The organism is Angustibacter aerolatus (assembly GCF_054776675.1).
Window position 1 is genome coordinate 1 of record NZ_BAAHBM010000025.1, and the last position, 40,999, is coordinate 40,999.

A 40,999-nucleotide genomic window follows, 5' to 3' on the forward strand; every position below is an offset into this window, starting at 1 on the left:
TCATCGAGGCCGACGTCGCCCGCGCCGTCGAGCTCGGCGCCGCGTACGTGCTCGAGCTGGTCGCCGGCTCGCTCGACGCCGCCGCCGCCGAGCGCGACACCGCCGAGGCCGGCCGGGTCGAGCGCGACCGCGAGCTCGGGATCGTGCGCTCGCGGGTGCGCGGCCTGGAGGACGAGCTGCGCGAGCTCACCGACTCGGTGCACAAGGACGAGGTGGCCCGCACGCAGCAGCGGCTGCGGATCGAGCAGCTGCAGACCCGTGCCGTCGACGAGCTGGGCATCGACCCCGACGTCCTGGTCGACGAGTACGGCCCGCACCAGCTCGTGCCGCCGTCGCCGCAGGTGCCCGGCGACCCCGAGCCCGCCGAGCCGCCGCAGCCGACCGCCTACGTTCGCGAGGTGCAGGAGAAGCGGCTGCGCAAGGCCGAGCGGGCGCTGTCGCTGCTGGGCAAGGTGAACCCGCTCGCGCTGGAGGAGTACGCGGCGCTCGAGGAGCGGCACAAGTTCCTGACCGAGCAGCTCGCCGACCTCGGCCGCAGCAAGGCCGACCTGCTCGACATCGTCAAGGAGGTCGACGAGCGCGTGCAGGAGGTGTTCGCCGCCGCCTACGCCGACACCGCCGCGCAGTTCGAGCGGGTGTTCGCCCGGCTGTTCCCCGGCGGCGAGGGCCGGCTGCTGCTCACCGACCCCGACGACATGCTGGCCACCGGCATCGAGGTCGAGGCCCGCCCGCCGGGCAAGAAGGTCAAGCGGCTGTCGCTGCTGTCGGGTGGCGAGCGCTCGCTGACCGCCGTCGCGCTGCTCGTGGCGATCTTCAAGGCCCGCCCGAGCCCGTTCTACGTGATGGACGAGGTCGAGGCCGCGCTCGACGACACGAACCTGGGCCGGCTCATCGTGATCATGGAGGAGCTGCGCGAGTCGAGCCAGCTCATCGTGATCACCCACCAGAAGCGCACGATGGAGTCGGCGGACGCGCTGTACGGCGTCACGATGCGCGGCGACGGCGTCACCACGGTGGTCAGCCAGCGGCTGCGCGAGGCCGAGGGCGCCTAGTTCCGTGCGGTCGCGCTCGGTGCGGGCGTGCCGGATTTGAGGGACGCCGCGGGGTGAGGCACCGTAGAGGCATGACCACGGTGATCGTCGGGATGCTGCTCGCCCTCGTGCTCGCCCTGGGTGTGGTCGCCCTCGTCGCCGTGCCCGCCCGCCGCGAGGGCCGCGAGCTGCTCAGCCGCGAGGGCGAGGAGCGGCTGTCCAGCGCCCGCGACCGCGTCGTCGACCTCGGCAGCACCGTCGCCGACAAGCTCCCCAGCGCCTCCCGCGGCTCTCGCGACTGACCCTCGTCCCGGCGTCCGAGGCGCCTGAGCCGAGCTCGTCCGCGCCCGTTCGTGGCGCGGGGGCACCCTGCGCCGGCCTGGGCGGCACGGGGGCACCCCGCGCCGACACATGAGCCCGGGGCGTACGACCCCCTGACGGCGCGGGGGCACTTCACGACGTCCTAGGTGGCACTGGGGCACCCCGCGCCACCCGGCGGCGTGACGTCGCGGGCGCAGGGGCGCGGGTGGGCGCCCCGCGCAGGCTCTGAGAGGATCGTCGGTCGTGGACCCGATCACGCTCGTCATCGCCATCTCCGTGCTCATCGTGCTCGCGCTCGTGGGTGCGGGGGTCGGCCTCGTCCGGGGGCGGGGACGCACGAGGCGGCTGCCCCAGCGGCCGGGCACCGACTACGTGCCGGGGGTCGGTGACGACGCGACGACGCCGCGCGACACGCCGACGCGCACGATCCAGGACGCGCCGACCGACCTGCTCGACCGTCCGCCGCTCGACGAGCCGGGCGTGCCCGGGCAGGTCACCGAGACCGAGCTGGACGCCGAGACGCTCGCCGAGCTCGAGCAGCTGGGCCGGCTCGAGCAGCCGGACGCCGCCGCCGGGCGGTTGCACCGCCTGCGGGCCCGGCTGTCGCGGTCGAACGGAGCGCTCGGCAAGGGCCTGCTCGAGCTGCTCTCGCGCGACCGGGTCGACGAGGACACCTGGGACGAGGTCGAGGAGACCCTGCTGGCGGCGGACGTCGGCGTCGGCCCGACCACCGAGCTGGTCGACCGGCTGCGGCGGCAGGTGAAGGTCGACGGCGTGCGCGACCCCGAGCAGGTGCGGGCGCTGCTGCGCAGCGAGCTGCTCGCGCTGGTCGGCCCCGACGTCGACCGGTCGCTCGTGACGCACGTCGAGGGCCGGCCGGCCGTCGTCCTGGTCGTCGGGGTGAACGGCACCGGCAAGACCACGACCGTCGGCAAGCTCGCCCGCGTGCTGGTCGCCGAGCAGCGCGACGTCGTGCTCGGCGCGGCCGACACCTTCCGCGCGGCCGCCGCCGACCAGCTCGAGACCTGGGGCAGCCGCGTCGGCGTCCCGACGATCCGCTCTGCCCGCGACGGCGGCGACCCGGCGGCCGTGGCCTACGACGCGGTGAACGCCGGGACAGACCTCGGCGCCGACGTCGTGCTCATCGACACCGCCGGCCGCCTGCAGAACAAGGCCGGGCTGATGGACGAGCTGGGCAAGGTGAAGCGCGTCGTCGAGAAGAAGTCACCGGTCGACGAGGTGCTGCTGGTGCTCGACGCCACCACCGGGCAGAACGGCATGCGGCAGGCCCAGGTGTTCAGCGAGGTCGTGCACGTCACCGGCATCGTGCTCACCAAGCTCGACGGCACGGCCAAGGGCGGCATCGTCGTCGCCGTGCAGCGCGAGCTCGGCGTGCCGGTGAAGCTGGTCGGCCTGGGGGAGGGCCCGGACGACCTCGCGCCGTTCGACCCGGCCGAGTTCGTCGACGCGCTGCTGGCCTGAGCGGCCGCTCGTAGGCCGGAGCCGGCAACAACCCGTTCACACGGGATGGCGGTTCGTCACACCCGCGTAACGCGTCGCTGCCGCGGGGGTAACAGGTGATCGGGAACCTCCTGGTGTCGGACGCGTCAGCGCGCCACCGACGCCCCCGCCCACGAGGGCCGGCCGAGCCCCGCGCCGCCCCGCTTCGCACGGAGGTCCCATCGATGGACAGTGGTGACACCGCCTGGCTCATGACCAGCGCCGCCCTGGTGCTGGCCATGACCGCCCCCGGTCTGGCGCTCTTCTACGGCGGCATGGTCCGCACGAAGAGCGTCCTCAACATGATGATGATGAGCTACGGCGCGCTGGGTCTGGTCAGCGTGCTGTGGGTGCTCTACGGCTACTCGATCGCCTTCGGGGACGACGTCAAGGGCGGCCTGTTCGGCAGCCCCGGCCAGTTCTTCGGGCTCAAGGGCCTCATCGGCACCGGCCGCGGCGAGGGCGACGACGCGCTGGGCATGGCGCATCAGCTCGTCGGCACCATCCCCGCCCCGGTCTTCGTCGGGTTCCAGGCGGTGTTCGCGGTCATCACCGTCGCGCTCATCTCCGGCGCCATCGCCGACCGCGCGCGCTTCGGCCCCTGGCTGCTGTTCTCCGGCATCTGGGCCACCATCGTGTACTTCCCGGTCGCGCACTGGGTGTTCGCCTTCGACGGCGTGACCGCGGGTGCGGACTCGGCCGGCGGCTGGATCGCGAACCGGCTGAAGGCGATCGACTTCGCCGGCGGGACGGCGGTGCACATCAACGCCGGCGCCGCGGGTCTGGCGCTCGCGCTGGTGCTCGGCAAGCGCATCGGCTTCCGTCGCGACCCGATGCGCCCGCACAACCTGACGCTCGTCATGATCGGCGCCGGCCTGCTGTGGTTCGGCTGGTTCGGCTTCAACGCCGGCTCCGCGGTCGCCGCCAACGGCACCGCCGGCGTCGCGTGGATCAACACGTTCGTCGCCACCGGTGCGGCGATGATGGGCTGGCTGCTCGTCGAGCGGATCCGGGACGGTCACGCGACGAGCCTGGGGGCGGCGTCCGGTGTGGTCGCCGGCCTGGTCGGCATCACCCCCAGCTGCTCCTCGGTGAACCCGGTCGGCGCGATCGTGCTCGGCTTCGTCACCGCGGTGATCTGCGCCTACGCCGTCGGGCTGAAGTACAAGCTCGGCTTCGACGACAGCCTCGACGTCGTCGGGGTCCACCTCGTCGGGGGGCTCGTCGGCACCCTGCTCGTCGGCTTCCTCGCCACCGCGGACGCTCCGGCCGGTGTCGACGGGCTGTTCTACGGCGGCGGCGTCGACCAGCTGTGGCGCCAGGCCGTCGGCGCGGGCGCGGTGCTGGTCTACTCGTTCGTGCTGGCCTACGTCATCGGGCTGCTCATCCAGAAGACCATCGGCTTCCGGATCGACGAGGAGCTCGAGGTCTCCGGCATCGACAGCGCCGAGCACGCCGAGACCGGCTACGACCTCGCCACCCTGGGTGGCACCGGATTCCGCCCCGGCACGACCCCCGTGCCGTCCGGCCACCTGAGCAAGGAGGTGTCGGCATGAAGCTCGTGACCGCGATCATCAAGCCGCACAAGCTCGACGACGTGAAGACCGCCCTGGAGTCCTTCGGGGTGCAGGGCATGACGGTCAGCGAGGCCAGCGGCTACGGCCGGCAGCGCGGGCACACCGAGGTCTACCGGGGCGCGGAGTACACCGTCGACCTCGTGCCCAAGGTGCGGCTCGAGGTGCTCGTCGACGACGGCGACTCCGTCGACGTGGTCGACGTGCTGGTCAAGGCGGCGCAGACCGGTCGCATCGGCGACGGCAAGGTCTGGGTGACGCCCGTCGAGGACGTCGCTCGCGTCCGCACCGGTGAGCGCGGCCTCGACGCGATCTAGCCGGGCATGGTGAAGCAGGGGGTGGCGCGCGACCTGCGCGCCGAGCGGCTGACGTCGGCGGCCCGGTCCTCGTCGTGGCACGAGCACGACGGGGCCGGCCGCCGGCGCCGGCTGACCGAGCTGGTCGAGAGCTGGCTCGGGGAGCTGTGGGGCGTCGCCAGCGAGGGCGCCCCGACGTCCGGGCTGGCGCTCGCCGCGGTCGGCAGCCTGGCGCGCGGCGACGCGGGTCCGGCGTCCGACCTCGACCTGGTGCTGGTGCACGACGGGCACGCGCTGTCGACCCGCGAGGTCGCCGCGCTCGCCGACCGGGTCTGGTACCCGGTGTGGGACGCCGGGCTGCGCCTCGACCACTCGGTGCGGACGCCGGCGCAGTGCCGTGACGTCGGCGCGCACGACCTCACCGCCGGGGTGGGGCTGCTCGACCTGCGGGTGATCGCCGGGGACGCCGACCTCGTCGCGGCCACCCGCGCCCGGCTGCTGGAGGACTGGCGCGGCGCCGCCCGCCGCCGGCTGCCCGAGCTGCTGGACGCCGTCGAGGAGCGGGCCCGCCGCTACGGCGACGCGGCGTTCCTGCTCGAACCCGACCTGAAGGAGAGCCGCGGCGGGCTGCGTGACGTCACGGTGCTGCGCGCGCTGTCGGCGTCGTGGCTCGCCGACCGGCCGCACGCACCGGTCGACGCGGCGCAGGCCCAGCTGCTCGACGTCCGCGACGCCCTGCACGTGGTGACCGGCAAGCCGTCGGACACCCTGCTGCTCAGCGAGCAGGACACCGTGGCCGGACTCGTCGGTGCCGACGACGCCGACGCGCTGCTGACCCGGGTCTCCCAGGCCGCGCGCACCATCGCCTACGCGGTCGACACCACCGTGCGCCGCGCCAGGCAAGCGGTGCCGTCGCGCCGCTTCCGGCCCGGCGGACGTCGTCCTCGGCTGCGCCCGCTCGGGCACGGCCTGGTCGAGCACGACGGCGAGGTGGTGCTCGGCCCCGGCCTGCGACCCGCCGCGCTCACGGTGCTCGCGCTGCTCGGCGCCGTCACCGCCGCCCAGCACGGGCTGCCGCTGTCGCCGGTGACCGTCGCCCACCTGGCCCGCGACGCCGCGCCGCTGCCGCACCCCTGGCCCGCCGCCGCCCGCGAGGCGCTGCTCGACGTGCTCGGCGCCGGCCCGTCGCTCGTGCCCGTCTGGGAGGCGCTCGACCTCGCCGGGCTCACCGCCCGCTGGCTGCCCGGCTGGGAGGGCGTCCGCTCACGGCCCCAGCGCAACGCCGTGCACCGGCACACCGTCGACCGGCACCTGATCGAGGCCGTCGTCGAGTGCGGGCGGCTGCTGCGCGACGTCGACCGCCCCGACCTGCTGCTCGTCACGGCGCTGCTGCACGACCTCGGCAAGCTGCCCGGCTCTGTCGACCACAGCTCGGTCGGCGCGCCGCTGGCCCGCCGCGCCACCGAGGCGATCGGGCTCGACCCGGCCGACGTCGCCGTGGTGGAGCGGCTGGTGCGCGAGCACCTCACGCTCGTCGACCTCGCCACCCGCCGCGACCCCGACGACCCGCGCACCGTCGAGGCGCTCGTCGCGGCCGTCGACGGTCGCGCCGACGTGCTCGCGCTGCTGCGCGCGCTCACCGAGGCCGACGCGGTCGCCGCAGGCCCCGCCGCCTGGAGCGCCTGGCGGGCCCGGCTCGTCGACGACCTCACCAGCCGCGCCGCGACCGTGCTCACCGGGGCCCCCGTGCCCGGCCCCGCACCGCTCACCGCCGACGAGACGTCGCTCGCCGCCGGGGTGCGGGCGGGCGGCAGCCCGCAGATCGACGTCCGCGACCTCGACGGCATGCACGTCGTCACCGTCGTCGCCCCCGACCGGCTCGGCCTGTTCGGCGACGTCGCCGGGCTTCTGGCCGCGCACGGGCTGTCGGTGCGCTCGGCGCTCGTGCGCACGGTCGACGGCGTCGCGGTCGACACCTGGTGGGTGACCGCCCCGTACGGCGACCTGCCGCCCGTCGCCACGATGCTCACCGCCCTGCGCCGCATGGCCGACGGCGACCGCACCGTGCTCGACCGCCTCGCCCGCCGCGACGCCGCCTACCGCCCCGGCCGCGGCGTCCCCGCCCAGCCCCGGGCCGTCCTCGTACCCGGCGCCTCCGAGCACGCCACCGTCGTCGAGGTGCGCGCCGCCGACCGCCCCGGCCTGCTCCACGCCCTCGGCCGCGAGCTCGGCGAGGCCGGTGTCGACGTCCGCTCCGCCCACGTCGCCACCCACGCCGGCCAGGCCGTCGACACCCTCTACCTGGCTGAACCCGGCGGCGGCTCCCTCACCCCCGCCCGCGTCGCCGCCGTCGTCGCCGTGCTCGTCGACGCCGGCGAGGTCCCCCCGCCCGGCTGACAGCGCCGCCCCGGCCCTCAGTGGCGCGGGGTGCCCCCGTGCCGTTCCTGGTGGCGCAGGGTGCCCCCGTGCCGTTCCTGGTGGCGCAGGGTGCCCCCGTGCCGTTCCTGGTGGCGCAGGGTGCCCCCGCGCCGTTCCTGGTGGCGCAGAGTGCCCCCGCGCTACGAGAGCGCCGCCGCAGAGCTCGCCGGGAACGCGGGGGAGCGCAGCACGTCCTCCTCGTCCGTGACGACGAGCGCCTCGTAGCCGGGCACGCTCGCCATCCAGCGCAGTGCGTCGCGGCCGGCGACGAAGGCCGCGGTCGCGAGCACGTCGGCCCAGAGCAGCGACGGGCCGGTGACGGTGGCGGACCGCAGGCCGCGCGCGGGTCGGCCCGAGCGTGGGTCGAGCACGTGGTCGCCGCGGGCTGCGCTGCCGGACGTCGCGACCGCGCCTCGGTGCAGCTCGACGACCGCGACGAGGCCCGGTCCGCCGGGCCGCTCGACACCGATGCGCCAGGGCGCGGCGTCCGGGAGGTGCCCGCCGACCAGCACGTCGCCGCCCGCGTTCAGGCACCAGTCGTGGCCGTCGAGCGTTGGGTCGTCACGGAGCAACCCACCCGCTCGCTCGGCCGCCCAGCCCTTGACCACGCCGGACGGGTCGAGGCGGCGGACGCCGTCGGGGTCGGGCAGCCGCACGTCGAACCGGCCGTCCGTGCGGGCCCGCGCGTCCTCGGCGATCGCCAGCACCTCGGCCACCAGCGGGTCGGCGGCGGCGACGGCGAGCTCGCCGCGGCGGATGCGTGCGACGTCGCTGTCGGGCCGGTAGGTGCTGAACACCGCGTCGGCCTCGTGCAGCGACGCGAACGCGCGCGTCACCGCCTCGCGCACGGCGTCGCAGCGGGCGGCCGGGCCGCGCACGTGCACGCTCACCGGCAGGCCCATGACCTGCTCGACGAACGCGGCCCGCGGCGCGGTCACAGGTGCGCCGCGTCGATGGCCGACTGCAGCGACTCCTTGTAACCGTCGCTGGTGACGGTCGCTCCAGAGACGGTGTCGATGTCGGCGCTCTGCGCGGCCACCACCTCGCTGTTCAGCACCGGGACGGCGTAGGAGTTGATCTCCTGGTCGCGGAAGTTGTCGCTGGGCACCTGCACGGTCTGCGCCGCGGTGATCTTGCCGCCCGCCACCGTGATGCTCACCTGCACCGCGCCCCATCGCGTCTGCGCCGTCTCGCCCGTGTACGTCGTCGCGGACGTGCTCGACGAGGAGCTGTCGGACGAGCTGTCGTCGGACGACGAGCTGTCGGACGACGATCCGCCCCCCGACGTCCCGGACGACGTCCCGCCGCTGGACGAGGCCGCCACGACGCTCGCGGCGGTGCCGGTCGCAGCCTCCGAGCCGGTGCTGGTGCGGTAGCTGAAGAGCAGGACGACGGCGGTCACGGTCGCCGCCATGGCGGTCACGATGCGGCGCATCAGGCGCTCCTGGGGTGGGGGTCGGGCGGGGGACGGTTCACCAGGCGAACCGTTCGAGGTGGACGTTCCGGGCAGGGACGCCGGCGTCGCGGGCTGCCTGCGCGGCGGCCTCGGCCCACTCCGGACCACCGCACACGTAGACGTCGTGCTCGGCGACGTCCGGGACGATCTGCAGCAGCCCCTCGGCGTCGGTGAGGTGGGCGGCCTGCTGCGGCATCCAGGAGGAGCGTGCGGTGACGCGCGGTCCGTGCACGTGGACGACGCGGGCGCCATGGGTCTGCTGCAGCCGGTCGAGCTCGTCGCGGAACAGCACGTCCTGCGGTCCGCGCGACCGGTAGACGAGGGTGACGTCGCCCGGACCCTGATCGAGGTCCTCGAGCAGCGCGCGCAACGGCGTCACCCCCACGCCCGCCGACAGCAGCGTGACCCTGCGGCGGGTGCGGACCTCCTCGGTCAGCCGCCCGTACGGGCCCTCGACGACGACCCGGGTGCCCGGCCGCAGGGACGCGAGCCGCCCGCTGCCGTCGCCGAGGTCCTTCACGGTGATCCGCAGACCGTCGACGGTGGGCTGCGCCGACAGCGAGTAGGGGTGCGCGCGGGTCCAGCCGGGGCCGTCGAGGAACCGCCACTGGAGGAACTGGCCAGCCCGCACCGGCAGCCGCTGCAGGTCGCGTCCGCCGACGTGCACCGACACCACGCCCGGCGCCTCGACGTCGACGCGGGTGACGACGAGCCGGTGCCGCACCGTGCGCAGCACCGGCACCCCGACGCGCCACACCAGCACCGACCCGAGGCTGATCGCGTAGACGCTCCACCAGTACGCGCGCGCCCACGGGGTGGCCACGAAGTCGGCGCCGGTCCAGATCTGGTGCGGCAGCGCGATCCCCGTGCCGAGGTAGGCGTACAGGTGCAGCAGGTGCCACGACTCGTAGCGCAGCCGCCGCCGGGCCGCGCGCACCGATGTCACGACCACCATGACCAGGCACGCGAACCCGGCGGTCGCCAGCAGCATGCCCGGGTAGGTCAGCACCAGGTGCCAGGCCTCGCGCAGGACGTCGCGCCGGTCGGTCAGCGCGTACCCGACCACGATCAGCGCCACGTGGGCCAGCAGCAGATCGAACGAGGCGAACCCGACCAGCCGGTGCCGGCGCGCCAGCTCGTCCTGCCCGTAGCTGCGCTCGACGAACGGCACCCGAGCCATCAGGAACACCTGCAGCAGCATCAGGTCGGACGCCAGCAGCCCGGCCAACCGGCCCAGCCCCGTCGTCCAGCCGGCCGCGCCGTCGAGCCCCTGCGCCCCGCCGTGCCCCACCCACAGCGCCACGACCACGAGCACCGAGCCCCACGCCAGGCACCCCGCCAGGTCGCGCCACCACCGCCGAGGCGCTGCTCGCCACGGCATCACCCGCTCGCCGAGCACGCCTCCGGTCCGGTGTCCGACGACGGCGTCGGTGGGTGCGGCGGCGAGGGCGGCCGCCGCGGGGGCCGGGGGCGCGTCCGAGGTCATGCCGTGAGCATCGGCCGCCTCGCTGCGCGCTCGCACCGACGAGGCTGTGCGCCGCCTGTGCATCCCGCCGCTCTCGGCCCTCGTGATGGCGCGGGGTGCCCCCGTGCTGTTCGGGATGGCGCGGGGTGCCCCCGTGCCGTTCGGGGTGGCGCGGGGTGCCCCCGTGCTGTTCGGGGTGGCGCGGGGTGCCCCCGTGCTGTTCGGGGTGGCGCGGGGTGCCCCCGTGCTGTTCGGGATGGCGCGGGGTGCCCCCGTGCCGTTCCCGGTGGCGCAGAGTGCCCCCGCGCCGAACCGGGGGGCGGCGCGTGCGGGGCGCGTCGGCGCGGGCGCGAAGTAGGCTGGGCGGGTCCGTCACCGCCCGACCACCCCCGGGGACCCGAGTGTTCAGCACGCTGTCCGACCGCCTCTCCGCCACGTTCAAGAACCTGCGCGGCAAGGGGCGGCTGTCCGAAGCCGACGTCGCGGCGACGGTGCGCGAGATCCGCACCGCGCTGCTCGAGGCGGACGTCGCGGTGCCGGTCGTGCGGCAGTTCACGGCGGCGGTGCGCGAGCGGGCGCTGGGGGCGGAGGTCAGCGGGGCGCTGAACCCGGCGCAGCAGATCGTCAAGATCGTGAACGACGAGCTGGTGTCGATCCTCGGCGGCGAGACGCGGCGGCTGCAGCTGGCGAAGAACCCGCCGACCGTGATCATGCTGGCCGGTCTGCAGGGTGCGGGCAAGACGACCCTGGCGGGCAAGCTGGCGCGCTACCTGCGGGCCGAGGGGCACACGCCGCTGCTGGTCGCGGCCGACCTGCAGCGCCCGAACGCGGTGACGCAGCTGCAGGTGGTGGGCGAGCGGGCCGGGGTGCCGGTCTACGCGCCCGAGCCGGGCAACCAGGGCGTCGACCCCGACGCGGCGACGGCGGGCGACCCCGTGTCGGTGGCGCGCGGCGGTGTGGCGGAGGCGACGGCGCGGCACCACGACGTGGTGATCGTCGACACCGCGGGCCGGCTGGGCATCGACCAGGTGCTGATGCAGCAGGCGGGCGACATCCGTGCGGCCGTGCAGCCCGACGAGGTGCTGTTCGTCATCGACGCGATGATCGGCCAGGACGCGGTCACCACGGCGCAGGCGTTCCTCGACGGCGTCGACTTCACCGGCGTGGTGCTCACCAAGCTCGACGGCGACGCGCGCGGTGGCGCCGCCCTGTCGGTGGCCAGCATCACCGGGCGGCCGATCATGTTCGCGTCCACCGGCGAGAAGCTGGAGGACTTCGAGGTCTTCCACCCCGACCGGATGGCCGGGCGCATCCTCGACATGGGCGACGTGCTGACGCTCATCGAGCAGGCCGAGAAGGCGTTCGACGCCGGCCAGGCCGACGAGATGGCGCGCAAGTTCGCGGCCGAGGAGGACTTCACCTTCGAGGACTTCCTGGCCCAGATGGCGGCCGTGAAGCAGATGGGCTCGCTGAAGAAGATGCTCGGCATGATGCCGGGCATGGGGCAGATGAAGGAGCAGCTCGACGCGATCGACGAGCGCGACTTCGACCGGGTCGAGGCCATGGTGCGCTCGATGACCCCGCAGGAGCGCAAGCAGCCGAAGATCATCAACGGTTCACGTCGTGCACGCATCGCCCGCGGTTCCGGCCGCAGCGTCTCAGAGGTCAACGAGCTGCTGCAGCGGCTCACCGAGGCGCAGAAGATGATGAAGCAGATGCGTCGCGGCATGGGCGGCGTGCCGGGCATGCCGAGCCTGCCCGGCATGGGCGGCCCGGGCCGCAAGAAGGGCAAGGCGCCCACGCGCAAGAAGGGCAAGAGCGGAAACCCCGCCAAGCGCGCCGAGCAGGAGCGGCAGGCCCTGGAGGGCAAGCCGGCCGCCGCGGCACCCGGCGCGGGGTCGGCGTTCGGAGCCGGTGCCGGTGCGGACGCCGTCCCCGACCTGAGTCAGCTGCCCCCGGGCTTCGAGAAGTTCCTGGGCCGCTAGGCACCGCGCGCCGTCGCCTCCGCCGACGGTCGTAGGGTCGGGGCATGGCCGACGTCCTGCACCTCGCCGGACCGGTGCTCACCGGGCCGAGCGAACAGCACGACGAGGCGTGGGTGCTCGGCGGGCGGCTGACGTTCGAGCGCCCCGACGGCGACCACGACGTCACGACGGTGGACGGCGTCGTGCTGCCCGGCCTCGTCGACGCGCACTGCCACGTCGGGCTCGACGCCCACGGCGCCGTGCCGCGCGACGTCCAGCGCACCCAGGCCGAGACCGACCGGGACACCGGTGCCCTGCTGCTGCGCGACGCCGGCAGCCCGGCCGACACCCGGTGGATCGACGACGCCGACGACCTGCCGCGCATCGTCCGCGCCGGGCGGCACCTGGCCCGTCCCGGGCGCTACATCCGCAACTTCGCGCACGAGATCGAGCCCGACCAGCTGGCCGACCACGTGCGGCAGGAGGCCCGGCGCGGCGACGGGTGGGTCAAGCTCGTCGGCGACTGGATCGACCGCTCGGTCGGCGACCTGGCGCCGTGCTGGCCGCTCGACGCGCTCACCGAGGCGGTGCGGGTCGCCCACGAGGAGGGTGCTCGCGTCACCGCGCACGTCTTCGGCGCCGACGCCGTGCCCGACCTGCTCGCCGCCGGCCTCGACTGCCTCGAGCACGCCACCGGCCTCGACGCCGACACCGCCGCGCTGGCCGCCGCCCGCGGTGTCGCGATCGTGCCGACGCTGGTCAACATCGCCACGTTCCCGGGCATCGCGGCGCGCGGCCGCGAGCGGTACCCGACGTACGCCGCGCACATGCTCGACCTGCACGCCCGCCGGCACGCCACGGTGCGGGCCGCGCACGAGGCCGGCGTGCCGGTCTACTGCGGCACCGACGCCGGCGGCTCGCTGCCGCACGGGCTGGTCGCCGACGAGGTCGCCGAGCTGGTGACCGCCGGCCTGACGCCGGTCGAGGCGGTGTCGGCCGCCACCTGGGGGGCGCGCGAGTGGCTCGGCCGCGGCGGGCTGGTCGAGGGTGCCCCCGCCGACCTGGTCGTGCTGCCCGCCGACCCGCGCACCGACGTCAGCGCGCTGCGGCACCCGACCGCCGTCGTCCTGCGCGGTCGCGCCTTCCGCCCGGCGGGTGCGGCATGAGCGAGCCACAGCCCCTGACGGCGTCCGGCGAGCGGGTGCACGTGCGTCCGGTGCTCGCGTCGGACGCCGAGCCCTACCGCCGCGCGGTGCTGGCCTCGCGCGAGCGGTTGTCGCGCTGGAACCCGGTCGACCCCGACGACCTGCTGCGCCACGTCGAGCGCCAGTCCGACGTGCACCGCACGTTCCTGGTGCTGGCCCACGAGCCGCGCGGCGCGCACGGCGTCGTCGGGCGGATCAACCTGTCGAGCATCGTCCGCGGGAGGTTCGAGAGCGGCAGCCTCGGCTACGACGCCTACGACCCGTACGCCGGCACCGGCCTGTTCCGCGAGGGCCTGTCGCTCGTCGTCGACGTGGCGCTGCGTCCCCGGCTCGCTGGTGGCGTCGGGCTGCACCGGGTCGAGGCGAACGTGCAGCCCGGCAACGCGTCGTCCGCGGGGTTGCTGCGCTCGCTCGGGTTCCGGCACGAGGGGCGGACGCCGCGGATGCTGCTGCTCGCCGGCGCTGACGGTCGCGACGACTGGCGCGACCACGAGCGCTACGCGATCACCGCCGAGGAGTGGCCGGCCGAGCCGTACGCCCCGCCCGCCGAGCGAGCGAAGGTCGTCGCCCTGGTCGAGCCCGAGAGGGGTGGCACCGCCCTGGCCCCGCGGCTGGCGGCCGAGCTGGGGCTGCCGCTGCTCAGCGAGCAGGTCGTGCAGAGCGCGCTGGCCGGCGTGCTGCCTCCAGGCGCCCCGGACGACCCGCACGCGGCGGACGCGGTGCGGCGGCTGCTGTTTGCGCAGCTCGCCACCTGCCCGGGGGGCGCGGTCGTCGTGGCCCGGTCGCCGCGGGCCGGGAGCGACGCCGACCGCCGGGGCCTGGTCGGTGCCGGCGCCGACCCGGCCCGCGTCGTCCTGGTGCGGTCCGAGCCGGACGACGGCGAGGAGCCGCCCGGGTTCGGCACGGTGGTGCGGGTTCCCGGCGTCGAGCCGCTGCCCGCGCGGCAGATCACGCGGGCCGCGCTCACCGTGCGCGCCGCCGCCCTCGGTGTGACCCGCGCGAGGTGACGGCCACGAGATGACGGCGCCGGTCCGGGCCGGCGCCGTCACCTCGTGGTGGTGCCCGCCCGACCTGCCCCCGCGGTCCGCCGTCGAGACGCCGGACCAGGCTCGTGCGGACGAGCACGCGACGGCGCCCCGATGCGCCGTCGCAGCCACCCTGAAGGGCTTCGTCGGCCAGTGGCAAGCGCCCGGCTGGTCGCCATGCGGATCCCGGATGACTGCTTAACAGCAGGAGCCGCAGGGGCTCAGGTCAGGCGGACGCGCGGGTCGAGCACCGCGTAGAGCAGGTCGACCACGAGGTTCGCGACGATCACGAACGCCGCAGCGAGCAGCACGGTGCCGACGATGAGCGGCAGGTCGTAGGTGACGACCGAGTCCAGCGCCAGGCGCCCGAGCCCGGGCAGGCCGAACACCTGCTCGGCGATCACGACGCCGCCGAGCAGCCCGGCCAGGTCGATGCCCGCGGCGGTGACCACCGGCGTCAGGCCGGCCCGCAGCACGTGCCGACCGATCACCGCGCCCTGCCCGAGCCCCTTGCTGCGCGCCGTCCGCACGAAGTCCTCGCCCATCGTGTCGAGCACCTGCGTGCGGGTCAGCCGCGTGTAGAACGCCGCGCTGCTGACCGCCAGCGTCACCCACGGCAGCAGCATCGAGCGCAACCAGGCCGCGGGGTCCTCGTGGAAGGGCGTGTACGCCGGGTAGCTCATGACGTGGAAGCGGAAGACCACGAAGTAGAGCAGCAGCAGCCCGATGAAGAAGTCGGGGAACGAGTACCCGAGCAGCGACAGGCTCATCAGCGTGCGGTCCGGCCAGCGCCGGTGCCAGAGCGCGGCGAGCACCCCGCCGCCGACACCGACGGCGATCCACAGCACGAAGCCGCCGACCGCTTCCTGCGCCGTGACGCCCATCCGCTCGACCAGCAGCGGTCTGACGTCGACCCCGCGGGCGAACGAGTGCCCGAGGCACGGCGCGTCGCAGTGGAAGCGGGCCCGCCCCACCCCGTAGTCGCGACCGACGAAGATCGCCGACACGAACCGCGCGTACTGCTCGGTGACCGGCCGGTCGTAGCCGAGACGGCGCCGGTTCGCCGCGATCACCACCGGCGTGCACGACTTGCCGCAGGTCAGGGCCGCCGGGTCGGCCGGCAGCACCTGGAAGAGGCCGAACACCACCATGCTCAGCGCCACGAGCATGAGCAGCATCGCGACGACCCGACGCACGACGTACGACAGCACGGCCAGCACCCTCCCGGCGGGCCGGACGGCGCGCGCCGGGGGAGCGTAGACCAGCGACCGCCGGGGGCCGGACGACGGTGGCCCCGGGATCTGGCAGAATGATCCGCCGTACCCGTCGCGTGCGGCCCCTCTCTCCTCGCGCGTCGTGTCCCGAGCGGTTCCGTGCCATGGCCCCACCACGGCCCGGCGTCGCTCATCCCACACGAAACAGGAGCAACCCACAGCCGTGGCCGTCAAGATCCGTCTCAAGCGCCTGGGCAAGATCCGGGCCCCGTACTACCGCGTCGTCGTCGCCGACTCGCGCACCAAGCGCGACGGTCGGGCGATCGAGGAGGTCGGCAAGTACCACCCCACGCACGACCCCTCGGTCATCGAGATCGACTCCGAGCGCGTCCAGTACTGGCTCGGTGTCGGCGCGCAGCCGACCGAGCAGGTGCTCGCGCTGCTGAAGATCACCGGTGACTGGCAGAAGTTCAAGGGTCTGCCGGGCGCCGAGGGCACGCTGCGCGTGGCCGAGCCGGCCTCGACCGAGCCGGTGAAGTTCGACGCCGCGCGCACGTCGAAGGACGCCATCACCCCGAAGGCGAAGAAGTCGAAGTCCGCTGACGAGGCCTCGGCCGAGCCCGCGGGCGAGACGACCGAGGCCCCGGCCGAGGCTCCGGCCGCGACCACCGAGGCCTGATCGTGCTCGAGGAGGCCCTCGAGCACCTCGTCCGCGGCATCGTCGAGCACCCTGACGAGGTCGCCGTCCGCGCCAAGGGCGGTCGACGCGGCGAGATGCTCGAGGTGCGGGTGCACCCCGACGACCTCGGGCGGGTCATCGGCCGCTCGGGTCGCACCGCCACCGCGCTGCGCACCGTCGTCAGCGCGCTGGCCAGCGGCCGCTCGGTCCGGGTCGACATCGTCGACACCGACCGCGCGAGCTAGACACAGCACACCGATCGGGGACGCCGGGCACCTGCCCGGCGTCCCCGATCGCTTTCCCAGGGAGCAGCGATGGACCGGGTGGTCGCCCGCATCGGCCGCGCGCACGGGCTGCGCGGCGAGGTCACCGTCGAGGTGCGCACCGACGTGCCCGAGCAGCGCTTCGTGCCGGGCGCCGTGTTCGGCACCGACCCGGCCGGCGCCGGCCCGCTCACGCTGGAGACCGCGCACGAGCACGGCCGCACGCTGCTGCTCACCTTCGCCGAGGTGAGCGGTCGCGAGGAGGCCGAGGCGCTGCGCGGCACGCTGCTCACCGTCGACGCAGGCAGCAGCGACGAGGACGACGCCTGGTACGAGGACGAGCTGATCGGCCTGCGGGTCCAGTCGCCGACCGGCGAGGTGCTCGGTGAGGTGCGCCGGCTCGACACCGGGGGCGCCCAGGACCTGCTCGTCGTGCGGCGCGACGGCGGGCCCGACGTCCTCGTGCCGTTCGTCACCGCGCTGGTGCCCGTCGTCGACGTCGCGGGGGGCCGCGTGGTCGTCGACCCGCCGGGCGGCATGTTCGACGAGGACCCCGACGAGCACGAGGACGGCGAGGACCGGGCCCGCGGGGACGACGGGCGCGCGTGATGCGCGTCGACGTCGTCTCGATCTTCCCCGCGTACCTCGACGTCCTCGAGCTGTCGCTGCTGGGCCGGGCGCGCGAGCAGGGGCTGCTCGACGTCGTGGTGCACGACCTGCGCGACTTCACCCACGACCGGCACCGCACCGTCGACGACACGCCGTACGGCGGCGGCGCCGGCATGGTGATGCGACCCGAGCCGTGGGGCGAGGCGCTCGACCACGTGCTCGACGCCGGGCGCACCGCGCTCGCCGACGGCGCGGCGTCCCCGCACCTGCTGGTGCCGAGCCCGTCGGGGCGCCGGTTCGACCAGGCGATGGCGCACGAGCTGGCCGCCGAGCCGTGGCTGGCGTTCGCCTGCGGGCGCTACGAGGGCATCGACGAGCGCGTGCTCGACGAGGCAGCCGCTCGTGGCCGGGTGACGCCGGTGAGCCTGGGCGACTACGTGCTGAACGGCGGGGAGGTGGCGGCGCTGGCGGTGATCGAGGCCGTGGGGCGCCTGCTGCCGGGCGTGGTGGGCAACGCCGAGAGCCTCGTCGAGGAGAGCCACGAGGGCGGGCTGCTCGAGTACCCCGTCTACACCAAGCCGGCCGTGTGGCGCGGGCGGGCGGTGCCCGACGTGCTGCTGTCGGGGCACCACGGGCGGATCGCCCGGTGGCGGCGCGACGAGCGGCTGGCCCGCACCCTGCTGCGCCGGCCCGACCTGCTCGACCTGCTCGACCCCGCCGAGCTCGACCGGGCCGACCGCGAGCTGCTGCGCGCCGTCCAGACCGGTGAGCGCCCGGGCGGGCGTCCGGACGACGGTCCCGGCGTCGGATTTCAGGCGGACCCCGCGCCTGTGGCAGACTGAGCCCTCGCGCCACGACCCGGCCGCGCTCCCGCCACAGGGAGGGCGCACCGCCGCACGGTGGCGAACCGTGACCTCCACACGAGCACGTGGGTGACCTGTGGCACCTGCGAGACAGGGACGCACCATGCACATCCTCGACCACGTCGACGCCGCCCAGCTGCGCACCGACGTCCCCGAGTTCCGCCCCGGCGACTCGCTGAAGGTGCACGTGAAGGTCGTCGAGGGCAGCCGGTCGCGCGTCCAGATCTTCCAGGGTGCGGTCATCCGCCGCCAGGGCGAGGGCGTCCGCGAGACGTTCACCGTCCGCAAGGTGAGCTTCGGCGTCGGCGTCGAGCGCACCTTCCCGGTGCACTCGCCCGTGCTCGACAAGATCGAGGTCGTCAGCCGCGGCGACGTGCGTCGCGCGAAGCTGTACTACCTGCGCGACCTGCGCGGCAAGGCCGCCAAGATCAAGGAGAAGCGCGACACGCCGGTCGCGCGCTGACCCGTCCCGGCGCGCTGCGCCCGGCCGGCTCCTGCCGGCCCACCGAGGGTTAGGCTCCTGCTGATGGACGCCCCACCGGGCCCGCTGGCCGAGACCACCGCACCCACCGCCGCCGGCCGCGCCCCCGGGGGCCGCCCGTGGTGGCGCGAGGTGCCGGTGCTCGCCGCCGTCGCCCTCGTGCTGGCGCTGTTGGTGCGGGTGCTGTTCGTGCAGGCGTTCGCGATCCCGTCCGGCTCGATGGAGCCGACGCTCGACCCCGGCGACCGCGTGCTGGTGTCGCGCATCGCGTACCGCGTCGGTGACGTGCAGCGCGGTGACGTCGTCGTCTTCGACGGACAGGGCTCGTTCAGCGACGCCCCGCCGGCACCGGTCGGCGCGCTCGCACGCGTCGTCCGTGCGGCCGGGTCCGCGGTCGGGCTGCGGCCGTCGGAGCACGACTTCGTGAAGCGCGTCGTCGGGCTGCCCGGCGACCGCGTGGCCTGCTGCGGCACGGACGGCCGGCTCACCGTGAACGGCGTGCCGCTCGACGAGCCATACGTGCTCCCCGGTGACAGCCCCAGCGACGTCCGCTTCGACGTCGTCGTGCCGCCCGGCCGGCTCTGGGTGATGGGCGACCACCGCAGCGACTCGGCCGACTCGCGAGCCCACCTCGGCGACCCGGGCGGGGGCACCGTGCCGGTCGAGCGGGTCGTCGGCCGCGTCGTCCTGCGCTTCTGGCCGCTCGACCGCGCCGGCCGACTGCCCGACCCGACCACCAGCGCCGCCGGCGCGAGCAGGGGAGCGAGCGAGTGAGCGACACCGCGAAGGACCGGCCCGCGCACGAGGCCGGTGTCGACCCCGCCGCGCCGGACGCCCGCGAGCGCTCGGCGCAGCGCACCGCGTCCGGCGGCTTCCTCGGGCTCGTGCGCGAGACCGTCATCGTGGTCGTCATCGCGCTCGCGCTGTCGCTGCTCGTGAAGACCTTCCTGGCGCAGGCCTTCTTCATCCCCTCGCAGTCGATGGAGAACACGCTGCTCATCGGCGACCGGGTGATCGTCAGCAAGCTGACGCCCGGGCCGTTCGACCTGCACCGCGGTCAGGTCATCGTGTTCACCGACCCGGGCGACTGGCTCGGCGCCGACGAGGTGCCGCCCTCGACGAACCCGGTGCGCCGCGGCCTCGCCTTCGTCGGGCTGCTGCCGAACGACTCGAACAACCACCTGATCAAGCGGATCATCGGGCTGCCCGGCGACCACGTCGCCTACGACCGCGACGCCGAGAAGCTGACCGTCAACGGCGTCGCGATCACCGAGCCGTACCTCAAGCCGGGGTCGATCCCGTCGGAGAAGGACTTCGACGTCGTCGTGCCGGCCGGCAAGGTCTGGGTCATGGGCGACAACCGGCAGGAGTCCGAGGACTCGCGCTACCACGACGACGGCACCGGCCGCACCGGCTCGGTGCCGATCAGCGACGTCACCGGGCGCGCCGTGGCCGTGGTCTGGCCGCTGTCGCACGCGTCGCGGCTCACCGAGCCCTCGGCGGTGTTCGCGAAGGTGCCCGCCGCGGGCACGAAGTAGGCCCCTGGTGCCCGAGCAGCTCCTCCGCCCCGCCGCCCGCCTGCTGTGCGTCGATCCGTCCGGCGCCGTGCTGCTGCTGGGCTGCGTCGACCCGGCTCGCCCGCACCTCGTGCACTGGATCGCGCCCGGTGGCGGCGTCGAGCCCGGCGAGCAGCCGCACGAGGCCGTCGTCCGCGAGGCCTGGGAGGAGCTCGGGCTCGTGCTCGACGACCTCGGTGGCGCGGTGGCACGCAGCGACGACGCCTTCAGCTGGGCCGGGCAGCCGATCGTCGGGCAGAACTCCTGGTTCGCCGTCCGCACGCCGCGGTTCGACCCGGTCGCACGCGGCATGAGCGACGACGAGGCCGCCGCGACCGTGGGCGCCCGCTGGTTCCTGCCAGACGAGCTGGGGTCGCTCCCGGCCGGCGAGGTGGTCGAGCCGACGCGCACCGCCGAGCTCGTGCGCCGCGCCCACGCGACGCTGCCCGCCGAGCCGCACCGCCCGACCGCCCGCGTGCTCGTGGTGAGCCGGCTCGACGGGGTCGACCGGGTCGTGCTGGTGTCGACCGCCGCCGTCGAGGGCGGCACGGTGTGGTTCGCCCCCGGTGGAGGCGTCGAGGTGGGCGAGGACCACCGCGCGGCCGCCGTCCGCGAGCTGGCCGAGGAGCTGCGGCTCGAGGTGGACCCCGACGACCTCGGCGACCCGGTCTGGGTGCGGCGGCACCGGCTGCCCGGTGCCGTCGACCTGCGCGAGGTCTACTACCTGCTGCGCCTCGACGAGCACGGCCTCGACCTCGACCTCGCACGCGTCGACGCCGGGTTCCTGGCGGCCGAGGGCGTCACCGGCGTCCGGTGGTTCACGGTCGACGAGCTGGAGCGGCTGCGCGGCGCCGCCGCCGGCGAGATCGTCGCGCCGCGCGACCTGGCGAGCCGGCTGCCGGCGCTGCTCGCCGCCGACCCTTCGGCCGGCCGGCCGGCCGCGCCGGTCGAGGTGCCGGTGTGACCCCCGTGCCCGCCCAGGGCCGTCGGCGTCCGGCGCCGGGCACCCCGCCGAGCCTGCGCGTCGAGCGCTCGCTGCTGCGCGACGGCGTCCGCCTGCTGGCGTCGGTCGACGAGGTCGGCCGCGGCGCGCTGGCCGGTCCGGCGTCCGTCGGGGTCGTGCTGGTCGACGCCACGGTGCGCACCGCCCCGACCGGGGTGCGCGACAGCAAGCTCCTGCAGCCCGCCGCCCGGCAGCGCCTGGTACCGCGGATCCGCCGCTGGGCGCTGGCCAGCGCCGTCGGGCACGCCGGTCCGGACGAGGTCGACGAGGTCGGCATCCTCGGTGCCCTGCGGCTGGCCGCCCGGCGAGCCATGGCCACGCTGCCCGCCGTCCCCGACCTGATCCTGCTCGACGGCAACCACGACTGGTACACCGATCCCGAGCGCGAGGGTCTGCTGTCGCTGCTGCACCCCGACGAACCCACGCCGCCGGTCCGCACCATGATCAAGGCCGACATGCGCTGCTCCTCCGTCGCCGCCGCCTCCGTGCTGGCCAAGGTCGAGCGCGACGCCATGATGGTCGACCTGCACGACAGCCACCCGCACTTCGGCTGGGCCGTGAACAAGGGCTACGCCTCCCGCGAGCACCTCGACGCCCTCACCGAGCACGGCGCCTGCGAGCACCACCGCCGCAGCTGGCGCCTGCCGCCGTACGCCGACGTGACCGAGCTCGAGACTGTGGACGATGATGGGGCGCCGGGCGACCTGCCCGAGCTCGACGACGACGTGATGGAGGTGGGTCGGTGAGCGCCGAGGACCTCGAGAACTACGAGACCGAGATGGAGCTCTCCCTCTACCGGGAGTACCGCGACGTCGTGAACCTCTTCTCCTACGTCGTCGAGACCGAGCGCCGCTTCTACCTCGCCAACACCGTCGACGTCGTCCCCCGCTCCGACGACGGCGAGGTCTACTTCGAGGTCACCATGACCGACGCCTGGGTCTGGGACGTCTACCGTCCCGCCCGCTTCGTCAAGCAGGTCCGCGTCGTCACCTTCAAGGACGTCAACGTCGAAGAGCTCGCCAAGACGGAGCTCGAGCTCCCCAAGGACTGACCCCGCCCGCCGCCCTCGCTCGCGGCGCCCTGGTGTCGCGGTGTGCCCCCGCGCTGTTCGTGATGGCGCGGTGTGCCCCCGTGCCGTCGCTGGCGGCGCGGTGTGCCCCCGTGCCGTTGCTGGCGGCGCGCGCGCTCCCCTGCGCCTTCCTGAAGTTGGTCGCTCACCGCGTGAGCGTGGGATGGCGCGGCGCCGTTCTGAGCGGTGCCGTGTGCCCCCGCGCCCTTTCCGAGCCCGCCGTCGCGCGTGGTCGGTGACGCGCGCCGTGCTTCCAGCCGCGCGTCATGTGCCCCCGCGCTTCGTGGCGCGGCCTGATCAGGCGTCGGCTACCTCGGTCGAACACTGCGTGGCCCGACGGGGCAGGCACGGAGTGCTCAGCCGCACGGCGGATGGCTGCGTGCGCGCACGGCCCTAAGCCGGCGGGCGCGCGAACAGGTCAGGCGAGGGACGGTGGTCGTGGTGGGTGGCCAGGAACGCGCGGACCTGCGCGACGAAGCCCTGCTCGTCGTCGAACACGTCAGCAGGGGCGATCGGGAGGAAGGGGACGTCGAACACGCCGAGGCGGCGCTGCAGCCGCTGAGTGCGCTTGTACGCCGCGGGCGTGAGGTGGAACGCCATCGAGTCGATCTGCAGCGCGACGCCCAGGTGTTCCCACCAGCCGTCGGGCGTCACGACGTGCTCGCCGTCCTCGACGCGGTGCAGCGCCCAGTTCCACCGCGGTTGAAGGACGCCGTGCCGGCTGAACACCTCCCGCACCCGCGCCTCTGCGGCGGACCGGACGCCGGCACCCACCTCACGCAGCACCGCCCTGACGAGCGCCGTGCGTTGGCGAGCGGCGTGGTCGACGGCCTCACGCAGCTCGTCCACGGTGCAGGCGCCGCTCTGGACGCAGCTGGCGACGAGCTCGCGGACGTCGTCGAGTCGCTCGAGGCGACGGCAGGCGTCGACCAGGGCGCGTGCGACCCGCGCGATCGGCAGGCCCCCGCGCTGCACGGCGTCGATGCTGCGGGTCCGCTCCACCATCAGGCCCGGTTGCGACTGTCGACGTCGCGCGTGCGGGACGGCGACGTGCACCACTTCCGAGCGTGCGGCCACCCGTACGCCCCAGAGGCGCAACGCGTTGAGACCCGTGACCACGGCCCCCGGCCCGCCGAAAGCCAGCGCGCCGAGCAGCCGTTCGCGAGTCGTCGGCGTGCCAGAGTGCGCCAGGACCACCCCGGGGTGCAGCCGTTGCCAGGTGCCGCCGGGCAGGATGCGCTGGCCGATGGTCGATCGCGGCAGACCGGCTGCCATGAGCTCGTGATGGGCGACGACGCGCTCGCGCCGGCGCAGCAGCACGTCGATGACGGCGGGGTCGAGCGTCGTGCGTAGAGTCATGCGCCGACAGTGGCGTCGTCGTGCCACCTGCGGCTTAGAGCACGTGGGCGCTGTGGACGAGGCGCACCTCGTTCTCCACCTGTGGACGACAGCGGGCGCCCGGCCCCGACGCCGCGCGGGGGCACCCCGCGCCGGAGGGAGCGACGCTGGGGCGCCCCGCGCACCCGACGAGGCAGCGCGGGGGCACACCGCGACACCACTAACGGCGCGGGGGCACACCGCGACACCACTAACGGCGCGGGGGCACACCGCGCGACCCCCGGACGGCTGAGACCTGGGATGATGGGGGCGTGACGGGAGAGCTGCGGATCGGGCCGCACGTGATCGGGACGCCGGTGGTGCTGGCGCCGATGGCGGGGATCACCAACGCGGCGTTCCGGCAGCTGTGTCGCGAGCTGGCGGGGGCGGCGCTGGAACGGGCGGGGCTGCAGGGCGAGGGCGCGGGAGTCTACGTCAGCGAGATGGTGACGTCGCGGGCGCTGGTCGAGCGGTCGCCGGAGTCGATGCGGCTGATCGAGCACGGGCCGGGGGAGTGGCCGCGCAGCGTGCAGCTGTACGGCGTCGACCCGGCGACGGTGGGGGCGGCGGTGCGGCTGCTGGTCGACGAGGACCGTGCCGACCACGTCGACCTGAACTTCGGGTGCCCGGTGCCGAAGGTGACGCGCAAGGGTGGCGGTGCCGCGCTGCCGTGGAAGTCGACGCTGTTCCGCGACATCGTGCGCGCCGCGGTGCGTGCTGCGACGCCGGCCGGGGTGCCGGTCACGGTGAAGATGCGGGTCGGCGTCGACCCCGACCACCTGACGTACCTGGACGCCGGACGCGCTGCGGAGGACGAGGGGGTCGCTGCGGTGGCGCTGCACGGACGCACGGCGGCGCAGCACTACAGCGGGCACGCCGACTGGACGACGATCGCCCGCCTCAAGCAGGCCGTGACGAGCATCCCCGTGCTGGGCAACGGTGACGTCTGGAGCGCCGACGACGCCTTGCGGATGGTGGCCGAGACGGGGTGCGACGGCGTGGTCGTGGGCCGCGGGTGCCTGGGCCGGCCGTGGCTGTTCGCCGACCTGGCGGCTGCCTTCGCCGGTCACGAGGTGCGGGTGCGCCCGTCGCTCGGTGACGTCGCGGGGGCGCTGCGGCGGCACGCCGAGCTGCTGGCGGAGCACTACGAGCGGGCCGGCTCCTTCCGCAGCGCCGAGGACGCGCAGCGCAAGGCCTGCCGCGACATCCGCAAGCACGTCGCCTGGTACCTGAAGGGATTCAGCGTCGGGCAGCAGGCGCGGGCGGCGCTCGCGATGGTCGACACGATGGCCGAGCTCGACGACCGCCTGGCCGAGCTCGACCTGACGCAGCCCTGGCCCGGCGACCCCGCCGAGGGCCAGCGCGGCCGTGCCGGTTCGCCGCAGCGGGTCGCCCTGCCCGAGCAGTGGCTCGCCACGCGCGAGCTCGTCGGCGAGTCGGCCCGCGTCGTCCGTGAGGCCGAGCTGTCGGTCAGCGGCGGCTGACAAGGGGTTATCCACAACTCGAATGATCGGGTGGGTTCCCCGGCGACAACTGGCTAGGTTCGGTGCAGTCGTTGTCGCCTCTCAACGGAGTTGCCCGTGCGCCGTCTCGCCGTCACCGCGTCCCTGTTCGCCGCCACGGTGCTCGTTCCTGCCCACTCGGCGGCCGCATCGTCGGGTGTCGTCCCTCCCGACGGGTTCAGCGACCCCCGGGGGCCCTCCCGGCACGCGGAGTACGACGCGCTGTGGCAGCGCGACGCGGATGCGCGGGCCCGCACGGTCGACCGGGCGGACCGAGCCGGCCTGAAGCCGGCGCCGCTCCCGCCGTGCTCGTCCCAGTCCGACACCTGTCACCGCGGCGTCCCGCACGACTACCAGGACCACGAGACGTGGTGCGTGCCTGCCTCTGCGAAAGCCGTCCTGCTCGGAGCGGCCACGCAGGAGTACCTGGCGGAGCGGATGAAGACCAACGGGACGACGGGGACGGCCACTGCGGCGCGCTCCCGCTGCGTTGAACACCTTCGCGAAGCACGAGTACGTCGACACGGCTCACCGCGCCAGCTACGGCAGCGCAGAGGGCCTGCTGGACCTCGTCCGGGCCAGCGTCGGCAACAAGAAGGTGCGGCTGGTGCTGGGCGTCCAGGGCGATGATCTGGACTACTGGCCGAGCGGCTTCTCAGGTGCCCACGCGATCACCGTGAACGGATGGACCGGCGCGAAGGGGTGGGTGTGGGATCCGCTGAACAAGCACTTCAACAAGCGGGCGCACGGGGTGCACGACGTGAGCCGTCAGAACCTCTTCGAGGCCGGTGACGCCAACTCGCGACAGCTGATCTGGTGAGGCGTCGGTGGCTCGTCGGCGTGGCCGCGCTGATGGTCGTCGGAGGCTGTCGGGCGGACGAGTCGCGCCAACCCGAGCCGACGCGCGCCGAACCACGTCACTCGGCGGCGTGGACCCTCGAGACCCGGGTGGACCTCCCGGACGGCGGGCACCCTGCCCTCGTCGCCGGCGTCGGCCGCTACCGCGTGTTCGGGTGGGAGGACGGGCAGGACGACGATGCGTGGCGTCGAGCACACCCCGACGGGGGGACGAGGAGCCGCAGCCGGTGGGCGGTCACCGATCTGGGCACTGGTCGTACCGTGCTGCGCGCCAACGCACACGGCGACTGGGACACGACGGGGCAGTCCGCGGTGGGCGACGTCATCACGCACGTCGAGAGCGTCCAGGCAGGCTACCCCGAATCGGAGGCAGTGGGATCGGAGGTGTTCACGGCCACCGCCGTGAACGGGCCCCTGCAGCTTCGACAGCGCAACGCCGGTGACGGCGGCATCAGCGGGCAGAGCCTGACCCGTCCGAGCACGCGACCGAGCTGGACGACGTGGGACGCCGGCTGCCGCTGTTCCCAGCTGATCGAGCTGACGCCGGCCGGCCCGAGGGTGCGGCACGCCGAGGAGGACTTCGAGTACGAGGCGAACGGCCGCTCGTACCTGATCGGCGGCGAGTCGAACCTGCTGCTCCGACCTGGTCACCGCGCCCTGCACCTCGGATACGACGGCGCCGAGGACGGGATGTCGGTCGTGGGATCACGGGTCGTGGTGCTCGAGGGCGTGCTCGAGCCCGACGACTCGCACAACCAGACGCTGCACCTGCTGGACGTCGACGGCGACCGCATCGCGCGCCGGAGGCACTTCCCGATCGACGTCGACTCCGAGTTCGGCCAGGCGGTCCTGATCGACCACGACCACTTGCTGCTGTTCGACGGGGGAGGCGTCCACGACGGCTCCGACGAGACGAGCCTCCTGATGGACCTGCGGACCGGTCGTACGGAACCGATCGGCCTGCCGATGGACCAGACGTCGCAGTTCTCCGCGCCCGGCGACGGCACCATCACGACGTTCGACCCCGTCACGCACACGTTGGACGTGTTCCGCCTGAACGGGACTGGCACAGTGAGGCCGTGAGCGACCTGCAGCCGACCCGGCGGTCCCGCCAGTGGGCGGCCACCGCGCCCGGGCACCGCTCCGCCGAGGGGGTCGTCACGGCGCACGGCGGCGACGAGCCGCGCGTGCAGCCGGTGGCGCCGCGAGGGCGGGCGGCGCGCGAGGAGCTCGAGCACCGGCTGCTGCAGCCCGGTGCGACCCGGGCCCTCGGCGCCGGCGACCGAGCCCGCGCGGAGGAGCCGGACGTCGAGCGCACCTGCTTCGAGCGCGACCGCGACCGCATCCTGCACTCGGCCTCGTTCCGGCGGCTGGCGGGCAAGACGCAGGTGTTCGTCTTCCCGGCCGACCACCAGCGCACCCGGCTCACGCACGCGCTCGAGGTCGCCCAGGTCGCGACGTCCGTCGCCCGGGCCACCGGCCTGAACGTGGCGCTCACCGAGGCCATCGCCATCGGGCACGACTGCGGGCACGGGCCGGGCGGGCACGCCAGCGAGGACGCCTTCGACGCGTTCGTGCCCGGCGGGTACGACCACGCGGTGTGGGGGGCCGACGTCGCGCTGACGCACCTCAACCTCTGCAGCCAGACGCTCGACGGCGTCCGCAACCACTCGTGGTCGCGCCCCGCGCCGTCCACGCCCGAGGGGGTCGTGGTCAGCTGGGCCGACCGCGTCGCCTACACCGCGCACGACCTGGAGGATGCGGCCCAGGCGGGCATCGTCGACCTGGCCGACCTGCCGCCGGACGTCGCGTCGGTGTGCGGGCGCACCCGCGGTCAGCAGCTCGGCACCTTCGTCGAGGAGCTGGTGCGCTGCACCAGCGAGACCGGCGTCGTGGGCATGGCGCCGCACGTGGCCGAGGCGCTGGCGGCCCTGCGGTCGTTCAACTACGAGCGCATCTACACGCGCCCCGAGTCCCTCGCGCAGGCCGAGTCGGTGGTGCGGCTGCTGCGTGCGCTGGTCGAGCACTACGCCGCCCACCCCGGCGACCTGCCGCGCGAGCACGCCGGTCAGCAGGGCGACGACGACGACACGGTGCGCGCGGCGGTCACGTACGTGGCGGGGATGACCGACCGGTACGCGTTCCGCACCGCCGTCCGGCTGCTCGACTGGCCCGAGCACGACCTGCCGGAGGGCATCGACGTGTCGTGATGCCAGGCACTCGCCGGCACAGCCGCTTGCCTGGGCGGCCGACGTTTGCTTAGGTTTGCCTAACCTACTTGGCGCGCGATGCGCGCTGGCCTGGAGGCAGACGTGACCGCTGCGCACGTGCTGGAGGCTCGCGAGCTCTCGCTCGGCTACGACGGTCGACGGGTCGTCGACGGTCTCGACCTGGTGCTCCCGGCCGGGCGGGTGACCGTGCTGGTCGGCGCCAACGCCTGCGGCAAGTCCACCGTGCTGCGCGGTCTCGCCCGGCTGCTGCACCCGACCGGCGGCGCAGCGCTGCTCGACGGCAAGGTCATCCACGAGCAGCCGACCCGGGCCGTCGCCAAGGTGCTCGGCCTGCTGCCGCAGTCGCCGACCGCGCCCGACGGCATCACCGTGGCCGACCTGGTCGGCCGGGGGCGGCACCCGCACCAGGGGTGGCTGCGTCGCTGGAGCGCGGACGACGACCTCGCCGTCGCCGAGGCGCTGCGGTCGACCGGCACGCTCGACCTCGCCGAGCGGGCGGTCGACGAGCTGTCCGGCGGCCAGCGTCAGCGGGTCTGGATCGCGATGGCCCTCGCCCAGCAGACCGACGTGCTGCTGCTCGACGAGCCCACGACCTTCCTCGACGTCGCGCACCAGATCGAGGTGCTCGACCTGCTCGCCGACCTGAACCGTCGTCGCGGCACCACCGTCGTGGTCGTGCTGCACGACCTGAACCTCGCCGCGCGGTACGCCGACCACCTCGTCGCGCTCAAGCACGGCCGGCTGGTGGCGCAGGGTGACCCGCGCGAGGTGGTCACCGACGCCCTGGTGCAGGACGTGTTCGGCATGCGCTGCCAGGTGGTGACCGACCCGGTGTCGGGCACGCCGATGGTCGTGCCGGTGGGGCGGCACCACGCCGGACGGGCGACCGAGCTCGCCGACCGGGGCGACCGGGCCGAGGTGCCGGCGTGAGCACGGTCGCCGAGCCGCGGACGTCGCCCCTGCTGGCCTTCGACGTCGAGGTCGTCGGCCTGCGCACCCTGACCCCGCACCTGCGGCGGATCACCTTCGCCGCCGACTCGCTCGCCGACCTCGACGCCGCCGGCCCAGAGGGTCCGCGCGACCTGAGGGTCAAGCTGCTGCTCGCCGCGCCCGGCCACCCGCTGCCCGTCCTGGGCGACCTCGCGTACGGCTGGTACCAGCAGTGGCTGGCGCTCGACGACGCCCACCGCGGCTGGATGCGCACCTACACGGTCCGGGCGGCCCGCCTCGACGCGGCGTCCAGCGGCACCGGCGCACCGGAGATCGACGTCGACTTCGTGCTGCACCACGACTGCCCGGGCGAGCCCGGCCCGGCGGCCCGGTGGGTGGCGTCGGCGCGGCTGGGTGACCACGTGACGCTGCTGGGGCCGAACGCGCGCAACGAGTCGGGCGGCACGCCACCCGGCATCGAGTGGCGACCCCCGGCCGACACCCGCCGCGTGCTGCTCGCCGGTGACGAGACGGCGCTGCCCGCGGTGGCCTCGGTGCTCGAGTCGCTGGCGGCCACGCGCCCTGGGGTCACCGGTCACGCGCTCGTGGAGGTGGCCGGCGCGGCAGACGTGCTGCCGCTCGCCGCGCCGTCCGGCGTCCGCGTAGTGTGGTGCCCGCGGGACGGGCGACCGCGGGGCGCGGCGCTCGCCGCCGCCCTGCACGAGGTGCTCGACGCACCGACCGCCGCACGGCCCAGCACCCCGCTGGCCGACGTCGACGTCGACCACGAGGTGCTGTGGGAGACCGGCGAGGGGGCGCAGGGCTGGTACGGCTGGCTGGCCGGCGAGGCCGCCATGGTGCGCGGGCTGCGCCGTCACCTGGTGCAGGAGCGCGGCGTCGACCGCCGCAGCGTGACGTTCATGGGCTACTGGCGCGAGGGCCGGGCCGAGGGCTGACGGTGCGCCTGTGGACGGCGCCCGCGACCGTCGGCGCCGGACCGTAGACTCGCGTGGTGCCTGGTCGGATCAAGGCCGAGGTCGTGGCCGCGGTCAAGGAGCGTACGGCGGTCGAGGACGTCGTCCGCGAGCACGTCACGCTCCGATCCGGTGGCGTCGGGTCGCTCAAGGGGCTCTGCCCGTTCCACGACGAGAAGTCGCCGTCGTTCAACGTGCGGCCGGCGCTCGGCGTCTGGCACTGCTTCGGCTGCGGCGAGGGCGGCGACGTCATCTCGTTCATCCAGAAGATCGACCACCTGACCTTCGGCGACGCCGTCGAGCGGCTCGCCGAGCGCGCCGGCGTGCAGGTCGAGTACGAGGACGGCGCGGGGCGGCCCCGCGAGGAGGTCGGCCGGCGCACCCGGCTCGTCGAGGCCAACCGGGTCGCCGAGCAGTACTACGCCGAGCAGCTCGGCACCGCCCGCGAGGCCGTCACCGGCCGGCAGTTCCTCGCCGAACGCGGTTTCGACCGCGCGGCCGCCGCGCGGTTCGGCGTCGGGTACGCGCCCCGCGGCGGCGACGAGCTGGTGCGGCACCTGCGCGGCAAGGGGTTCACCGACGACGAGCTGGTGCTGGTGGGGCTCGCCGGCCGGTCGCAGCGCGGGCTGTACGACCGGTTCCGCGGTCGGCTGGTGTGGCCGATCCGCGACCTCACCGGCGACTGCGTCGGGTTCGGCGCCCGCCGGCTCTACGACGACGACCGCATCGAGGCGAAGTACCTCAACACCAGCGAGACCCCGCTGTTCCACAAGTCGCAGGTGCTCTACGGCCTCGACCTGGCGAAGAAGGCCGTGGCTCGCGACCGGCAGGCCGTCGTCGTCGAGGGGTACACCGACGTGATGGCCTGCCACCTGGCCGGCGTCGAGACCGCCGTGGCGACCTGCGGCACGGCGTTCGGGTCCGACCACATCAAGGTCGTGCGGCGCATCATGCGCGACGACGACGAGGTGCACCCCGCCGAGGTCGTGTTCACGTTCGACGGCGACGCAGCCGGCCAGCGCGCCGCGCTGCGGGCGTTCGGCGAGGACCAGCGCTTCGTCTCCCAGACCTACGTCGCGGTGGAGGGCAGCGGGCTCGACCCGTGCGAGCTGCGCCAGCAGCGCGGCGACGAGGCGGTGCGCGAGCTGGTCGCCGGCCGGCGTCCGCTGTTCGAGTTCGCCATCACCACGACGATCGGCCGCTACGACCTCGACACCGCCGAGGGCCGGGTGCAGGCGCTGCGGGCAGCGGCGCCCCTCGTCGCCGGCATCAAGGACCGGTCGCTGCGCCCCGAGTACGCCCGCCGCCTGGCCGGGCACGTCGGCCTGCCCGAGGACGACGTGCGGCGGGCCGTCGCGCGCGCCGAGCGCGACGCGTCCACAGCCGCGGCCAAGGGTGCCGGGCCAGGCGGCTCGTCCCCTCCCGGTCGCGGCGACCAGGGCCGCGAGGACCGCCGCCGGCCGGACGACGAGCAGGACGAGGCGTCGCCGGCGGAGCCAGAGCTGCCCCGCCCCGACCCCCGCGACCCGATCGTCCGCATGGAGCGGCAGCTGCTGCAGCTGGTGCTGCAGGCACCGCACGTCCTCGCCCAGCCCGAGTTCGACGCGCTCGGCGAGGACGCGTTCACCGCCCCGGTGCACCGCGCGGTGCACCGCGCCGTCCGCGCCGTCGGGGGACTGGCCGTCGCCGAGACGGCCGGACGCGGGTGGTACGAGCTCGTGGCGGGGGAGGTGCCCGACAACGTGCGCCCGTACACGTCCGACCTCGCCGTGGCGTCCGTGCCCGCCGTCGGCGAGGCCGGGCTGCAACCGCTGGGCACCGCGCTGCAGGTCGACATCGCCGAGCGCGACCTGCGCCGGCGCGAGGCCGAGGTGCACAGCCGCATGCAGCGACTCGACGCCAGCGGCGACGCCGTCGGCTACACCGCAGCCCTGCGCGAGGCGCAGCTGCTCGTGCAGCGGCGGCAGGCGCTGCGGGCGCTCGCCGACTGACCGTCGGTGCCGTCTCGTAGGCTGGGGGACGTGCCAGCCCTCCTGCCCGGACGTCGTCGACGCGCCGAGCGTCCCGACCCGCTGCCCGCCGAGGTGCGGGCCGCCGCCGACCTGCGTCGCGGCGAGCGCGTGCTGGCCCACGCCCGGCTCCGGCACGGCGGCTGGGTCGTGGCCACGCCGTCCGCGCTCGTGGTGCTGCCACCCGCCAGCGACGAGGCCGGCCCGCTGACCTCGCGGTACGCCTGGCACGACGTCGCCGAGGCGCACTGGGATCCCGAGCAGCGCCTCCTCGACGTCCGGCTCGCCGACACCGACGCCCCGCCCGTCGCCGTCCACCTCGACGAGCAGCCGGGTGCCGTGCCGGAGGTGCTGCGCGAGCGGGTCATGAGCACCTACGTGCTCTCGCAGCGGGTGCAGGTGCGAGGTGCCCGCGGCGTCACCGTGGCCGTGCGCCGCGACCCAGCTGACGACCGGCTCTTCGTGCAGGTCGTCGCCGACGAGGGCGTCAACCTGACCCGCCCCCAGGTCGCCGACCAGGTGCAGGCGCTCAGCCGAGACCTCGCCGAGCAGGTCGGACTACGCCTGTAGACCCCTCAGGTTTCGGGTCCGGCCCCCGATGTTGCTAGTGTTCTCAGGTCGATCCCGCGTAGCTCAACGGCAGAGCATCCGACTGTTAATCGGACGGTTACTGGTTCGAATCCAGTCGCGGGAGCAGAGTACGACGGCCCCGGTCCTCTCGGACCGGGGCCGTCGTCGTTCCAAGAGCGGCTAGGCGACGCCGAGCGGCCGGCGGAGGTCGATGACGGTCGCGCTGTGGGCATGGTCCGGCAGGGGCGTCCGCAGTGCCGAGCGTCCCGCCTCCCAGGCCTGCACGGTGCGGGCGCCGACCAGAGCGTCCATGCCCAGGCAGACCGCCGACCCGAGCAGGACGTCGGGCAGCAGCGTCGGCTCGGACTCGATCAACCCGCCGCACAGGTCGCGTGCGGCGACCTGCTCGTGCACGGCGTCCGCCTCGACGTGCTCGTCGAAGAACTCCCAGGCGTCGCCCGGCAGCTCGAGCCGCTGCATGCCGATGACGACCTTGCGCGCCGGCAACGACGACGTCATCTCGAACGCCGCCAGGTGACCGCAGAGCGCACCGCGCAGCCGACGGTGCAGCCCGAACATGGTGAGCGCGTTGGCGTTCGCGAGCACCACCGCCGGCACGTGGTCGAGGTAGGCGTTCGGGGTGTCGTCGAGGCCGAGCGCCCGCATGGCCTTCGCGAACAGCGCCGCGTGCATCCGGTCGGCCCGCCCGCCGCCGTACTCGTCGATCTGGATCTCGACCAGCGCCGCCTTCGCGCGGCCCCGCAGACGCGGGATCGCCCACGTCTGCGGGTCGGCCTCCTTGAGCTGGTACGGCGAGCGCAGCACCAGCATCTCGGCGACGTCGTCGACGTCGGCGCGACGCGCGACGTACGCCGGCACGGACGCGCCCGGCACGTCCTCGGCCGCGCGGCGGAACAGCTCGTCGGGCAGGCCGGCCGGCTCGCACAGGTCGACCGGGAACCGCTCGCGCAGCTCGGTCTCGAAGCGCCCTTCGAGGACCGCGCGGGCGGCCAGCACGTCAGGGTGCCACTCGTAGTCGTCGTCGACGCCCGGCAGCCCGCCGTGGTGCAGCTCGTACATGAGGTACAGCGACAGCTGCACGTCGTCGTCGTCGATCAGCGGCCGCCGGTCGGACGCCTCCAGCGCGAGGTCACGCAGGGTGGTGGCGTCGCCCCCGTCGAGCGCGTGCAGCAGCGCGGCACTCAGCGGGCCACGCGGTGTGATGCGAACCATGAGACGGAACGTACCCACGAACGCCGGGGACTTCTCGGGATGCGGGGACGAGAACGCGCCAGCAGGCTGGGGGCATGAGCCGTGCCGAGCCCGTGTCGATCACCGTCTGCGACGACGGCCCGCTGCTGCTGCGCGGCGACTTCGAGGTCATCGGCGCCGACGGCCAGCCCGTGCCCACCGACCGCCGCACCGTCGCCCTGTGCCGCTGCGGCCGCACCGCGCGCGCCCCCTGGTGCGACGGAACCCACAAGGCCGGCCCCCGCCGCACGCGTCCTGCCGCGGCACGCGAGGACGCGACCACGCAGGACTGACACGCATCGCGCCGCCCTGAGTGGCGCGGGGTGCCCCCGTGCTGTTCATGACGGCGCGGGGTGCCCCCGTGCTGTTCGAGGGGGCGCAGGGTGCCCCCGTGCCGTTCGAGGTGGCGCAGAGTGCCCCCGTGCCGTTCGAGGCGGCGCAGGGTGCCCCCGTGCCGTTCGCGTCGGTGCAGGGTGCCCCCGTGCCGTTCGAGGTGGCGCAGGGTGCCCCCGCGCCGTTCGTGGTGGCGCAGGGTGCCCCCGCGCCGCGGAGGGTCAGGAGAGGCGGTCGGCCAGCGCGCGGCCGAGGGCCCGGCCCGAGAGGTACGCGGCCTCGACCTTGGAGCGCTCGGCCCAGCCGTCGCCGCAGACGCCGAGCAGGTCGTCGCCCAGGTGAAAGGGCTCGCTGCGGCCGTCGGCGGGGCGAGCGAAGGTCCAGCGGCGCACGCGCCACCACACGGGGTCGGTCCCGGTGCCGAGCAGCCTGTCGGCGGCAGCGAGCAGGGGAGCGGCGGCGGTGTCGGGGTCGTCGAGGTGCCGGGCGGCGAGCTCGGGGGTCGAGTGGACGACGAGCACCGGGGCGTCGTCGCCGCGCCGGCTGCCGTCGTCGGCGACGAACGAGACGTCGGGGTCGTCGGCGAACGCGCCCGTCAGCTGCGGCCAGGTGCGCTCGTGCCAGCCTGCGGCGAGCGCGAGCACGGGCAGCCACTCGCGGTCGAGGGCGGCGTCGAGCGGGTGACCGGACGGCAGCAGCCGGCGGGCCTGCGGGTCTGGCATCGCGAGCACCACGGCCGACGCGGGCTCGCCGTCCACCGACAGCGCGCCGCCACCGGCAGTGCCGCCGTCACGAGCGCCGCCGTCGCCACGGCCGCCACCGCTGCGGTCACCGCCACCGCCACCGCCACCGTCACCGCCGCGGACGTCGACGCGCTGCACGGTGCGTCCGCTCTCGACGGGCAGCCCGCGGGCGAGGTCGTCGACCAGCGAGCGCAGGCCCTGGGGCGCGGCCCAGCGCATCGGGCCGTCCTTCGCCGGGCCGAGCCCGTCGGCGTCGAGGGTCGCCAGGCTCGAGGTCCAGGGCCGGGCGAGGCCGCGCGCCTGCCAGTCGTCGACCAGCTCGGTGAAGGCGTCGTCGGAGGCGGTGAGGTACGAGGCGCCGGTGTCGACGACCCGGCTGCCGGTGCGCTGCAGCGCCATCCGGCCGCCGATCCGGCGTCCGCGGTCGAGCACGCGCACCGGCAGGCCGGCGCGGTCGAGCTCACGGGCGCAGGTGACGCCGCTGATGCCGGCGCCGACGACGATCACGGGGTCCATGCGCCCACTCTGTCGCGCACGGGCAGGCGCCGCGCGCCGCCGACCCGAAGCGCGGGCCGAACCCCCCGCCGGCCCGGCTCACCAGGCACGACGACTTCTGCCCGCGCGACGGGACGGCGCGTGCCTCAGGCGTCGGCGGTGACCTCGTCGCGCTGCGCCGTCGGAGCCGGGGCGGCGAGCTGCTGCGCGAGCTTCGCGCCCTCGACGTCGACGTCGGGCACCAGCCGGTCGAGCCAGCGCGGCAGCGCCCACGCGGCGCGGCCGAGCAGCGACATGACGGCCGGCACGAGCGTCATCCGCACCAGGAACGCGTCGACCGCGACGCCGAAGGCCAGGGCGAAGCCCATCGACTTGATGATCGGCTCGTCGGTGATCGCGAAGCCGGCGAACACGCTGAACATGATGACCGCGGCGGCCGCGACGACCCGCGCGCCGTGGGCGAACCCGCTGACGACGGCCTCGGTCGGCCCGGCACCGTGCACGAAGTCCTCGCGCATCCGGGTCACGAGGAACACCTCGTAGTCCATCGCCAGGCCGAACAGGATGCCCACCAGGAAGATCGGCAGGAAGCTCAGGATCGGTCCGGTCGAGTCGAGGCCGACGAGGTCCTTCAACCAGCCCCACTGGAACACCGCGACCACCGCACCGAACGTCGCGACGATGCTCAGCAGGAACCCGAGCGTCGCCTTGAGCGGCACCAGCAGGCTGCGGAACACGATGGTCAGCAGCACGAACGCGATGCCGACGACGAGCAGCAGGTAGGGCAGCAGGGCGCCGCGCAGCCGGTCCGACACGTCGATGCCGACCGCGGTGGTGCCGGTGACGGCGACGTCGGCTCCGGTCGCCGCCTGCCAGCGGGGTGCCGCGTCGCGCACGGTGGCGACCAGGCGCTCGGTGGCCGGGTCGCTCGGGCTGCTCTGCGGCACGACGGTGAGGATCGCCGTCCGCTTCGCCGGGTCGAGCGTCGGCGGGGTCGCGGCCACGACGTCGCGCAGCCCCGACAGGTCGCGCTGGATGGCGCTCGCGGCGGACGCCGGGTCGTCGGCGCCGGTCAGGTCGGCGACGATCACCAGGGGGCCGTTGAAGCCCGGGCCGAACGCCTTCGCCAGCGCGTCGTAGGCGCGGCGCTGCGTGGTGCTGGGGGAGGCGCTGCCGTCGCTGGGCATGCCCAGCCGCAGGTCGAGCGCCGGCACCGCCACCGTGCCGAGCCCCACGACGATCGCGACGATCACCAGCACCCGCCGGCGGACGACGCCGCGCACCCACCGCTCGCCCACCGCGGCCCGGGCGGGCGCCCGGCGCGAGAGGTGCTGCGGCTCGTGCACGCTGCCGACGTGCCTGTGCCGCAACGACTTCGGCAGCGCCCGACGTCCGACGAAGCCGAGCAGCGCGGGCAGCAGGGTGAGCGCGATGACGACCGCGCCGAGCACGGTGCCGGCCGCGGCGAGCCCCATCGCGGTGAGGAACGGGATGTTCACGACCGACAGCGCGGCGAGCGCGACGACGACGGTCGCGCCGGCGAAGACGACGGCCGAGCCCGCGGTGCCGACGGCGCGCCCGACGGCTTCCTCCGGCTCGAGGCCCTGCTGCAGCTCGCCGCGGTAGCGCGACACGATGAACAGCGCGTAGTCGATCGCGACGGCGAGGCCGAGCATGAGCGCGAGCGTCAGCGTCGTGGAGCTGAGGTCGAAGAAGCCGGTGGCGATCTCGATGCCGAGCACGCCCAGCCCGACGCCGACGACGGCGGTCAGCAGCGGCAGGCCGGCCATCACGAGCGACCCGAACGTCAGGGCCAGCACCAGCGCGGCGACGACGAGCCCGATGCCCTCGGTGCCGCCGACGGCGCCCTGCTCCTGCGAGGCGTCGCCGCCGAGCTCGACGGTCAGCCCGGCCGAGCGCGCGGCGTGCGCTGCCTCGGTGAGCGCCTCGTGGTCGGCGGCGGTCAGGTCGGTGGCCGGGACGTCGTAGGCGACGGTGGCGAACGCCGTGCTGGCGTCCTGCGACACCGTCTTCGCCTGGAACGGGTCGGCGGCCACGCTGACGTGCGCGAGGCCGCCCAGCCGGCGCACCGAGTCGGTGATGGCGGCGGTGGCGGCGGCGTCGGTGACCTTCGAACCGCTCGGCGCGACGTAGACGACGCGAGCGGTGGCCCCGGCCGCCCCCGACCCCGGCATCCGCTCTTCGAGCAGGTCGAGCGCGCGCTGCGACTCGGTGCCGGGCAGCGTGAACGAGCTGGTCATGCTGCCGTGCAGGGTGGCGGCGCCCGCACCGGCGACCCCGAGCACGACGAGCCAGAGCAGCGCGACCAGTCGGCGGCGGCGGAAGGCGAAGCGGCCGAGCCGGTACAGCGCAGTGGCCATGAGGGACCTCCGGGAAGGGGGAGCGGGCGCACGTCGCTGTGCCGAGGGCTGCATCAGAGTTTGCCGAACGACTAGGTCTTGGGCAAGCCGATCGGCTAACTTGATGTGGTGCGCCGCGTCACACGCGGACGCCACGGGACGACGAGAGGGAGGCAGACGGATGGCGCGACCGGTGGCGCCCAGGGGGCAGGGCCGCGAGCGGGTGCTGGCGGCGGCGCTCGACCTGTTCGCCGAGCACGGCACGAGCGGCACCTCGCTGCAGATGATCGCCGACCGGATGGGCGTCACGAAGGCCGCGGTCTACTTCCAGTTCCACGCCAAGGACGACATCGTGCTGGCGGTGCTGCAGCCGGTGTTCGACCGGCTCGAGGGCCTCGTCGAGGCGGCCGAGGCCGTCGAGGGCCGGGCCGAGCAGGTCGACGCCGTGGTGACCGGCCTGGTCGACGTCGTGGTCGACCACCGGCGCCTCGTGGCGCTGCTGCGCGGCGACCCGTCCGTCGGCCGCCACCTCGAGGAGCACGAGCCGATGCCGTCGGTGGTGGCGCGGCTCGGCGCGCTGATGCTCGGTCCCGACCCGTCGCCGAGCGCCCGCGTCGCGGCGTCCGTCGCCGGCGCGGGCCTGATGCTGGCGACCGCCGACCCGCAGCTCGCCGACCTCGACGACGAGGTGCTGCGCCGCGAGCTGCTGCGCTGCTCGAGGCTGCTGCTGCGGGCCTGATCCGCGCTCAAGCCGCAGCGCGCCCGGGTCGAGGGTCAGTGGGTGGAGGGCATCCAGGCGGTCGCCGCGCGCGTGGCCGAGATCCAGGCGCGCATCGGCGCCCTCTCCGCCCCGCGCCCCGCGGCCCTGCCCACGACGCTCGCCGCGAGCACCACGCCGTCCGCGGGAACGGCCGGCGGCGTCACCGGCACGGCGACCGCCGGGTCGTTCGCCGCTGCGCTGCAGCAGGCGGTCGGGACCACCGCGGTCCCGACCTCGAGCGCGGCAGCGACGCGGACGTCGGGAGCGGCGACCACGGCGGACGGCGTGCGCGTCGAGCTCGCGCGCTTCGGCAACGGCCGGGTGCCGGCGTCCGAGTTGACGTCGATCGGGTCGGGGCACCGGCTGTGGGCGCCGGCCGCGCAGGCGTTCGAGCAGCTGCGGGCGGGGGCCGCGCGGGCCGGGGTGCACGTCGGCGTCACCGACTCGTACCGGTCGTTCGCCGAGCAGGTCGACCTCGCGCGGCGCAAGGGCCTGCACTCGCAGGGCGGGCTGGCGCGAAGCCCGGCACCAGCGACCACGGCTGGGGCAAGAGCCTCGACCTGCGGCTCGACGCCTCCGCGCAGCGCTGGATGCGGCAGCACGCCGACGAGTACGGCTTCACCGAGAACGTGTCGCGCGAGCCGTGGCACTGGACGTTCGACGCGAGCTGATCGCTAGGGCAGCGCCGGCAGCGGCGCGTGGTGCAGCCACGCGGTGAGCAGCTCGGCGGCTTCGGGGCAGTGCCCGCGCAGGTGCTCGGTGAACAGCTCGGTGCTGACCCCGCCGTGCCGGTGCAGCGCCGTCCACGACCGCAGCACGTCGAAGAAGACGTCGTCGCCGCACGTCGTCCGGATCGCTTGCAGCGCAAGGGCTCCGCGCTTGTACAGCCGGTCGTCGAACATCAGGTCGGGCCCCGGGTCGGCGAGCACCAGGTCGGCCGGGAGCGCGGCCAGCGCCGCGTGGTGCGTGCGCGCGTGCTCGGCGGCCGAGCGTCCGCCGGACCGCTCCGACCACAGCCACTCGGCGTAGCAGGCGAACCCCTCGTGCAGCCAGATGTCGTGCCACGAGCGCACCGTGAGGCTGTTGCCGAACCACTGGTGCGCCAGCTCGTGCGCGACCAGCCGCTCGAGGCCGCCGGTGCCGTCGAGGTGGTTGCTGCCGAACACCGACAGCCCCTGCGCCTCCAGCGGGATCTCGAGCTCGTCGTCGGTGACCACGACCGTGTAGGTGTCGAACGGGTACGGCCCGAACAGCTCGGCGAACACGGCGAGCATGTCGTGCTGGCGGGCGACGTCGCGCGCGGCCGCCCCCTGCCGGCTGGCCGGCGCCACCAGCCGCTGGGGCACGCCGCCGCCGTCGGGTAGGTCGACGGAGGTGTAGCGGCCGATCTGCAGCGTCGCGAGGTAGGTGGCCATCGGGTCGGTCGGCGCGAACGTCCACGTCGTGGTGCTCGCGCCGCGGCGGCGTCCGGTCGGTGCGCCGTTGGCGACCACCGCGTACGCCGCCTCCACGGTCACCTGCACCCGGTAGACGGCCTTGTCGTCGGGGCGGTCGTTGCAGGGGAACCACGACGGCGCGCCGACCGGCTGCCCGGCCACGATCACGCCGTCGTCGAGCTCCTCGAAGCCGACCTCGCCCCACGCGCTGCGCAGCGGGCGCGGCGACCCGCCGTACCGCACCCCGACGCGCAGCACCGTCTGGTCGGGTACCGCCTCGGCGAGCGCGATGCGCAGCCGGCCGCGGTGGTGGGAGTGCTTGGCCGGACGCCGCCCGTCGACCGTCACGCGCTGCACGTCGAGGCCGCGCAGGTCGAGGTCGAGCCGGTCGGTGCTGGTGAGCGTGCGCACCACCAGCTCGGCCCGCCCGTCGAGGCGGTTCGACGCCACCGAGTAGTCGAGCTGCAGGTCGTAGGACTCGACGCCGAACCGCTCGTCGCCGTGTCCGCCCAGGTACGCGTCGCCGTGCCGGCCGATCATGCGGGCGCGATCGGGTTGCCGGCCCAGCGGGTGCCGGCGGGCACCTCGTCGCCGCGCAGCACCAGCGACGCCGCACCCACGCGGGCGCCGTCGCCGAGGCGGGCCGCGGGCAGCACCACGCCACCGGGCCCGAGCGAGGCTCCGGCGCCGAGCACCACCGCGTCCATGGACATGATCCGATCATGGAACAGGTGCGTCTGCAGCACGCACCCCCGGTTCACGGTGGCCCCGGCGCCGACGTGCACCAGGTCGTGCTCGGGCAGCCAGTACGTCTCGAGCCAGGTGCCGCGACCGATGCGCGACCCCATCGCGCGCAGCCACAGCACGAACGCGGGCGTGGCCAGCGCGCCGCGCACGAACCACGGCACGGCCAGCAGCTCGACGAACGCGTCGACCAGCTCGTTGCGCCACACGAAGCCGCTCCAGAGCGGGCGGTCCTGCCGGTGGTGCCGGCCGCTCAGCAGCCACTTGGCGGCGACGGCGAGCGCCGCGGCCACCGCGCCGGTCACCAGCACGAGGGGGCCGGCGAGCAGCACCGCGGCGACGGCGCCGAGGCGGGCCAGCACGTCCAGCAGCGCGAGCGCCAGCAGCAGGCCCAGCGCGCCGCTCGCGGCCAGCGGCACCAGCCGCAGCGCCTC

General features: G+C 74.8%; 40 protein-coding genes, 1 tRNA gene and 1 pseudogene. 31 read left to right on the forward strand and 11 right to left on the reverse strand.

Annotated features, from left to right (window positions below):
- The 6 genes from ACYVI6_RS08100 to ACYVI6_RS08125 form a co-directional block, all read left to right on the forward strand.
- Positions 1-1,052, forward strand: a 1,052-nt coding sequence (locus ACYVI6_RS08100) for a coiled-coil domain-containing protein (RefSeq protein WP_460445884.1), incomplete at its 5' end; no start/stop codon positions are given.
- Positions 1,053-1,123: 71 nt separating this feature from the next.
- Positions 1,124-1,333: a hypothetical protein gene (locus ACYVI6_RS08105; RefSeq protein ID WP_460445885.1), complete on the forward strand. Its 210-nt coding sequence runs from the start codon at positions 1,124-1,126 to the stop codon at positions 1,331-1,333.
- A 271-nt stretch (positions 1,334-1,604) separates the two neighbouring features.
- A complete protein-coding gene (gene ftsY, locus ACYVI6_RS08110; protein ID WP_460445917.1) occupies positions 1,605-2,834 on the forward strand; it encodes a signal recognition particle-docking protein FtsY in 1,230 nt (409 codons plus the stop codon).
- Positions 2,835-3,037: 203 nt separating this feature from the next.
- Positions 3,038-4,408 carry an ammonium transporter gene (locus tag ACYVI6_RS08115; protein ID WP_460445886.1) on the forward strand — a complete coding sequence of 457 codons (1,371 nt, stop codon included), beginning with the start codon at positions 3,038-3,040 and terminating at the stop codon, positions 4,406-4,408.
- The gene (locus tag ACYVI6_RS08120; protein ID WP_460445887.1) at positions 4,405-4,743 is read left to right on the forward strand and encodes a P-II family nitrogen regulator; all 339 of its coding nucleotides are present in this window, start codon (positions 4,405-4,407) and stop codon (positions 4,741-4,743) included. The genes ACYVI6_RS08115 and ACYVI6_RS08120 overlap by 4 nt, the downstream gene beginning before the upstream one ends.
- A gap of 6 nt (positions 4,744-4,749) precedes the next feature.
- The gene (locus tag ACYVI6_RS08125; RefSeq protein ID WP_460445888.1) at positions 4,750-7,119 is read left to right on the forward strand and encodes a [protein-PII] uridylyltransferase; all 2,370 of its coding nucleotides are present in this window, start codon (positions 4,750-4,752) and stop codon (positions 7,117-7,119) included.
- Positions 7,120-7,280: 161 nt separating this feature from the next.
- Here the strand turns inward: ACYVI6_RS08125 and ACYVI6_RS08130 are convergent, their stop codons facing one another.
- Genes ACYVI6_RS08130 through ACYVI6_RS08140 form a run of 3 tightly spaced genes read right to left on the reverse strand, consistent with a single transcriptional unit; the run spans position 7,281 to position 10,082 of the window.
- Positions 7,281-8,078 (reverse strand): FAD:protein FMN transferase, encoded by a 798-nt coding sequence (locus tag ACYVI6_RS08130; RefSeq protein ID WP_460445889.1) that lies wholly within the window; start codon positions 8,076-8,078, stop codon positions 7,281-7,283.
- Complete coding sequence (locus ACYVI6_RS08135) at positions 8,075-8,575, reverse strand: FMN-binding protein (protein ID WP_460445890.1); 501 nt, start codon at positions 8,573-8,575, stop codon at positions 8,075-8,077. The genes ACYVI6_RS08130 and ACYVI6_RS08135 overlap by 4 nt, the downstream gene beginning before the upstream one ends.
- Before the next feature lie 37 nt (positions 8,576-8,612).
- On the reverse strand, positions 8,613-10,082 hold the full coding sequence (locus ACYVI6_RS08140) for a ferredoxin reductase family protein (RefSeq protein WP_460445891.1): 1,470 nt from the start codon (positions 10,080-10,082) through the stop codon (positions 8,613-8,615).
- A gap of 380 nt (positions 10,083-10,462) precedes the next feature.
- Between ACYVI6_RS08140 and ffh the strand changes: the two genes are divergently transcribed.
- The 3 genes from ffh to ACYVI6_RS08155 are packed head-to-tail and all read left to right on the forward strand — an operon-like array spanning position 10,463 to position 14,237.
- Complete coding sequence (gene ffh / locus ACYVI6_RS08145; RefSeq protein ID WP_460445892.1) at positions 10,463-12,046, forward strand: signal recognition particle protein; 1,584 nt, start codon at positions 10,463-10,465, stop codon at positions 12,044-12,046.
- Positions 12,047-12,090: 44 nt separating this feature from the next.
- Positions 12,091-13,191 (forward strand): amidohydrolase family protein, encoded by a 1,101-nt coding sequence (locus tag ACYVI6_RS08150; protein ID WP_460445893.1) that lies wholly within the window; start codon positions 12,091-12,093, stop codon positions 13,189-13,191.
- Entirely contained in the window at positions 13,188-14,237 is a 1,050-nt protein-coding gene (locus ACYVI6_RS08155) for a GNAT family N-acetyltransferase (RefSeq protein WP_460445894.1), read from the forward strand. Before ACYVI6_RS08150 ends, ACYVI6_RS08155 begins: the two co-directional genes overlap by 4 nt.
- A 239-nt stretch (positions 14,238-14,476) precedes the next feature.
- Here the strand turns inward: ACYVI6_RS08155 and ACYVI6_RS08160 are convergent, their stop codons facing one another.
- Positions 14,477-15,466 carry an ABC transporter permease gene (locus tag ACYVI6_RS08160; protein WP_460445895.1) on the reverse strand — a complete coding sequence of 330 codons (990 nt, stop codon included), beginning with the start codon at positions 15,464-15,466 and terminating at the stop codon, positions 14,477-14,479.
- Between the two features lie 226 nt (positions 15,467-15,692).
- Between ACYVI6_RS08160 and rpsP the strand changes: the two genes are divergently transcribed.
- The 10 genes from rpsP (at position 15,693) to ACYVI6_RS08210 (ending at position 21,974) form a co-directional block, all read left to right on the forward strand.
- Positions 15,693-16,148 (forward strand): 30S ribosomal protein S16, encoded by a 456-nt coding sequence (gene rpsP / locus ACYVI6_RS08165; protein ID WP_284290399.1) that lies wholly within the window; start codon positions 15,693-15,695, stop codon positions 16,146-16,148.
- Positions 16,149-16,150: 2 nt separating this feature from the next.
- Positions 16,151-16,393, forward strand: coding sequence for an RNA-binding protein (locus ACYVI6_RS08170; protein WP_460445896.1), 243 nt, complete (start codon positions 16,151-16,153; stop codon positions 16,391-16,393).
- 69 nt (positions 16,394-16,462) lie between these two features.
- Positions 16,463-17,020, forward strand: coding sequence for a ribosome maturation factor RimM (rimM, locus tag ACYVI6_RS08175; protein ID WP_460445897.1), 558 nt, complete (start codon positions 16,463-16,465; stop codon positions 17,018-17,020).
- Positions 17,020-17,862: a tRNA (guanosine(37)-N1)-methyltransferase TrmD gene (gene trmD / locus ACYVI6_RS08180; RefSeq protein WP_460445918.1), complete on the forward strand. Its 843-nt coding sequence runs from the start codon at positions 17,020-17,022 to the stop codon at positions 17,860-17,862. The genes rimM and trmD overlap by 1 nt, the downstream gene beginning before the upstream one ends.
- Before the next feature lie 124 nt (positions 17,863-17,986).
- Positions 17,987-18,346, forward strand: coding sequence for a 50S ribosomal protein L19 (rplS, locus tag ACYVI6_RS08185; protein ID WP_460445898.1), 360 nt, complete (start codon positions 17,987-17,989; stop codon positions 18,344-18,346).
- Positions 18,347-18,409: 63 nt separating this feature from the next.
- Complete coding sequence (lepB, locus tag ACYVI6_RS08190; RefSeq protein WP_460445899.1) at positions 18,410-19,138, forward strand: signal peptidase I; 729 nt, start codon at positions 18,410-18,412, stop codon at positions 19,136-19,138.
- A complete protein-coding gene (gene lepB, locus ACYVI6_RS08195; protein ID WP_460445900.1) occupies positions 19,135-19,902 on the forward strand; it encodes a signal peptidase I in 768 nt (255 codons plus the stop codon). Before lepB (ACYVI6_RS08190) ends, lepB (ACYVI6_RS08195) begins: the two co-directional genes overlap by 4 nt.
- Positions 19,903-19,909: 7 nt before the next feature.
- A complete protein-coding gene (locus ACYVI6_RS08200; RefSeq protein ID WP_460445901.1) occupies positions 19,910-20,884 on the forward strand; it encodes an NUDIX domain-containing protein in 975 nt (324 codons plus the stop codon).
- Positions 20,885-20,889: 5 nt separating this feature from the next.
- On the forward strand, positions 20,890-21,669 hold the full coding sequence (locus ACYVI6_RS08205; protein WP_460445919.1) for a ribonuclease HII: 780 nt from the start codon (positions 20,890-20,892) through the stop codon (positions 21,667-21,669).
- On the forward strand, positions 21,666-21,974 hold the full coding sequence (locus ACYVI6_RS08210; protein ID WP_460445902.1) for a DUF2469 domain-containing protein: 309 nt from the start codon (positions 21,666-21,668) through the stop codon (positions 21,972-21,974). Before ACYVI6_RS08205 ends, ACYVI6_RS08210 begins: the two co-directional genes overlap by 4 nt.
- Before the next feature lie 411 nt (positions 21,975-22,385).
- Here ACYVI6_RS08210 and ACYVI6_RS08215 read toward each other — a convergent pair whose 3' ends face one another.
- A complete protein-coding gene (locus ACYVI6_RS08215) occupies positions 22,386-22,778 on the reverse strand; it encodes a hypothetical protein (RefSeq protein WP_284290406.1) in 393 nt (130 codons plus the stop codon).
- A 33-nt stretch (positions 22,779-22,811) separates the two neighbouring features.
- Between ACYVI6_RS08215 and ACYVI6_RS08220 the strand changes: the two genes are divergently transcribed.
- The 10 genes from ACYVI6_RS08220 (at position 22,812) to ACYVI6_RS08265 (ending at position 32,567) form a co-directional block, all read left to right on the forward strand.
- Positions 22,812-23,345 (forward strand): hypothetical protein, encoded by a 534-nt coding sequence (locus ACYVI6_RS08220; protein ID WP_460445903.1) that lies wholly within the window; start codon positions 22,812-22,814, stop codon positions 23,343-23,345.
- A 296-nt stretch (positions 23,346-23,641) separates the two neighbouring features.
- Positions 23,642-24,853, forward strand: a complete 1,212-nt coding sequence (gene dusB / locus ACYVI6_RS08225) for a tRNA dihydrouridine synthase DusB (RefSeq protein WP_460445904.1) — start codon at positions 23,642-23,644, stop codon at positions 24,851-24,853.
- A gap of 508 nt (positions 24,854-25,361) precedes the next feature.
- Positions 25,362-25,691 (forward strand): hypothetical protein, encoded by a 330-nt coding sequence (locus tag ACYVI6_RS08230; protein WP_460445905.1) that lies wholly within the window; start codon positions 25,362-25,364, stop codon positions 25,689-25,691.
- Positions 25,692-26,113: 422 nt separating this feature from the next.
- On the forward strand, positions 26,114-26,812 hold the full coding sequence (locus ACYVI6_RS08235; RefSeq protein WP_460445906.1) for a hypothetical protein: 699 nt from the start codon (positions 26,114-26,116) through the stop codon (positions 26,810-26,812).
- A 5-nt stretch (positions 26,813-26,817) separates the two neighbouring features.
- A complete protein-coding gene (locus ACYVI6_RS08240) occupies positions 26,818-27,939 on the forward strand; it encodes an HD domain-containing protein (RefSeq protein WP_460445920.1) in 1,122 nt (373 codons plus the stop codon).
- 78 nt (positions 27,940-28,017) lie between these two features.
- The gene (locus tag ACYVI6_RS08245; RefSeq protein ID WP_460445907.1) at positions 28,018-28,890 is read left to right on the forward strand and encodes an ABC transporter ATP-binding protein; all 873 of its coding nucleotides are present in this window, start codon (positions 28,018-28,020) and stop codon (positions 28,888-28,890) included.
- Positions 28,887-29,846 carry a siderophore-interacting protein gene (locus ACYVI6_RS08250; RefSeq protein ID WP_460445908.1) on the forward strand — a complete coding sequence of 320 codons (960 nt, stop codon included), beginning with the start codon at positions 28,887-28,889 and terminating at the stop codon, positions 29,844-29,846. Before ACYVI6_RS08245 ends, ACYVI6_RS08250 begins: the two co-directional genes overlap by 4 nt.
- Positions 29,847-29,902: 56 nt before the next feature.
- The gene (dnaG, locus tag ACYVI6_RS08255; RefSeq protein ID WP_460445909.1) at positions 29,903-31,855 is read left to right on the forward strand and encodes a DNA primase; all 1,953 of its coding nucleotides are present in this window, start codon (positions 29,903-29,905) and stop codon (positions 31,853-31,855) included.
- A gap of 30 nt (positions 31,856-31,885) precedes the next feature.
- Positions 31,886-32,443: a hypothetical protein gene (locus ACYVI6_RS08260; RefSeq protein ID WP_460445910.1), complete on the forward strand. Its 558-nt coding sequence runs from the start codon at positions 31,886-31,888 to the stop codon at positions 32,441-32,443.
- Between the two features lie 52 nt (positions 32,444-32,495).
- Positions 32,496-32,567 (forward strand) — tRNA-Asn (locus tag ACYVI6_RS08265).
- A gap of 56 nt (positions 32,568-32,623) precedes the next feature.
- Here ACYVI6_RS08265 and ACYVI6_RS08270 read toward each other — a convergent pair.
- Positions 32,624-33,676 carry an iron-containing redox enzyme family protein gene (locus ACYVI6_RS08270; RefSeq protein WP_460445911.1) on the reverse strand — a complete coding sequence of 351 codons (1,053 nt, stop codon included), beginning with the start codon at positions 33,674-33,676 and terminating at the stop codon, positions 32,624-32,626.
- A 74-nt stretch (positions 33,677-33,750) separates the two neighbouring features.
- Here ACYVI6_RS08270 and ACYVI6_RS08275 point away from each other — a divergent pair, with 74 nt between their 5' ends.
- Entirely contained in the window at positions 33,751-33,987 is a 237-nt protein-coding gene (locus ACYVI6_RS08275; protein WP_284290418.1) for a CDGSH iron-sulfur domain-containing protein, read from the forward strand.
- 261 nt (positions 33,988-34,248) lie between these two features.
- On the opposite strand, the gene ACYVI6_RS08280 is transcribed toward ACYVI6_RS08275, so the two are convergent.
- Both ACYVI6_RS08280 and ACYVI6_RS08285 read right to left on the reverse strand, forming a co-directional pair.
- Positions 34,249-35,286 carry an NAD(P)/FAD-dependent oxidoreductase gene (locus tag ACYVI6_RS08280; RefSeq protein WP_460445912.1) on the reverse strand — a complete coding sequence of 346 codons (1,038 nt, stop codon included), beginning with the start codon at positions 35,284-35,286 and terminating at the stop codon, positions 34,249-34,251.
- 125 nt (positions 35,287-35,411) lie between these two features.
- Positions 35,412-37,646: an MMPL family transporter gene (locus tag ACYVI6_RS08285; RefSeq protein ID WP_460445913.1), complete on the reverse strand. Its 2,235-nt coding sequence runs from the start codon at positions 37,644-37,646 to the stop codon at positions 35,412-35,414.
- Positions 37,647-37,806: 160 nt separating this feature from the next.
- Between ACYVI6_RS08285 and ACYVI6_RS08290 the strand changes: the two genes are divergently transcribed.
- A complete protein-coding gene (locus tag ACYVI6_RS08290; RefSeq protein ID WP_460445914.1) occupies positions 37,807-38,364 on the forward strand; it encodes a TetR/AcrR family transcriptional regulator in 558 nt (185 codons plus the stop codon).
- A 35-nt stretch (positions 38,365-38,399) separates the two neighbouring features.
- Here the strand turns inward: ACYVI6_RS08290 and ACYVI6_RS08295 are convergent, their stop codons facing one another.
- The 3 genes and pseudogenes from ACYVI6_RS08295 to ACYVI6_RS08305 all read right to left on the reverse strand — a co-directional run.
- Entirely contained in the window at positions 38,400-38,873 is a 474-nt protein-coding gene (locus ACYVI6_RS08295) for a hypothetical protein (protein WP_460445915.1), read from the reverse strand.
- Positions 38,874-39,059: 186 nt separating this feature from the next.
- A complete protein-coding gene (locus ACYVI6_RS08300; RefSeq protein WP_460445916.1) occupies positions 39,060-40,361 on the reverse strand; it encodes a M1 family metallopeptidase in 1,302 nt (433 codons plus the stop codon).
- A pseudogene (locus ACYVI6_RS08305) lies at positions 40,358-40,999 on the reverse strand (amino acid adenylation protein); the annotation flags it as partial. The pseudogene ACYVI6_RS08305 and the gene ACYVI6_RS08300, both read right to left, overlap by 4 nt.

What these genes read in the sequence shown, in the direction of transcription:
- ACYVI6_RS08105 (WP_460445885.1), top strand. Translation starts at nt 1,124, where the DNA reads ATGACCACGGTGATCGTCGGGATGCTGCTCGCCCTCGTGCTCGCCCTG.
- ACYVI6_RS08115 (WP_460445886.1), top strand. Translation starts at nt 3,038, where the DNA reads ATGGACAGTGGTGACACCGCCTGGCTCATGACCAGCGCCGCCCTGGTG.
- ACYVI6_RS08120 (WP_460445887.1), top strand. Translation starts at nt 4,405, where the DNA reads ATGAAGCTCGTGACCGCGATCATCAAGCCGCACAAGCTCGACGACGTG.
- ACYVI6_RS08125 (WP_460445888.1), top strand. Translation starts at nt 4,750, where the DNA reads ATGGTGAAGCAGGGGGTGGCGCGCGACCTGCGCGCCGAGCGGCTGACG.
- ACYVI6_RS08135 (WP_460445890.1), bottom strand. Translation starts at nt 8,575, where the DNA reads ATGCGCCGCATCGTGACCGCCATGGCGGCGACCGTGACCGCCGTCGTC.
- ACYVI6_RS08140 (WP_460445891.1), bottom strand. Translation starts at nt 10,082, where the DNA reads ATGACCTCGGACGCGCCCCCGGCCCCCGCGGCGGCCGCCCTCGCCGCC.
- ACYVI6_RS08150 (WP_460445893.1), top strand. Translation starts at nt 12,091, where the DNA reads ATGGCCGACGTCCTGCACCTCGCCGGACCGGTGCTCACCGGGCCGAGC.
- ACYVI6_RS08155 (WP_460445894.1), top strand. Translation starts at nt 13,188, where the DNA reads ATGAGCGAGCCACAGCCCCTGACGGCGTCCGGCGAGCGGGTGCACGTG.
- rimM (WP_460445897.1), top strand. Translation starts at nt 16,463, where the DNA reads ATGGACCGGGTGGTCGCCCGCATCGGCCGCGCGCACGGGCTGCGCGGC.
- trmD (WP_460445918.1), top strand. Translation starts at nt 17,020, where the DNA reads ATGCGCGTCGACGTCGTCTCGATCTTCCCCGCGTACCTCGACGTCCTC.
- rplS (WP_460445898.1), top strand. Translation starts at nt 17,987, where the DNA reads ATGCACATCCTCGACCACGTCGACGCCGCCCAGCTGCGCACCGACGTC.
- lepB (WP_460445899.1), top strand. Translation starts at nt 18,410, where the DNA reads ATGGACGCCCCACCGGGCCCGCTGGCCGAGACCACCGCACCCACCGCC.
- ACYVI6_RS08245 (WP_460445907.1), top strand. Translation starts at nt 28,018, where the DNA reads ATGCGCGCTGGCCTGGAGGCAGACGTGACCGCTGCGCACGTGCTGGAG.
- ACYVI6_RS08270 (WP_460445911.1), bottom strand. Translation starts at nt 33,676, where the DNA reads ATGGTTCGCATCACACCGCGTGGCCCGCTGAGTGCCGCGCTGCTGCAC.
- ACYVI6_RS08275 (WP_284290418.1), top strand. Translation starts at nt 33,751, where the DNA reads ATGAGCCGTGCCGAGCCCGTGTCGATCACCGTCTGCGACGACGGCCCG.
- ACYVI6_RS08280 (WP_460445912.1), bottom strand. Translation starts at nt 35,286, where the DNA reads ATGGACCCCGTGATCGTCGTCGGCGCCGGCATCAGCGGCGTCACCTGC.
- ACYVI6_RS08285 (WP_460445913.1), bottom strand. Translation starts at nt 37,646, where the DNA reads ATGGCCACTGCGCTGTACCGGCTCGGCCGCTTCGCCTTCCGCCGCCGC.
- ACYVI6_RS08290 (WP_460445914.1), top strand. Translation starts at nt 37,807, where the DNA reads ATGGCGCGACCGGTGGCGCCCAGGGGGCAGGGCCGCGAGCGGGTGCTG.
- ACYVI6_RS08300 (WP_460445916.1), bottom strand. Translation starts at nt 40,361, where the DNA reads ATGATCGGCCGGCACGGCGACGCGTACCTGGGCGGACACGGCGACGAG.